Below are 55,289 nucleotides of genomic sequence, written 5' to 3' on the forward strand. Positions count from 1 at the left end.
GCGGGTTACCATGCCGCCGCGCCGAAGGCGAATGCGGTCCTGCGAGAGCCGCTCCACCAGCGGTCCACTCGAAGAAGGCGCCTCCGACGGGGACGCGCCACAGGGTTCAGACCGTTTCGATCCGCTGCTCAGTAGCGGGCCGTGATGGCGCTTCGTTCCGCGATGCAGGCACCGGCGGCCGGGCCGACCACGAGATCGCCCTGCCGGGGGTTGTTGAGAGCGAGCGGCGCGGTGTCCTTCCGGCCGATGAAGCCGCCGCCGAGCTGCTCTTCGAAGAAGCCGTCACCGAATTGAATGTAGCATCGGTCGATGACCGCCACGGTGCCGTAGCTCGCCCGGAAGGCCGCATTTTCCGGCCCCGCCGCCGGGCCGCAGGTGAGCGCCACATCGATCCGGCCGGATTGGTGGAAGCGGATCGCCTGTGAACGGTGCGGGCGCACCGCGACCCAGGGACCGCCGTCGCGGCTGACGAGGGCCGTGTAGCCGGATCGATTGATGATCTGGCGGGTGCATCCGGCCTCGGCCGTATGGGCGGAAACGAAGCCTCCGATGAGGACCGCGAGGCCGAACGCCCCTCTCACCCCGTACATTCGTCGTCTCCTCGTCGCCCGGCTCTCACCGGCATCTTACAGTCACGCTCGCAGCGTCAACCGTTTGCAGGTGCACGGCGTTCCCCTCCATCACCACCGTCGCTTCGGTATGGAGAACGGAGTCCTGGGGGCGAGCCTGACGCGGCGCATCGCATGCAAACCAGGTTGCGACCGGACGACCCGCTTCATAAACTCAATTCATAATTCATCTGCCCGGAGCGTTGCGGGCAGCGCGAGCGCCACCGGTCGCCGTGCATGGGAGGATCCGAGATGGACCAGAGCCTGGGACGAGAGGCGGATTCGGCCGTTCCCGTGCACGTTGCGGATCGGACAGGCTGAGGCGCGCAATGGATCATCCGCATCGCTCGGGACCGCTGACCGGTCTCCGCGTCGTCGAACTCGCTCACATCATGGCCGGGCCGGTCTGCGGACTGATGCTCGGCGACATGGGAGCCGAGGTGATCAAGGTCGAGAAAATCGACGGCGGCGACGACACGCGACGTTCGGTTCCCCCCGCCCTAGCCGGCGAGAGCGCCGCCTACATGATGATGAATCGCGGCAAGCGCGGACTCAGCCTCGACCTCAAGAGCCCGGACGGAAAGGCCGTGCTGCGGCGTCTGCTGGCGGATGCCGATGTCCTGATCGAGAATTACCGGGCCGGGACGATGGAGCGGCTGGGCCTCGGTTACGATGTGCTCAAGACCGAATTCCCGGCCTTGATCTATTGTTCGCTCTCGGGGTTCGGCCGGTCCGGACCCTATGCCGAGCGGCCGGGGTTCGATCTCGTGGCGCAGGGCATGAGCGGTCTCATGAGCGTCACCGGTGAGGGGCCCGGTCGCCCGCCGATGAAGTGTGGCCCCCCGGTCACCGACATCACCGCCGGCATCCTCGCGGCGATGGGCGTGCTCGCGGCCTATGTGCACCGGCTCAAGACGGGGCAGGGCCAGGTGGTCGACACCTCCCTGTTCGAGGCCGGCATCACCCTGACCTACTGGCAATCGGCCATCGCCATGGCCACCGGCGCGGCACCGGGACCGATGGGCTCGGCCCATCCCCTCAACGCTCCCTACGAAGCCTTCGAGACGGCCGACGGCTGGATTACCATCGGCGCCGCCAACCAGACCAATTGGCTGCGGTTGCTGACGGTATTGGGTGCCGAGCATCTGGCCGACGATCCGCGCTTCTCGGCAAATCGCGATCGGATGGAGAACCGCACGACTCTGGCTGAAGCGCTGGCGCCGTATTTCCGGTACGCCACCTCCACTGATTGGCTGGTACGCTTGGAAGCGGGGGGCGTGCCCGCCGGGCCGGTGCTCGACGTGTTGGCGATGCAGGCGGACCCCCAGGCGCGGGCGCGGGAGATGGTGGTCGCGGTCGATCACGCCCGCGCGGGCCGGATGGAGACGCTCGGTTTGCCGGTCAAATTCTCCGAGACACCCGGCCGCGTACACGGGCCGGCCCCGCTGCTCGGCGAGCACAGCCGTGCGATCCTGGCCGAAGCGGGCTACGCTGCGGCGGAAATCGACGACTTGATCGCCCGGGGCATCGTGGGCGAGACGAGGGTCTGACCGATCATGTCGGGTCGCGGGGGAAGGATCGTCGATCCCGTTCCACGCACCCGTCGGATGATCACCGCTCGGCGCTCGCGGGGGCCAGGAGACGATGCGGCAGGATCATCGTCCTTCAAATGACCGGACGTTTCAGGAGCAGTTCGATGAGCATCGCCGCCGAGGCCGCACCGACCGATGAACTCCTGTTCTCGATCGACGACGCCGGGATCGCCCGCATCACCCTCAATCGGCCGCAGGCGCGCAATGCGCTGACCTTCGCGATGTATGAGGGGTTGGTCGATCTCTACGGGCGGATCGAGTCCGACCGCTCGGTCAAGGCGGTGATCCTGACCGGCGCGGGCGATAAGGCCTTCGCCGCCGGGACCGATATCGGCCAGTTCCGTGATTTCCGTACGGCTGAGGAAGCCCTCGGCTATGAGCGCTTCATGGATCGGGTCCTGGGCAGCCTGGAGCGGCTGCGCGTGCCGACGATCGCCGCGGTGGCGGGTGCGTGTACCGGCGGCGGCATGGCCATTGCCGCCGCCTGCGACATGCGGATTGCCTCGCAGGACGCCCGTTTCGGTATCCCGATCGCGCGGACGCTCGGAAATTGCCTGTCGCAATCGACCTTGCGGCGGCTGTCGGGTCTGATCGGAGCGCCGCGGGTCAAGGACATCCTGTTCACTGCCCGCCTCGTCGGCGCCGACGAGGCGCGGGCGATCGGCTTCGCCAACGAGGTGGTGGCCGATGCCGCCGCCGTGCAGGCCCGCGCCAGCGAACTCGCCACGTTGCTCGCGAGCCATGCCCCGCTCACGCTACAGGCGACGAAAGAGGGGCTGCGCCGGCTCTCTGAGCAGGCCGGGGATGGGCCGGCTGCATCGGGCGACGATCTGATCGTGCTCTGCTACACCAGCGAGGATTTTCGCGAGGGAATGGACGCGTTCCTGTCCAAGCGTCCGCCTTCATTCAAGGGGCGGTGAGGGCGGTCGAACGGTCCCTCAACCGTCCTCCTCGCCGTACATCGCCGCGATCACCGGCTTCTTCGAGCGGATGTGGTGGCGCATCACGGCGGCGAGCGCGTCTCCGTCGCGGGCGCGCAGATACCGGATCATCTGCTCGTGCTCATCGACGGCCTGGGACCATTGTTCGTCCGTCTGATGAGCGGTGTAGCGCGTGCGCTGGATGCGGCCGGTAAGGCCGATATAGAGGCTGCGCAGCTTGGTGTTGCGGCTCGCCAGCATGATCGCTTCGTGGATCTCGCGGTTGAGCCGGAAATAGGGCGCCTCGTCACGGGCTTTCCAGGCCTCGATCATCGCGTCGTGCTTCACGCCGATCGCCTCGATCTCCGCATCGCTGATGACCCGGCACGCGATGTCGCAAGCGGTGGCTTCCAGGCCGGCGACGATCTCGATCATCTCTTCCAGTTCGGTGCGCGAGATGCTGGCGACACGTGCGCCCCTGTTCGGAAGCAGCTCCAGCAAACCTTCGGTGGCGAGAATCTTGATCGCCTCGCGGAGGGGCGTGCGCGAGATGCCAAATCGCTCTGTCAATTCGCTCTCGTTGACCCGCGCGCGTGGCTCCAGCTCGCCGTCATTGATCAATTCGCGCATGCGATCCGCCACCTCGTCGTGGAGGTATCGACGGCTGATCCCGATACTGGGCTCAATTCTATTCATCGAGCAGTCAAATCATTCTTGAAGCGAGACATCCCGTCTCAAGGTCTAAGGATAGGCTCGTCCGATGTCGAGGCAGTGCCCACCTCCCGACTTCGTGAGCCGGTTGAAAACTTGGTCGACCATCTTGGACCATGCCTGAGAACGAGCTTGGCACGGTTTGAATTTTTCATGCAATATCGTTCCGAGGCCTCCTGCATCCGGTGCCGAGACACAGATTTCCGATGATCGACCTGTTCAGCGATACCCAGACCCGGCCGACGCCCGGCATGCGCGAGGCCATGGCGCGGGCCGAGGTCGGTGACGAACAATCGGGCTCGGACCCGAGCACCAACGCGCTGTGCGAGCGTGTAGCAGCGATGCTGGGACTCGAAGCCGGGGTGTTCATGCCATCCGGGACGATGTGCAACCTCGCCTCGATCCTGGTTCATACGCGCCGGGGCGACGAGATCATCGTCGACGACCAGTCCCATATCTACAACACCGAGGCCGCGGGCGCTGCGGCCCTCGGCGGCGTCTCGGTGCGCGCCCTCCCGACGCGGGTCGGGCTGTTCACGGCCGAGGCTGTCGCGGCCGCGATCCGCGCGCCGCAGCGCACGGCACCGCGTTCGTCGCTCGTCTCGATCGAGCAAACCACCAGTTTCTCCGGCGGCACGGTCTGGGATCTCGCCGAGATGCGCCGCATCCGCGACGTTGCGCAGGCGCGCGGGCTGGTGGCGCATATCGACGGGGCACGTCTCCTCAACGCCGTCGCCGCCACCGGCATCCCGGCGGCCGACTACGCTCGCGGCTTCGACAGTGCCTGGATCGACCTCAGCAAGGGTCTGGGCTGCCCGGTCGGTGCGGTTCTGTGCGGGTCTTCCGCCTTCGTCGAGGCGGCGTGGCAGTGGAAGTACCGGCTCGGCGGCGCCATGCGCCAGTCGGGCGTGCTCGCGGCTGCCGGGCTCTACGCCCTCGATCACCACCTGGATCGGCTCGCGCAGGACAATGCCAACGCGGCTCGGCTCCACCGCGCCGTCGCCGACCTCCCGGGCCTGGGTTTCGATCCGACGGCGGGGCAGTCGAATATCCTCTACTTCTCGGTCGAGGGCCTTGGAATCACGGCCGCCGCGTTCGCCGCTGCCTGTCTCGAAGAGGGTGTGCGCGTGCGGGCGCTCGGCACCCATCATATCCGCGCCACCACCCATCTCGATGTGAGCGAGACCGAGATCGAGCAAGCGTCCGCCGTTCTGCGGGCAACGGCGCTCGCCTTCGCGGCGCGCGATTAACCGTCGAACAGGGTGGCCAGGGGCAGGCTCAGGCCCGGCGGGTCGAGATCCACCATTCCGCCGGCGGCGATCCGGGTCTCGATCAGGTCATTGGCGGCGCGGCGGTGATGGATGATCGTGCGCCGCTTGGGATCGACGATCAGGTAATGCATCACGCTCGGCAGACGAAAATAGCCGTCGAGCTTGATTCCGGTGTCGATCCCCTTCGTGCGGGGCGACAGAACTTCGACGACGATCAACGGCGCGGGGACGGCAATTGCGCCGGGATCGAGAGGTTCACCGCAATACACGAGCGCATCCGGCTCGAAGACCGTTCCGTCATCGATCCTAACGGACAAACCGTCGGGCAACATGCGGCACGGGAGGTCGCCGACCCGCAACGCAGACCTCAGCGCCAATTGCACGGCGAACTTGATTTCCGCGTGCCGAACACGCTCCGGCGACTTCGCCACGACCTCACCGTCGAGGAGCTCATGGCGTCCCGGCCGTCCCTCGGCCCAGGCCAGGAACGCGTCGACATTCATGCCGGGCTTGGACTGGACGCTCATAGGCGTAACCCTTTCACGGGGCCCCTAGGTCGCGACGGCGAAATCGCTACGGCTGGAGTGCCTTGACCTCGCACTGTGCGTAGTCGGAACTCGCCTTCACATAGGCGTTCAGCCGTTGCAGATAGGCCTCCGCGAGCGGCCGGAACGCCTGAGCCTGGGCATTATAGGCCTTCACGGCATCGTTGTAGGTATAGGCTTCCCAGCCGGGGCATCCCCCCTTGGCATCGAGGCAAGCGGGTTTGTCCGGACGCTTGGGTTTCTCCGGGCGCGCCTCGGCGGGCGGCGGAGCCGGCGGCGTGCAGGGAGCGGCCAGGGCCGGATCGGCGAACATGCCGAACAGGCAGAGCGCCGCGCATCTCGGAAGCGTCATCATCGCCCTCTCCCCACCCATCCATGGTCGCCGCCGCTTTTCCCGAGCGGGGGGAAGCGCGTCAAGGAAACGGTTCGGGATCCTGCCCACGTCGTTTCAGGCGGCAGGGATCGGTCGATCCCGGAGTTGCGCGCGGGCGAGGGCGTCGATCCGCGCGGCGGCGAGGCTGACGCCAGGGTCTCCGGTCAAGCGCTGAGCGACAGCCGCCGCGGCCTCCGCCAAGCCCGGATCGGACACAGCGCGGGAAATCCGCCCGGCGAGATCCTCGGCGCCGACCTGCCGCAAGGGAACGGGCACCTCGCTCGCGCCGAGGTCTGCGACGCGCCGGCCCCAGAAGACCTGATCACCCCATTGCGGAAGGATCACGCTCGGGCGCCCGGCCCGCAGGGCCGCCGCCAGGGTCGAGGGATCGCCGTGATGCACCGCAGCGGCGGTGCGGGGGAGCAACAGCGGGGGATCGATCGCCTCGCTCCAGGCTAGGTTCGGCGATGGGCGCAGGGGAGGAGTGAATTCTCCCGGTGCGGTCCTCAGGATCGCCCGCCCGCCCCAGCGCTCAAGGGCCGATTCGATGACCGCGCGGCGGCTCTCGGCACCCCAACCCATCGGCCGGAGATCGACGTAGATCGGCGGTGGTCCGGCGGCGAGGAAGGCCTCGATCGGGTCCGGTAGCCGCGCATCCGGATGGGGCGACGCCTGCCAGAACCCGGTCATGAGGACGGGTACGGGCCAGTCGCCGGGATCGGGGCTCAGCACGGGGCTCCAGGCGGCGACGTGATGCAGACCGGCGAGATCGGCCGTCATCGGGTTGCCGAAGGCACTCGCGGATGAGTGACCGCCGTGGCGCCGACGGATCTCGGCGAAGGAGCGTCGCCCGAACCACGACAGGAGGCGGAAGGCCTCGTAGCTGAGGCGGTTCTCGATCCGGCCGCGATCATGGCCGCCGAACAGGGCGGCCGACATGGTCCGGGTCGGCAGCATGGGATGGCGCATCACCCGTACGGCGGGCAAGCCGGCCTCGCGGGCGAGCGGCCCGACGAAGAAGGCCAGCGGATCGAACACGACGATGTCCGCGCCGCGCATCTCGATGAGACTCGTCTCGATCAGCGCCGTGAGACGGTCCTGGAGCGCGCGGCGCAAGGCACCGAGCAGCGGCAGATTCGCGAGCAGGGCGGCGGGCTCGGTCCGGCGGATGGGTTCGAAGCGCGGATCGTCCAGTACCTGTCGAAAGCCGTCCCCCGCCTCGATCGGCTCCAGTCCGGACGCCCGGATGCGCCCGTGCGGATCGCGCGTGGTGACGACGCGGACCTCGTGGCCACGTTCCACCAGCGCCTGACCCAGGATGCAGAACGGAGGCAGATCGTCGCCCGTGCCGAAGGTGATGATGACGGTGCGTGGAATGCGACCGATCACAGAAGGTCCGATCTTGTGAGGACTGCGACGGAAGCCGTGACGCCGTGGTCGTCGTTTTGTGCTGTCACGGTCCGACGGGCTGGGCGGGATGAAAATCCGGCACGGATCACGAGCGCGTCGCTGCGTCGTCCAAGAAACGTGTCGCGCGCACGGAGTGCAGCATCCGGATGCAACCCACGTCCTCCGTGCGCGTTCAGCAGTCCCGGAACGGAGATTGACCAGTCATGGGGCTGTTAAGTCTCTGTTAAGGACGTTTCGCCCGCTGGAGCGTTGGATTGCGTGAGTTACGGTGACGAAACGCACCGCGCCATCCCGGCGAAACAGATTAGGAGTTACTTAACGGTTGTGGCGGCCGAGCGGGCCCGCCGACGGAGATAAGCGATGAGCCAGCGCATCGAAGACATCAAGTTCATGGCGACGATGTCCTTCGTCACCCTCTTCGGCACCTGCCTGACCGCCCTGTTCGGCTGAAGCCTCACGTCGCGCACTCCCTTCTTAGGGCAAATCCGTTAAGAAGCCGCTTCCATCGCTCCCGTTCTGAGGGGGCCTTTCCGGGGACGGGATGTCTCCGTGTAGGACGCGGTCGTGCGAACCATCCAAGTCATCGGCATCGGTACCGGCAATCCGGAGCACCTGACCATTCAGGGCATCCGTGCCCTTAACGCAACCGACGTCGTTTTCGCGCTGGACAAGGGCGAGGCCAAAGCCGGCCTCAACGCCGTGCGCCGGACGATCTGTCAGCTCTACGCCGAGCGGCCCGGTTGCCGCTTCGTCGAGGCGCCCGATCCCGAGCGCGACCGCCGACCGACCGATTACAGCGCTGCCGTCGATGATTGGCACGCGGCGCGGGCGGCGCTCTACGAGGACATGATCGCGACCCATCTGGGCGAGGACCAGACCGGCGCCTTCCTGGTCTGGGGTGATCCCGCGCTCTACGACAGCACGCTGCGTATCTTGGAGCGCGTGAGCGCGCGCGGGCGCGTCGCCTTCACGGTGTCGGTGGTGCCCGGAATCACCTCCGTGCAGGCACTCGCCGCGAGTCACCGTATCCCGCTCCACCGCATCGGCGAGCCCGTACAGATCACCACCGGGCGGCGGCTGCGCGACGAAGGCGGAGCCGTTACCGGCGCGACGGTCGTGATGCTGGACGGTGATCCCACCTTCGACGGACTCGATCCCGATCTGGTGATCTATTGGGGCGCGTATCTCGGAACGCCGGACGAGCTTCTATCGACCGGGCGTATCGGCGACGTGGCAGAAAGCATCCATGTCATGCGCGCCGAGGCCCGAGAGCGGCACGGCTGGATCATGGATATCTATCTGCTGATGCCGCGGGGGCGACAGAGCCGCCGCGCGTGAGGCGGCAAGATCCGCTCGACCGAGTGCGATCACATTCGCGATGCGGAGTAAGACCCGATGGATTGGCCAAGAAAAAACGGGCCGGACCATTGTCCGACCCGCTGAGAGGTTCCGGCCGATGCACAAGGGGAATGCGGGGAGGACCAGATGGCCGGGTTGAGAGCCTAACGACCGGCCCCGGTCAGGGTTCCGTTTTTGCCTTCGGAACGGCCCGCTTTTTTTGGGCGCGAGGCATTTCTGCAACGTCCCGAATGGCCTCTCGGCGGTGCCGCAGCGCCGAATCATGCGGACCAAAGCGCAGGTAATACTGTTCTGCATCGGAGCGGCACAGTGAAGGAACCAGCCAACTCGCTGCCGCGTTGTGCCGATATCCTGTCAAGCTCCCCTCGGAGATCGCAAAGATGCTTCGGCCCGGCTTCGTTCTCGGCGTGACTGGTCCTGCTGCGATCCTGACCCTGCTCACGTTGCCGCTCGTTCGCTACGGCGCCGATGCCATGGCCGCGCCCGCTCCGGCGCCTCGCATCGCTCTCGAAGCGCCGGTCGCTTCGCCCCTGCCGGGCCTGCGTCCCTACAACACCGCCATCAGCCCGATCCACGTCGCCACGGCGCCCCGCCCGGTCCACCAGCTCCAGCCGGTGGCACCGACCCGCGCGGTGGAGGAGATCCCGGTCAAGCCGCGTCGTCTGACGCGCGAGGGATGCGAGACGCCGATCAGTTCGCTTGCGGGGCCGGAGGCCCGTCGCATGGTGCCGGGCCGCTGCATGGCCTGAGCGGTTCAGGCGGAGCCGCGCACCTTCTCGACATCCGCCGTCAGTCCGGTCGGCGTCATGCGCTCTCGGGCCACCAGTCGGTCGCCGGGGCCGAATGACCCCAACGGCACGTCCCGATCCGGCAGCACCACCGTCGTGACGGCGCCAGTGTGGACCAGCACATAGCGCTGAAGTGGTAGGGACGCCGCCGCCCACCGCCGAAGCTGATCGTGATAGGGCGCCCGCTTCCAGGAATTGGCCTGCCCCGGATCGACCTGCACATTCATGAAGCGGGTGACGGGGTCCAGGCTTAACACCATCTTGGCCCGATCCGGACGCCATTCCGGACCCATCCACTCCTCCGTCATCCAGAGGCAGTGGAAGGCGCGGCAATGGTCGGGCCGTTGCGCGTGGATACCGCAACCGCTGCCCGCTTTCAGGTGCTTGCACCAGCGCCCGGCGGGACTTTCCACCGCCGGCACCTCGTAGACCTTGCAGCACAGGGTGCACGGACCGCATGCGCGGCCTGGGGCGGGCTTGGCGATGACGGTGGCGGGATCGAGCATCGGCGAAACGTTCCGGGCGGCCTGCGCGGGTGCAATGCCTTCCTGCGCAGGATTGCGGTCGTTAGTGTGGCGGTGTGCCGGCCATTCCCGTCGGCGAAGCCGATGATCCGCCGCCATGCTGTCGAACATCGCCGCCCGCGACGTCGAGACCCTGATCCATCCCTACACCAACCTCTCCACCTTCCGAGAGACGGGCCCGCTGGTATTGGAGCGCGGACACGGCGTCTGGGTCTACGATTCCGATGGGCGACCCTATCTCGAAGGCATGGCCGGGCTGTGGTGCACCGCGCTCGGCTACGGCAACGAGGAGCTGGTCGAGGCGGCGTCCGAGCAGATGGGCAAGCTCCCCTTCGCCCATCTCTTCTCCGGTCGCAGCCACGATCCGGCGATCGAGCTGGCCGAGACGCTCAAGGAATTGATGCCGGTCCCGACTTCGAAGATCTTCTTCACGTCGTCGGGGTCGGAGGCCAACGATGCGCAGATCAAGCTTCTCTGGTACATGAACAATGCCCTCGGGCGTCCGCGGAAGAAGAAGATCATCGGCCGCCGCAAGGGCTATCACGGCGTCACGGTCGCCACCGCGTCGCTGACCGGGTTGCCGGCCAATCACGCCGACTGGGATCTGCCGATCCCCGGCTTCCTCCACGCCGCCTGTCCGCACCATTATCGCGGCGCCGAGCCCGGCGAGAGCGAGCAGGCCTATTCCGAGCGCCTTGCGGCCGAACTGGAGGCGCAGATCCTCGCCGAGGATCCGGAGACGGTCGCGGCATTCTTCGTCGAGCCGGTGATGGGAGCGGGCGGCGCGATCGTCCCGCCGGCCGGATATTTCGCGGCGATTCAGCCGGTGTTGGACCGCTACGACGTGCGGCTCATCGCCGACGAAGTGATCTGCGGCTTCGGTCGCCTCGGCACGTGGTTCGGCTCCGAAGCGCTCGGCATCCGCCCCCATACCCTGTCCTTCGCCAAGGCGCTGACCTCCGGCTACCTGCCGCTCGGCGGCATCAGCATCGACGAACCGCTCTATCGCGCGATGCTGGACGAGAGCGCCAAGCTCGGCGGCTTCGGCCACGGCACGACCTATTCGGGTCATCCGGTCGCCTGTGCGGTGGCGAACCGCACCCTCCACATCTACCGGCGCGATCGCATCATCGAGCGCGCGGCGGAGAAGGCGCCGCATTTCCAGGCGCGGCTCTCGGAATTGGCCGATCATCCCCTCGTCGGCGAGGCGCGGGGACTCGGCCTGATCGGGGGTGTCGAACTCGTCGCCGACAAGGTCGACAAGCGACAATACCCGCCCAAGGCCGGGGTCGCGGCCCGGTGTGTCGCCTTCGCTCAGGACGAAGGACTGATCGTTCGCTTCCTGATGGGTGACCGTATCGCGGTCTGCCCGCCGCTCATCATCGAACGCGATGAGATCGACACGCTGTTCGAGCGGTTGCGCCGCGCCCTCGACCGCACCGCGTCCTGGATCGCTCAGGAAGGACTCGAGCCGATGCCGGCAGTCTGAGATGATGAATTTTGAATACGCGGGCTGGCGGCGAGTACGGGCGAAGCAGCCTTCTCATCCAACACATCTTTGCTGAATGCGCTGCAAGATACGGGATGTTGCACAGCAGTATCGGTGAGCGGAAAACGTGTGGCATCGAGGCTGCTCATTTCGGCATCGTGCCCGAAAAGCAGCCTTATCGGAAACCTTAAGCTTCCGTTCAGGTGAACGGTTCGATCAATGTGGCATAGCCGACTTCGCAATCTCGCCATCAAGCGATTGTTGAGTGGGCGGCGTCCGGCCCCGAGCCGGACGGAGATCGAACCGAAACGCCCCGCCGGGTCGTCCCGCCACCGAACCAGGACAGGATCCATGTACGCCCCCAGCCGCACCTCGACGTTCGCGATACAGCCGGGCAGTGCCGCCCGCGTGTCGGTGTCCGAGGATCGCGAGAGCTTCCGTCCCGTCGCCCTGCCGGCGCTCGCCGCCGCCATGCAGGTCAATGCTGCCGCCACCGCGTCGGCCCGCGCGGAAGCCGCCGCCCGGCAGAAGTTTCGGTTCGTCCACGAGGACGAACCCGTAGAATAAGAGGCTGGGACTTGACGTGGCCGCCGGAGCGATTGCTCTGGCGGCATGCTCATCCTCCCCACACGCAGGCAGGTCCTGACAGGTTTGGGCGCTTCGGTGCTCGGCCTCGGCGCATCGACGGGCGCCTACGCTTTCGCGATCGAGCCGCGTTTCCGGCTCGTGGTTACCCCTATTCGTTGACGCCGCCGGGCTGGACCCCCGGACTGACCCTCCGCGTGGCGGTGATCGCGGACATCCATGTCTGCGAGCCGTGGATGCCGCTCGACCGGGTGGCCGAGATTGTGGACGCGACCAATGCCCTCGCTCCCGATCTCGTGCTGCTGCTCGGCGATTATCCGGCATCCCGCACGGTCGCATGGCACAAGGTGCCGCTGCCCGATCTCGTCCGGTTGTTCGATGGCCTGAAATCGCCGTTGGGCACTTACGCGGTGCTCGGCAACCACGATTGGTGGGATGACCGGGCGGCGATGGTCGCGCGGCGTGGGCCGGTCGAATCGCATCGGCTACTGGAGGCGCGGGGCATCCCGGTACTGGACAACGACGCGCGGCGGCTCACGAAGGACGGGCACCCGTTCTGGCTTGCCGGTCTGGGCGACCAGGAGCCCTTCCTGCCCCTTGGTGATCCTCGCAGCCTTGCCGACATTCCGGGAACCTTGGCCCGCGTCACCGACGACGCGCCCGTCCTGTTGATGGCGCACGAGCCCGACATTTTCACGAAGGTGCCGCGCCGGGTATCCCTGACGCTGTCGGGGCATACCCATGGTGGGCAGATCCGCATGTTCGGGATCTCGCCCGCCCTCCTCGGATCATCGCGGGAGCGCTACGCTTACGGCCACGTCGTGGAGGATGGGCGTCACCTGATCGTGTCGGGCGGTCTCGGCGTCAGCAAGGTAGCGGTGCGGTTCGGAGTCCCCCCGGAGATCGTGCTCCTGACGCTCGGGCAAGCATCGCCGACCGCCTGACCCTCACGGTTCGTCGTCATCGAGATCGCGCAGGCCCGCCCAGGTCTTCCAGTCGCCCCAGGCCTCATTGAGGGCGGTGATCGCGCCCGCGCGGTCCTCGGCGACGCCGCCGCGCCGGAAGGGCAGGCCGCCGATGTCGAGGTTCATGCCCCAGGACCATTGCTCGGATCCGGGCCGGGCGCTGATACAGTCGATGCGTCCGACGATGAGCGCACCGCTCGTGGCGAAGTAAGTTTCCCGCGGGTGGTCCTTCAGTCGCGTGTAGACGAGGGCCGCCATGACATCGGGTTCAGCGTCGTGCGGTTGGTGGGACGTGCAGGAAGCTGCGTTCGCCGGTGGCCGCCTCGGCGACGTGCTGGATCGTGTCGAGAAGCTGCGCGATCGGTCGGGGCGCTTCCGGTGGGGCCAGCAAATGCGGGGCGACGCGGCGACCGGCGGTGCGGCCGGCGACGATCTGCGCCTCGCTGAGGACGTCGAAACTCCGGCCGGCTCGTCGGGTCATGGCTCCTCCTGGGCTCGGCAGAATATGCCCGATTTTTGGTAAACAGCGCGTTAATTCACGCTGCATCGGACCGGCCTCCGAGTCCGGAAAGAGCCCGCTAACTCACTGTGAAAACAAGATCTATCGGAGCGCCTGACGCGATGCGCCGCGCCTCTCCGCATCCTCCGCCCAGAGGTGGAGCGCGGCGTAGGCCCGCCAGGGCCGCCAAGCTTGCGAGCGGGCCAGCAGCGCGGTCCGACTCGGACGACCCTGGCCGCCATCGAGCGCCCGCATCAACCCGATATCGCCCGGAGGAAAGGCATCGGCCTGACCGAGCGCCCGCATGGCGACGTAGTGGGCTGTCCATGGGCCGATGCCGGGCAGCGACGTCAGCCGCGCGACGCTCTCGTCCAGGCCGAGCCCGATCGCGAACAGGTCGGGCGCATGAAGGAAGGCTGAGGCGAGCGATTGGATCGCCCGTCCGCGGGCGCGCGGCATGTTGAGCCTCAACGAGATGTCCGCCTCCACGAGCTGGCCCGGCTCGGGGAAGACATGCGTTAGACCGGCTCCGGCCATGGCGGCCGGGAGTGGCGTGCCGAAGGCGGAAACGAGACGCCCCGCCAGTTGGGTCGCCGCCGCGACCGAGACCTGCTGACCCAGAATCGCCCGAACCGTGAGTTCGAACGGATCGAATGCACCCGGAATCCGCAATCCCGGCCGCCGCTGTACGAGCTCGGCCATGAAGGGATCGTGGCTCAGGCCGGCTGCGACAGATTCGGGATCGGCATCGAGGTCGAACATCGCCCGAAGGCGCGTCTGCATCGCTTCCCGGATGCCGGAAGCCCCTCGTGGCGCATCGAGCCAAACGTGGAGGGCGGTCACGTCCTCAGCGGGTGCGACCCGCAGAATGACGATGTCATCGTCGGTCCGGACCGTTCGGGCGTAAGCCTCCGCCGTGACCGTCTCGATGCCGGGCGTCGCGTGATCGGCGAGGAAGGCTGTCAGCCGGGCCCAATCGAAGGGCGCCCGCAAGGGGAGGGCGTAATCCGGCCGGTACAACGGGTGAGGCAATCGATCCGTCACCGTCTGAGGACGGTTCTTCGGCAAAACTCACACGCGGGCAACCGGTTCGGTCGCCTCGAACTCCGCAGTGTCGCCGACGAGATCCGTGATCGAGATGGCAACCGTGCGGCCATTCTTCAGGGTCAGCACCGAATCCGGCACGAGCCAGATCGGACGCAGCGCGGCATAGGTTCCGATCAGCGTCCCATACGCGGTCACCGAGCCGGATCGGCGTTCGATGACGAGCTTGTAGCGCACCTTGGCCGGCGCCGTGCCCTCGGCCAAGACGGTGCCCCGTCCGCTGGCGACCTGGAGGACTTCGTTCGGCTCGAACATGGACGCGTGCCGCTACGCCAAAACGGGATCATGAGGCAAGATGAATTGCCTGTTGATCCCGGGTTACGGCATCGCATCCCCGCCGCCAAGGGCTCGACGCGCCGTCATCCGCGTTTTCCGGTCATGTCGCGTCCGGTTGTCACGGCTGAGGCACGTCTCGAACCACCACCCGGCCGCGCTCGACGGAGAGCGCCATGCGACCGGCTTTGAGCGCCAGCGCCTTCTCGCCGAACAGGCCGCGGCGCCAGCCTTGCAGCACCGGAGTGTCCTCGGTGCCATCCTCCGCCAAAGCTTCGAGGTCGTCGACCGTGGCGATGATCTTGGGCGCGACGCCCTCTGCTTCGGCCACCGCCTTGAGCAGAACCTTCAGAAGATCGATGAGCGCACCGTTGTTGCCGCCGCGCGTGCGGATGCGCTCCGGCATCGCGATCTGCGAGGGATCGCGGGCGAAGCCGCGCTCCACCGCGGCGAGAATTTCGCCGCCGGTGCGGGACCGTTCGAAACCGGCCGGAATGGTGCGCAGACGCCCGAGCGCCTCGACGCTGCGAGGCGCGGCCGTCGCGATGTCGATGACCGCCTCATCCTTGAGGATGCGCCCCCGCGGCACGTTGCGGCTCTGCGCCTCGGCCTCGCGCCAGCCCGCGACTTCCATCAGAACGGCGATCTCGCGGGGCTTGCGCATGCGGCCCGAGAGCCGTTTCCAGGCGAAGGCCGGATCGGCCCGATAAGTTTCCGGAGAGGTCAACACCGCCATCTCTTCGTCGAGCCACAATCCGCGATCGGTGCGCAGCAGCTCGGCGGCGAGCACTTGGTAGATCGTGACGAGATGGGTCACGTCGGACAGCGCGTAGGCGAGCTGCGCCTCGGAAAGCGGGCGGCGCGACCAGTCCGTGAAGCGCGAGGACTTGTCGATGCGAGCCTTGGCGACGTCGTTGACGAGTTGTTCGTAGGAGACCGAGTCGCCGTAGCCGCAGACCATCGCGGCGACCTGGGTGTCGAAGAACGGATGCGGCAACAGCCCACCCATCAGCCAGATGATCTCAAGGTCCTGGCGCGCCGAATGAAACACCTTCACTGTGCTCTCATCCGCCATCAGGTCGATGAACGGCTGAAGATCGATGCACGGCGCCAGCGGATCGACGAGGCAAGCCGTGCCGTCCGGCCCTGCCATCTGGATCAGGCAGAGTTTCGGATAGTAGGTCGTCTCGCGCATGAACTCCGTATCGACCGTGACGAACGGCTGTTCGGCGAGGCGGGCGCAGGTTTCGGCAAGGGCCTGGGTGGTGGCGATCAGTTCCATCGCTTGGCTATACCGAACCTCCGGGCCGGCCGCGAGACGACGTTAAGCTGATTTTCCGGGCCGAGAGCGTCTTCATGCGGCCCGTCGGACGCCGCGCGGATGTGCGGCGCGTCTTTGCGCGTCGGCTCGCGCGAGAAGCCAGTCGAGGATGCCGGTCTCGATCCGCTGACCCGTCTTCACGTCGACAAGACGACGGATGCGGTCGGCCCGCAGGCCGCGATAGAGGCCGTGCGCCCTGTCGGTGCCGCCCAGGAGCGTCCTGCCGGGCCCGAGCTTGAGTTCGCGCGCGTCGAGAATGCGGGTCGTCCAGGCGCCGCGGGCATCCTCGTAGACGACCTCGAAACGGCCGGCGAGCGGGATGACTTGCCACGCGGAATGAGCCGCCGCCGGCGGCCTCGTCTGATGAGAAAAGCTGTGGAAATCCATGAGCTTCATATGGGATCGGGGGGAACCCCGAGCAAGCGTGGCAGGTGCCGTCGCGATCCCCTCATGCCCACCGCTTCGTGCGGGGGATTCGCGCGCATTTGCGCTTCGAAATCGTCACCGAACCAAGCTAAGGTCACGCTTGTTGAAGAAGGCTCCCATCCTCGCCGGTGCGAGGCGGGGCCGATGAGAGGCGATCATGCTCACGCGACGATTCCGGACGGCGTGTCTCGCGGTGCCGGCCATGCTGGCCCTCGCACTCGGAGGCATTCTCGACGCGTCACCGGCTCGCGCCCAGAACTTTCAGACGGCGGCGCCGCACGCGATCTTGGTCGATGCCGAGTCCGGCTCCGTGCTGTTCGAGAAGGCCGCCGACGAATTGTTCTCCCCGGCCAGCATGGCCAAGTTGATGACGGCGGAGATCGTGTTCGGCGCCCTGAAAGAGGGCCGCCTCACCATGGACACCGAGTTCACGGTGACCGAGGACGCGTGGCGCCGGGGCGGAGCGGGCGGCGGCGGCTCTTCGATGTTCGCCCAGGTCAACAGCCGCATCAAGCTGTCGGATCTGCTGCGCGGCCTGGTCGTCCAATCGGGCAACGATGCGGCGATCACCATTGCCGAGAACATGGCCGGCACCGAGGAAGCGTTTGCCAACATCATGAACCGTCGTGCCAAGGAGATCGGCATGACGCGATCGACCTTCCGCAACGCGACCGGTTACTCGGCTCCCGACCAGAAGGTCACCGCCCGCGATATGGCGAGGATCGCCCAGCATCTGATCGATACTTATCCGGAATATTACAAGATCTACTCCGAGCGTGAGTTCACCTGGAACAAGATCAAGCAGCAGAACCGCAATCCGCTGCTGACCCTCGATATCGGTGCCGACGGTCTCAAGACCGGCTATCTCGAGGAATCGGGCTACGCACTGACCGGTTCAGCGGTGCAGAACGGCCAGCGGCTCATCATGGTGGTCTCCGGGCTCAAGACGGCACGGGACCGGGCGGCCGAAACGCGCAAGCTGATGGAATGGGGCTTCCGCGCCTTCGAGCCGCGTCAGGTCTTCGCTCAAGGCGAGACGGTGGCCGAGGTCTCCGTATTTGGCGGCGTGAAGGGCTCGGTGCCCGTCGTGGCGAACAAGCCGGTTCGCCTCCTGCTGCCACGGGGATCGTCGGAGAAGGTCTCGGCCCGCGTGGTCTATCAGGGCCCCCTTGCCGCGCCGGTGGAGCCGGGTCGCGAGGTCGCCCGCCTGCGCGTCACACGGGGCGATACGCTCGCCCTGGAGCAGCCGCTCTATGCGGGTGAGGCGGTGGCGGAGGGCACGCTGACCCAGCGCGCTCTGGATGCCGCGATGGAGGTCGGTACCGATCTGATCCGCCGGGCCTTCGACAAGGCCAAGGGCGGTTCGCAGGCCGGCACGGCGAATGGAAACTCTTGAAGCCAGTCGGACAAGCGCCGGGGATTGGCAAGGTCCTCGCCCGGCGTCAGCCTCGTGACGCATGTCACAGGAGCGAGCCGCACCCTGAGCGAGGTTGAAGACCTTACGGAGCCGAGGTCGGTGCGTAAGCCCTGATTCCCAGCGGCAGGTCCGCGCCCGGCCGACGGAACTGGACGGAGGCATTCTCCACCGGTCGCGCCGGAACGGCGGGACCGACGCTCATCCCGTCCCAGGGGCCGGAGAGATCGAAGGCGAAGGCCGGACGGTGCGTGCCTTCGCCGCTGGGGCGCGACGCGACTTCCGCCCGCGCTTCGATGCGGCGTCGGAGAAGGTCGAGGCGTCCGCCGACGGTGGCGGTGAGTGCGCGGGAAACGAGGCTTCCCTCAGCCACCTCGCCGACCCCGTCCGCGATCAGCAGCGACAGGGTGGCATGCTCGTAGGCGGTGCGGCCGTTGCGCCGAGCCAGGGCTCCGGGGGCGACGGTGCCGTTGCGCTGAAGCATGTCCGCCAGATCGAGGCCGGTAATGGCGCCATCCTCGCTGCGCAGAGCGATGCGGCCCGCGAGACTGCCGGTCAGCGTTCCGACATCGCGACCGGCCCCCTCCAGAACGAGGCTGCCGCGGGTCGTTCCCTGGACCCAGCGCTCGCCGCCGAGATCGCCCATCAACGTGCCGAGATCGATGCCGTTGACGTGCCCCTGCGCCTTGACGCGTGTGAGGCCGTCGTCGCCCTCGTCGGAGGTGAGCACGACGCGGCCCTTGACCGTCCCGCCGCGCAGTCCCGCCCGACCGAGGGATGCTTCGATCCCGCGGGCCCGGACCATGACGCCACAGGCGAGATCGGTGACTTGGACAGGACCGAGACGGGCGTTGCCGGCGGAAATCCGCAGGTCGAGGTCGCCGCTGGTCAGCGGCGCCAGGGCAAGCGAACGCTGGCGCCATGCCGGTGGCTCGGCGTCGCCGTCGAAGCCGCCGAGCCGCATCAGCCCAGCCAGCAGGGGCGAGAGGTTGAGGTTGTCGGCGGCGAGGGTCGCCTGGACGGCGTTGCGGTCACCCCCGAAATCGGCTGAACCCGCGCCTTCGAGCACGTTGCCGCCGGTGGTCACCTTCACGCTCGGAAATTGGATCTCCCGCGAGATCGCCTCGAAGGCTCCCTCGACGGTCAGGTCTTCGGCCAGGGGAGCGAGCGCAATGTCGCCGCCGGTCCAGGCCAGGGTCCCGGCGAGCGAGCGGATGCGCAGGGTGCCGGTCCCCGTGGCCTTGAGCCCGCCCTCGCCGAGGCTGCCGCTGCCCTCGGCGGTCAAAGCACCGGTCGGCCATGCCAGGTTGGCCGAGAATGGGCTGGACTGACCTTCGAACAAGGCGTGCGGCTGAAGCTCCGTGAGGGCGAACTGCGCACGCTCGCCGTTCCACGTGAGGCCGCCGATCAGGGCGATGGTCGAGCGCCACACCACGGTTAGTTCGAGATCATTCGCCGTGAGGGGACGACCGTCGCGGGGATCGCGTCCCGTTACGGTGGACCGTGTCAGGACGAGCCGGCGGGGATGGGCGCGGTTCTCGGCGACACCTTTCGCCATGCGCTCGGCGAGGCCGGCCCAGCGGTTGTCATCCGCATCCTGCGGCAGGTGGATTGTGCCGCCGTCGAAGGTCAGCGATTCTACCGTGACGTGGCCGGTCAGGAGGGCGGCGGTGTCGAGCTGAAGCGCAAGCCGCCCGCCCGAAGCCAGGGTGGCTCCGGACGCGGCGCCGTCGTCGAGGCGCACGTTCTCGAAGGTGATGCGGGGCAGCGGCAGCAGCACGATCTCGGTCGCACCGCTCGCGTTCAGGGACACGCCCCAACTTTCCTTCAAGCTTCGGCTGACGAAGCGCGAGAGCCCCGGCGCCTCGATGGACCATGGCAGGCACGCAGCGATCAGCCCGGCAGAGACGATACCGAGGCCGAGGGCAGAGAGGGCGCGGCGCGGCGACATGGCACTCCATGAGGGGGCGAGGCGGGAGCGGCCGGTACCGGTTCGGTGGGCGACCGCTCGTTCCCGCTTCGGGCGCGCCCCGGACACGGGGCTTACCGCAACAGCGCGATCGAACGCGCCGGGTCGGACTCTTAACGGTTCGCCGATGGGTTGTCTCGCGCGCCGCCACGGCGAGAACCGGATATGCAGAGTTTCCTCATCGACTTCACGCGACACGCGACGCCGTTCGTCGCCGGGAAATGCGCCGCAGGTTTGACGAACGCTCTGCTGCGGTGCACATCCGCGACATGCACCGATCGAGGGGCCAGCCCGCCGCGAACACATGACCGCGCCGGTGCCGCCCAGGCGATGACGGAGGGACGGCTGCGATGAAGAAGGTGTATCCGGACCCCACGGCGGCCTTGTCGGGCCTGTTGCGGGACGGGATGACGATCATGGCCGGGGGCTTCGGCCTGTGCGGCATCCCGGACGAGCTGATCGAGGCGATCCGGGCCTCGGGCGTGACCGGCCTGACCGTGATCTCCAACAATGCCGGCATCGACGGCGTCGGCCTCGGCAAGCTCCTCGAAACCCGCCAAGTCGCCCGGATGATCTCGTCCTATGTCGGCGAGAACAAGGAGTTCGCCCGACAGTATCTCGGCGGCGAACTCGCGATCGAGTTCAACCCCCAGGGCACGCTCGCCGAGCGCATCCGCGCCGGCGGGGCCGGCATCCCGGCCTTCTTCACCAAGACCGGCGTCGGCACCTCCGTGGCCGAGGGCAAGGAGCTGCGCGAGTTCGACGGCGAGACCTACGTGATGGAGCGCGGCCTGTTCGCCGATCTGGCGATCGTGCATGCCTGGACGGGCGACACCGAGGGCAACCTCGTCTACCGGAAGACCGCGCGCAACTTCAATCCGATGATGGCCACCGCCGCCGCGGTCACGGTGGCCCAGGTCGAGCACCTCGTCGAGCCCGGCGCGATCGACCCCGACCACATCCACACCCCGGGCATCTTCGTCTCCCGCATCCTGCACGTGCCGGTGCGCGAGAAGCGCATCGAGCAGCGCACCGTGCGCCCGCGCCGGGCGCCGGAGACCGGCGAGGCCGCGGCCGCCGGCGGCGGCGCGATCTGATCCGGCACGCCCGCCCCCCCGACATCCGGCCGCGAGGCCTCACCGCGCGGTGCCCCGCTGGGGCCCGACGCCCCGATGGTGCCCAACGAGGAAGGAGTGCAAGCAATGGCCTGGACCCGCGAGCAGATGGCGGCGCGTGCCGCCCGGGAGCTGGAGGACGGCTTCTACGTGAACCTCGGCATCGGCATCCCGACGCTGGTGTCGAACTACATCCCGGAGGGGATGTCGGTGCAGCTGCAATCGGAGAACGGGATGCTGGGGATGGGCCCGTTCCCCTACGAGGGGGAGGAGGACCCGGACCTGATCAACGCCGGCAAGCAGACGATCACGGCGCTGCCGACGACGAGCTACTTCTCCTCGGCCGATTCGTTCGGGATGATCCGGGGCGGTCATATCGACCTGTCGATCCTGGGGGCGATGCAGGTGGCGCAGAACGGCGACCTGGCCAACTGGATGATCCCGGGGAAGATGGTGAAGGGGATGGGCGGGGCGATGGACCTCGTGGCGGGGGTGAAGCGGGTCGTGGTGGTGATGGAGCACGTGGCGCGGGCCAAGGACGGCACGGAGAGCGCCAAGCTGCTGGCCTCGTGCGACCTTCCGCTGACGGGCACGCAGGTGGTCGATCTGGTGATCACCGATCTCGGGGTGTTCACGATCGACAAGAAGGGCAGCGGCGGCATGCGACTGATCGAGCTCGCCGACGGCGTCACCGAGGACGAGATCCGCGCCAAGACCGACGCTCACTTCACCACCGCTCTCGGCTAGATCCTCGGGCCGACAGGTCAGTGCCGGCTTTCGGGAGAAAGCCGATGCGATTCAAAAGCCTGACGAAACGTCCCGGACCTGCCATCCGGGACGTTTCTCGAGAACGCCCCTTTTCGGGACGCTCCGCCCGCCGAGCGGGCGGACATGGCTAAGCTGGCATTAAGCCGACTCGTCGAAAGCTGTGCACCGGCCGGCAAGGCGCCCCAGAGCGTCCCGACCGGAGGCACATGACGACACGAGAAGGCTTTCGCGTATGCGTAGCGTTGCGGGAACGGACAACGTCATTCCCTTTCGGCGTCCGGCGCCGGTGCGGCCGGCGGGCATGAATGGATCGACCATCAATGGTTACGGGGGCGAGGCAGGGCCGCGCAGCCGTTCGAGGGCAGACCAGCGGAGTCTGATGGATGCGGTCTATGCCACCGGCAGTCTGCAGGTGGCAGCCGGGGACCGCGACACCAAGCTGATCGCCTCCCGCCTGCAGGTCTACGGCTTCCTCACGATCGAGGAATTGGACGAGAACGGCGCCCTGCGTCGCCTGCGTCCTTCCGAGGCGATCCGCGCGCGCTCGGAACGGCCCTGGCGCCTGTCCAAGGCGAGCTACGGAACCAGCCTCGCCGTCACCATTCCGTCGGTCGACGACTTTCTGTTCGAGCCGACGGGCATGCCCGTCTGAGCCGACACGCGGCAAACCAAGGGCGGCTCGACGGAAAACGCCGACCGCCCCGACAACCGGAACGCCGGGCCTCGAGCAGCGCATTCATCCGAAAGAGGGCAGGCCGAGCCGGACTCAGCCCTTGTCCCGCATCAGCCGGGCCTTGTCCCGCTGCCAATCGCGCTCCTTCACGCTCTCGCGCTTGTCGTGGAGCTGCTTGCCCTTGCCGAGGCCGAGTTCCACCTTCGCCCGGCCCTTGTCGTTGAAATAGATCTTGAGCGGAATGACCGTATAGCCCTGGCGCTGCGTGGCACCGATCAGCTTGTTGATCTGCCGCCGATGCAGCAGCAGGCGACGCGGGCGCTTGGTGTCGTGGTTGAAGCGGTTCGCTTCCAGGTATTCCGGGATGTAGGCGTTGAACAGCATCAGGTCGTTGCCGGACGGGCCGGCATAAGACTCGCCGATCGTCGCCTTGCCCCCGCGCAGGGATTTCACCTCGGTGCCGGTCAAGGCGATGCCGGCCTCGATCACATCCTCGATGGCGTAGTGATAGCGCGCGGAGCGGTTGTCGGCGACGACGCGCCGACCGGGTTCGGGTTTGGGTGCCATTCTCGTGTCGTTCGGAGCCTTCGGGCGGCGGCTCCCCCATATGGGAACCCGGCCGCCCGGCGGCGAGCCTCGATCAGATCAGCCCGGCATGGGCCAGAGCCGCGTCGACCGCCTTGCGGCAGCCCTCGGTCGCCGGCACCAGCGGCAGGCGGACCTCCTCGGACATCAGGCCGAGGCGTGACAGGGCATACTTCGCCGGCACCGGGTTCGACTCGTAGAACATCTGCACGTGCAGCGGCATGAGGCGGTCCTGGATCGACAAAGCCTTGGCGAAATCGCCCTTGAGGGTCGCCTCCTGAAGATCGGCGCAGAGCCGGGGGGCCACGTTCGACACCACCGAGATGCAGCCGTGGCCGCCATGGGCGTTGAAGCCGAGCGCCGTCGCATCTTCGCCAGAAAGCTGGATGAAGCTCTCCCCAAGGGCCTGCCGCTGGAGGCTGACACGGTCGATCTTGGCCGTGGCGTCCTTCACGCCGGCGATGTTCTTCAGTTCGAACAAGCGCTTCATGGTGTCGACGCTCATGTCGACCACGGAGCGGCCGGGGATGTTGTAGATGATGATCGGGATGCCGACGGCGTCGTTGACGGCCTTGAAGTGGGCGTACAGCCCCTCCTGCGTCGGCTTGTTGTAGTAGGGCGTCACGGTGAGAACTGCGTCCGCGCCGACGCTCTCCGCATGACGCGCCCGCGCCACGGCCTCCGCGGTCGAGTTCGAGCCCGCGCCGGCGATCACCGGCACCCGGCCATTGGCCTCGCGGATGCAGGTCTCGACCACGCGATCATGCTCGGCATGGGTGAGGGTGGGGCTTTCCCCGGTGGTGCCCGTCGGCACCAGCGCGTGCGTCCCCTGCTCGATCTGCCAGTTTACGAACTTTCGGAAGGCCGCCTCGTCGAATTCGCCGTCGCGGAAAGGCGTCGCGAGCGCGGTCATCGAACCGCGAAGGCGGGCGTGGGTCTCGGTCATCCTGGCGTTCCCGGCCGTACTTCTCGTGTCCGCGCGCGGATGCAGCTCACAGGGCCGGCCGCCGACGGGACGCGCAGACATAGGCTGTCGCTTGTTCCTAGGCAAACGCTTCGAGCGGGCGGCCTTCACCGTAAAACCGAGACCCGGGGAGGGGCGACGATCCGCCAGGATCGCTCGTTCTTTCCCGGGTTGGTTTATCCCTTCTTAACGACCCGGGGGCCAGCTTAAGGCTTGGCCCACGAGTCGGGGTGTCTTCACACATGACCTTCCCCGCCCGCACCCTGCCCCTGCTCCTCGGCCTCGCCCTGACGGGCGGCGCCGTGTTGGCCGCGCAGCAGGGTCAGGCCGAGATCCGCAACCCGAATCCGGCCTCGGCCCCGGCCGTGCCGGCGAGCGACGCCACCGCGCCGGCGGCGCAGATGAAGGATGCCGGCAAGGCCGCTGCCGATCCGGTCGCGGCCGATGCCCTGCGGATCGACCCGACCGGAACGGGCGAAGCGGCGCCCGACAAGGCTCTGCCGGCGGCCGCTTCCGGCTACGCATCGACCGATTCGGATGCGCCCATCGCCTTCCCGCTGCCCGATGCCACGGTCTCGCCGGCAGCCCCCGCGCCGGAGGTGCCCGACCCCAACCGCCCGGTCCTGTCCGGGGAGACCGATCTGAGCCAGCTTCGGCAGGCGATCGATCTCTACCGCAAGGGCAAGGTTGCCGACGGTGACCGATCGGCCGCGGGTTTCTCCGATCCGGCTGCCCGCGCCCTGCTCGAATGGGTGGCGATCCGGGCCGGCGCGGGAATCGGCTTCGAGCGGGTCGTCGCCTTCACCCGCGCCAATCCCGATTGGCCGGCCGGGCCCCTGCTGCGTCGGCGTGCCGAGGAAATGCTGCTGTCCGAGAAGAAGAGCCCGGCCATCGTGCGGGCCTTTTTCGCGACCTCGAAACCGGCCAGCGCGCCGGGCAAGTTCGCTCTCGCTCTGGCGCTGCGCGCCGACGGGTTGGAGACCGACGCCGCCACGCTCGTACGCGACCTCTGGCGCGAGGACAGCTTCGGCCGAAACCTCGAAACCCGGGTCACGGACACGTTTCCCAGCGTCCTCACGGTGATCGACCACCGTGCCCGCATGGAGCGCGCCCTCCTCAAGGAGGATTGGGCCACGGCCGGCCGCGCCGCCGATTACGCGGGTGGCTCCTATGCCAGCCTCGTGCGGGCGCGCCGTGCCGTCGAGACCAAGAGCGGTGGCGCCAGCGCCCTCAACGCGGTGCCGCCGAGCCTGCGCAACGATTCCTCCTACCTCTTGTCCCGGGCCCAGTATTTCCGCCGTGCCGACAAAGCCGAGGACGCGGCCAAGGTTCTGCTCGCCGCGCCGACCAACCCCGAGATTCTGGTCGATGGCGACGAGTGGTGGGTCGAGCGCCGCATCGTCGCGCGCAAGCTGATGGATTCCGGCGACGCCAAGACCGCCCAGGCCGTGGCCGCCGGCCATTCCGCCCGCACCACGGAGAAGCGCATCGAGGCCGAGTTCCACGCCGGCTGGATCGCGTTGCGCTTCCTCAACGATCCGGGCGCGGCCGAGCGTCACTTCGCGCAGGCCGCCACCATCGCGGAGACGCCGATCTCACTGGCCCGCGCCGCCTACTGGCAGGGCCGCGCGGCGGAGGCGGCGGGCAAGGCTCCGGAAGCCAAGGGTTTCTACGAGCGCGCGGCGCTCCAGCCGATCGCCTATTACGGCCAGCTTGCCCGGGCCAAGCTCGGTCAGAACAGCCTTCCGCTGCGCCGGGCGGCGGAGCTGTCCTCCGCGGCACGGGCCGCCTTCGACGATCGCCTGTTCGTGCGCGGCCTCAAGCTGCTCGCCGCGGCGAGCCTCAAGGAATTGGCGCTGCCGCTCTACATCGACGCGGCGAAGTCGCTCACCGACGAGGCGCAGGTCAACGCCCTCGGCGAGACGGCAATTGAAGCGAAGGACGCCCGCGCCCTCGTGGCCATTGGCAAGCTCGCGACGCAGCGCGGACTCGCTCTCGACACCCATGCCTACCCGACCATCGGAATTCCCGATTACGAGACCTTCACGGCGGTGCCGCAGGTGGAACGGGCCATGGTCTTCGCCATCGCCCGCCAGGAGAGCCAGTTCGACCCCCGCGCCCAATCCGGTGTCGGGGCGCGTGGCCTGATGCAGATGATGCCGGCCACCGCCCAGCGCACCGCCCGGCGTGTCTCCACGAGCTACGACACCGATCGGCTGACCAGCGACCCCGCCTACAACGCCCGTCTCGGGCAGGCCCATCTCGGTGAGCTGATGGAGGACTGGAAGGGCTCCTACATCCTCGCCTTCGCCTCCTACAATGCGGGCGGCGGCAACGTGAAGAAGTGGATCGATGCCTACGGCGACCCGCGCCGTCCGGACGTCGATCCCATCGACTGGGTCGAGCGCATCCCCTTCACCGAGACCCGCAACTACGTGCAGCGGGTGATGGAGAACCTGCAGGTCTATCGCAACCGCCTCGACGGCAAGAGCACGCTCGCCATCGAGCGCGACCTCGCCCGCGGTGCCCGGACGGCGGTCAGCGCCGAGGCGCAACCGGCGACGCCGTAACGTCATTCCGCAGGCGCCCTGGCCGACGGAATCGGCGGTTTCGCGCTGGAAAATGGGCGGTGACCGGGACACCGGCGTCGCCCTTGGGTTAGGCTGTCCGCCATCATGCCTCAGCCGTCGACCCGGTCCTCTGCCCTGCGCGCCGTCGAGGCCCGGCTCGTCGCACGGGCGGTCGCTTCGGATGACGGGGACGCGATCGTCACCGAACTCTGTGAGGGGATCGTCGCGGCGGGCCTGCCGCTCTGGCGTCTCAGCCTGTCCGTCCCGGCCATCGATCCCTTGTTTCGCGGCGCGAGCCTCGCGTGGCGGCGCGGCGAGGGGTTGTCCCTGTTTCCCGCTGCTCATGGCCCGGAAGGGGAGGCGAGCTATGCCCGCTCTCCGATCGCATGGCTGCAGGAGAATGACCGGGACCTCGTGCGCTGGCGCCTCGACGGTCCCGACGAACCGCTTCTACCGCTCCTGAGTGAGCTTCGTGCGGCGGGCGGTACGGATTATCTGCTCCACTTGGTCGGGTTCGCGCCGGGCAGCGCCATCGAGGGAGCCGGCATCTCCTTCTGTACCGATCGGACGGGCGGCTTCACCCAGGATGACTTGGACGCCTTGACGGCCCTGGTCCCCGCCATCGCCCTGGCGACCGCCAAGCTGAGCCTTGCCCATACCCTGCGCGAGGTGGCCGGCACCTATCTCGGCCCGACCAGCGCCGCCCGCGTCCTGGCGGGCGAGACGCGGCGCGGTCAGAGCGCCGTGGTGCCGGCTGCGATCATGCTCGCGGATCTGCGCGGCTTCACCGCGCTGGCCGACCGTGACGATCCGCTGAAGGTCGTCGGCTGGCTCGACGAGCATTTCGACGCGCTCGGCGAGCCGGTGCGACGGCATGGCGGTGAGATCTCAAAATTCCTCGGCGACGGCTTCCTCGCGGTCTTCTCCGTCACGGAACCGAATGCATCGGCCTGTCCGGCCTGCACCGGGGCGCTGGCCGCCGCGCAGGAGGCATTGGCGCGCAACGACGATCTCAATGCCGCCCGCCATCGTCGCGGCCTGCCGGTCCTGGCCGCCGATATCGTGCTGCATTTCGGACCGGTGGTGTACGGCAATGTCGGAACCGACCGGCGACTCGATTTCACCGTCATCGGCCGAGCCGTCAACGAGGCGAGCCGGATCGAGCGCCTCTGCGACGCGCTGGACCGACATCTGCTGATCTCGGACGCCTTCGCGGGCCGCTGCGCCGCGCCGTTGACGGAGGTCGGTGCCTTCTCGTTGCGCGGGATCGAGCGGGCGCAGCGGATCTGGGCGTTGCCTCAGGACCCGCGACCGGACAACCGCGCGACGAGCGCGCCCAGCAGGCAACCGGCGACATAGCCGGCGAGCAGAAGGGCCGCGATCTCGAGATACAGGCCGGCGCGCCCGGGTACGGACTCGGTCCAAGCGAGCCCCGTCAGCACGGTGAGCGCGAGGATCGGCACGGCCGCCGCGATGAGTGTCGTCCGGCTTCGCGGAAAGCCCGTCATCAGGCCGCACGCGATACCGAGCCCGAACGCCACCGCGAGGGCCGGCCAGAGCGGAAGAAGGAGGGCGGTCACGAGCGAAGGGCGAGTCCGATGCCCTGCCGTTCGGTAAGAGGGACCGCGCCCTCCGCGATCGAAGCGCGGTCGAGCGGTACGCCCGCCTTCTGCAGGTAGTCGATGACGGCGAGGGCCCGCGCCCGCGCGAGGTCGGTGCCGGTCTCGGAGGGGGCGATGTCGGGCTTGTCCGCTTGGGGTGGTTTCGCTTCCACCTTCTCGGTCTTGCCGCCCTTCTTATCGTCCTTCTTGTCGCCCTGGGCCGGCTTCGCATCCTTCCTGGGCGACGCAGGTTTCGGCTTCGGCGCCGATTCGCGCGCCGCCTCGGCGGCAACCGGATCGGCTTCGGCCGGCTTGGCATTCGGCGCGTCGAGATGGCCGACGATCTCGATGCGTTCGGACGGACAGTCGCGGGCGAGGGCCGCCACGGCGTCGAGGACGGGATAGAAATCCGCTGCCAACGCCGTGCTGCCGGGGGCGAATCGCAGCGGATGCCCGGCGACCCGTTCGGCGAGGCGCCGCCCGCATTCCTGCGGGTCGAGCCGCACCACCGGCTCGCCGGACGAGACCGACACGGTGGCAGTCCAGCCTGCCGGCATCGCCGCCGACAGCGTGCGCGGAAGCCGCGCCGCGGCCTCCGGATAGAGGCTCGTTCCGGACAGGCGCAGGCTTGTGCCGGTGAGGGTGACCTCACCGCTCGCCAGCGTCATCAGCGCATCGAGTCCGGTCGCGACCGCTGCGGCGAACCCGGCCGGTGCGCCGGGCGCAAGGCGCGACCGATCCTGGACCGATTCGCGGAAGAGTCGGATCTGTGCCCGGTTCAACAGGATTTCGCGGGTGGCCCGGTCCGGCAGATGACCGCTCAGCGCCACTGCCTCCGCGCCGCGCCGAATGCGGAGGATGTAGGGGACGATCGGCCGGGCGGTGAGCGCAATGGTGCCCGCTTCGATCCCGGAGGGCAGCCCTTCGCGCAGGAGCGCCTCGATCTCGCCGACCGCGCCGTCATCCAGGGCCTTACCGGACACCGAGACGCGGCCCTGCTCGTAGGCGACGCGACCCTCGTGCAGCAGGGCAGCGATCTTGAGGAGGTGAGCGGCCAAAGTCGGGCCGTCGAGCCTCGCGCCGCGGGCATCCTGCATCCGGTCATCGACGGCGCCGCCATCGGCGGTCTCCGCAGCGGCGGCCCGGATCGCCTCGCGCGCCTCCGGGGAGGCGACGTGCCCACCGAGTTCGAGGCTGCCGTCGGGTCGCCGTTCCACGGTGAGACGGAGATCGGCCACGACCGGCGGCAGGATCTCGACGGAGCCGAGACTGAAGCCTTCCGGCGGATGCGCCAGGGCCGTGCGGACGGCGTCGTAGGCGGCGAGGCTCGCGGCTTCGCCCCGGAACGAGATCACGGTGTCGTTGACCGTGGCGACGGAGCCGGTCGTCAAGTCGCCGAGGCGCTCGACGGCGTAGGCCGCGGCGTCGGGGAAGTCCGGGGGAGCGCCGCGGGCGGCCCGTGTGCGGTCCTCCAGGGTCGCGGCGCGGGGCAGGGCCGGCTTGAGACGCTGAGCCAGTTCGAAGGCACCGATCTCCGCCGGGCGGCTGCCCGCCGATTCGAGGCGGTCGATGGCCGGTCGCTCCACGGTCCAGACGAACGGAGAGGCTTCCTCGATCAGCCCGGTCCGATCGATCAGCCGCCGCGCCCCTTGGATCCCCGCGAGCCGTCCGAGGGCCGCTTCACGGTCGGGTGCGTGCGGGGCTTCGCCCGCGGCGACGACGTCGCGGCCTTGGACCGAGACCCGCAGCCAAGGCTCGGGCTGGCCGTCGCCCGTCCCGCGCGCGACCTCGGCAGCGGCGCGGGCAATCTGATCCTCGATGCTCGGGACCGCGAGATAGGCGGTGGCGACGCCGACCAGACCGAGCGCCGGCAACCCGGCAAGCCAGCCGAACCGGGTGCGGATCCATGGGAATGGAGAAGGCAGGGACAAGTAGGCCGACCTCGCATGCCGGCGCCCGCATCGGCGGGACGCCCGAGGATGCATAGGACCGTGAGGATACGGATGTTCGGGGCGACTTGAAGGCTGCGTGCGCAGGATGACGGCGGCGACGACCGAACCTGTCGAGCGTCGAACGGCCCGAGAAAGCAAAAAACCCGGCCGTGAGGCCGGGGTCGGAGGTTCTGGTAAATGGCTCCCCCGCCCATCGGAGCGGGGGAGTTGACTTGCAGGTCCGCTTAGAAGTCGCGCTGAACGCGGAAGCGAGCCTGGTACACGTCCTCCGAGGACACCGTGAACGGGTTGCCACCGCGGTTCGTGTCGAAGACGCGGCCGTTCTTGACGCCCGTCTTGATGTACTGGCCCTCGACGCCGATATCGAGATCCTTGACCGGCGACCAGATCAGGCTCGCGCCGGTGACGACCTGGTAGGTGTCGCGGAGCGCGGCGCTGTTGGCGTAGCCGAACGGGTTGGTCAGGTAGGACGGAGGCGAGTTGGCAGCGCTCTGGCCGACGATCGCGCTGGTCTGGCTGACCGCCTGACGGGCACCCTGCGAGAACCAGATCTCGCCGTAGCTGGCGTAGAAGGCCGAGCGCCACTCGGGCGACCAGTAGTGGAGGAACGAGGCCACCGCGGTGAAGCTGTTCGACAGTTCGATGCGGCCGGTCAGCGGGTTGACGATCGCGTCCGAGAAGAACTGGTTGAACGGGTTACCGGTGTAGACGGCGGCGTTGCTCAGGTAGCCGGCGGTGAAGCGGTTGATGCCGGTATAGAGCGAAGCGCCCTCACCATAAGCGCCCTGCAGGTACAGGCCGTCGCCGGGAGCGATGAAGGGCAGGTTGAACTTCGCACCTCCCTGCACGGCCCAGCCGTATTCCGTCTGCGAACCGGCATTGATGCCGCGAGCGGCCTGCAGAGCGGCGATCTGGGCGGTGGTGAGGTTGGCGATACCGCCGGCAGCGGGTGCGCCGAGGGCGGCCGAGTTGGTGATGGCCGAGTTGGCGATCGGGCCGCCGATGTTGACGTCCTTCACAGCGGCCGAGAGCTGAGCCGAACCCCAGGGGGCGTCGTAGCGCAGCGAAGCGACGAAGTCGGGCATGCGCGAGCGCTGCACGGCGTCGAGGAAGTACACGGCGGTGGCGTTGCCGTTGGCGGCCGTGGCGAGGATGATCGGCGTCGGAGCGGTGGTGAACACGTTGTTCACACCCGAGAGGCCGCCGGAGCCGGGCTGCGCCGTCGCCGTGAAGGCGTCGGAGAACAGCGGGTTCTTGCGGTAGTTCGGGTCTTCCATCGAGATCGTGGCCGACCAGCCGCCCTCGAACTTCTGCGTCCAGGCGAGGAGGTTCGTGGAGGGCAGGTTGGAGCCCAGCGACGAGCCGATGATCTCGTAATCAGCGGCGTAGAAGTCGAAGAACGAGGAGGCGCGACCGGCGGTCAGGCCGGCGAACTGCACGAACGCCTTGTCGACGTTGATGAAGTTCTGCACGCGGCCGCGCTGGTCCTGGCCGGTGCCGGAGAAGGCGTAGCCGATGCGCTCGTTGGTGCCCGAGGAGAACTTGGTGTGGCCGGTGCGGCTCGCAGCGTCGAGACGCAGGAAGGCGCGCAGGGTGCCGTAGCCGGTCTGGGTGCGGGCGTCGATGTTGAAGCGGGCGAGGCCCGTGAAGCCCGAGAGATCGCCACCGCCGGGAACGTTCCGGCTATCGCTGCCGATATAGCCGTACTCGGCGCGGGCGCGGCCCGAGACGCGAAGGCAGGTATCGGTGCCAGGGATGTAGAAGAAGCCGGCACCGTAGGCAGTGCAGACGCGGACGTACTCGATCGGAACGGCCTTCTTCACCGGCAGGTCGGCGGCCTGAGCCCCGCCCACGACGGACAGCCCCGCCGCCGATCCGAGGAGAAGGCTCTTGACGAGCTTCATTGTGGAACCTCCAGAAGTTTCGAGACCCATGGGATCGGACTTCTTCTGGGGGCGCCCGCCTCTCAGCGGACGGCACCCGCTTCGTCCTTCTGTCCCTTGGTGCTTCGGCCCTCCCCACCGGGGCTTCGGCCAAGCTTGCGCCGGGGTTCTCCCGTTCGCGAGGGCACCATGAGCGAGCGCGGCCGTACGGGCAACCGACTCGAACGTCTCAAAAGCTTCCGAAACCGGCTTCTCCGGGGGCTGTTGCAGGCCAGCAACGTATTGGTCGGCTTACAAGGGGGTTTTTCCCCAACGCGCGGTAATTACAGGACAACTTTGCTGACTAACGGCAGGCCCTCATGTTGCGCTGCGGTCTCGGTGGATGTCCGGCCCCCGAATCCATCACGCGCCTTGCGCCTCTCGCAGCAACTCCAAGGTCAGCCATCGCTCCTCCGCCGTCGCGAGTTCGGTCTCGGCGGCACCGAGGAGGGCCGTGGCTTTCTTGAAGCGCTCCGGATCGCGGCCGTACAGCCCGGAATCCGACAGTACATCGCGAAGCTTGGCGATGCCTGATTCGAGTTCCGCGATCCGCCCCGGCAGAGTCTTCAGCTCGTGCTGTTCCTTGTAGCCGAGCTTGGTCCTGGTCGTATCCTTCGCTTCCGCACGCGGCGCACGCTCCCTGGGTTCGGCCCGCTCACGCGCCTTCCCGTCCTTCGTCTCCCGCGCCTCGACGCCGCGACCCCGCTGGGCCAGCATGTCAGTGTAGCCGCCGGCATACTCGACCCAGCGTCCCTCGCCCTCGCTGACCAACACGCTTCCGGCCACCCGATCGAGGAAGTCGCGATCGTGGCTCACCAGAATTAGCGTGCCGGCATAATCGCCGAGCATCTCCTGGAGGAGATCGAGGGTTTCGAGATCGAGATCGTTGGTGGGTTCGTCGAGCACGAGCAGGTTCGACGCTTGGGCCAGCGTCCGGGCGATCAGAAGCCGGTTGCGCTCGCCGCCCGAGAGCACGCTCACTGGCGTGCGGGCCTGCTCGGGCGCGAACAGGAAGTCCTTGAGGTAGCCGATCACGTGACGGCTGCGTCCGCCGACCGAAACGCTGTCGCCACGTCCTCCGGTCAGCACCTCGGCGACGGTGGCGTTCGGATCGAGGCTGGCCCGTCTCTGATCGAGATGAACCATGTTGAGGCCGGTGCCGAGGCGGATCTCGCCCGAATCGGGCGCGAGCGCCCCGGTCAGAAGATTGATGAGCGTGGTCTTGCCCGCCCCGTTGGGTCCGACGATGCCGAGTCGGTCGCCGCGCGCCACGCGCAGAGACAGATCATCAACGATCGTCCGGTCGCCATACGCCTTCGACACCCGCCGCGCCTCGGCGATGAGCGTGCCGGAGGCCTCGCCCTCCGTCGCCGTCATCATCGCCTGACCGACCGGGCGGCGATGATCGCGGCTCTTCTTGCGCAGGTCGTGCAAGTCGGAGAGGCGGCGGACGTTTCGCTTGCGGCGGGCGGTGACGCCGTAGCGCAACCAATCCTCCTCGGCCGCGATCTTGCGGTCGAGCTTGTGCTTGTCGCGCTCCTCTTCCTCGAAGAAGGCGTCACGCCACGCTTCGAAGCTGCCGAAGCCCTGCTCGATCCGGCGGGTGACGCCGCGGTCGAGCCAGATCGTCGCCCGGGACAAGGCCGTGAGGAACCGGCGATCGTGGCTGATCAGGATCAGGGCTGAGCGTGTGCGCTTCAACTCGGTCTCCAGCCACTCGATGGCCGGAAGGTCGAGATGGTTGGTGGGCTCGTCGAGAAGCAGGATGTCGGGCTCTGGCGCGAGCGCCTGGGCGAGGGCGGTGCGGCGCGCCTCGCCGCCGGACAAGCGGCTCGGATCCTCGTCGCCGGTCAGCCCGAGGCTTTCGAGAAGATAACGGGCCCGGTGCGCGTCGTCGCCGGGGGCAAGACCCGCCTGCACGAAGTCGAGGGTGGAGGTGAAACCCGAGAAGTCGGGCTCCTGCGCCAGATAGCGCACCGTCGTGCCGGGCTGGAGAAAGCGCTCGCCGCGATCGGGCTCGGCCAGCCCGGCGGCGATGCGCATCAGCGTCGACTTGCCCGAACCGTTGCGGCCGACGAGGCAGGCCCGCTCACCCGGGGCGATGGTCAGCTCCGCCCGCTCGATCAGCGGTGTCCCGCCGAAGGTGAGGGCAACGTCTTGGAGGGTGAGGAGGGGAGGGGCGGCCATGCCGGGCTTATGGCAGCAGCCGCAGCCCGGAACAAACCCGATTCGATGGGGTGATCAGGCGATCGGGTTGGCGGGGCCCGTCGGCGTGGAGCCTGGGAGGCCGGGGGCTTCCACCGGAATCTCCGTCGGCGTGTCCCCCGGTGCCTCGGCCGGCGTGTTGCCGGGGATCTCCGGTGCGGGACCGGGCTCGGGTGCCTGCGGCGGCTCGACCGGCGGCGCCGGGTCGGGAGTCGTGGGTTGGGGCGCTTCCGGAATGGGGCCGGGATTCGACATGGGGCACCAGACATTGCTCGTGCGGCTCCGTGGGGCCGCGAACGGGGCCAACAGCCCCGCCCCGCGCGAGTTCCGCTACTTCTTGGTAATGAGAAGGTTGTTGCCCTCGCGACCGAGGATCGTCTGAATCTTCGAGGCGAACATGGACAGGAGGAGGGGCAATCGCACCTCGACCCGCACAGAGTCCTGACCGACATCGATTTGTCCGGTCACCGTCTGCGCCAGCGCGGTGACGGAATAGTCGAGACGATCACCGGTCCAGTTGAGGGTGTCGATGACTACGCCGCTCTTGCCGAGGGCGTCGCGCGCCTTGATCGTTCCGGTCTCGATGCGACGACGGGCTTCCTCGCGGCCGAGCTCGTGCGGGATCTCGACCACCATCGGCTTCGCCATCTCGACCTCGTTTCCTGCACTCTCGCGTCACCCACTTCGTGGGCACGGAAGAGATTATGGGAATGGGCCATCCCCTCGGCAACGCCGGCCGTAGCACGTGCCGTGAAACGGCGTTGCCGAGGAGGCTCCGCGTGGGGAGCAGGGGTGTCGAAGCTCTGCCCGGTGAGGCTTGATACGGCACGCCGCTGCGGTGCCGCGCCCATGGACGGTGAGGCTCACGCCGTCCGCCGGGTGTGTCCGGCTGCCGGCGCTCAGCGCACCACGGAGAGCGAGACGTAGCTGACGCCGCCGATGCCGAGGGCCTTGGCCGAGCCGCGGGCCAGATCGATGACGCGACCGCCGACGAACGGACCACGGTCATTGATGCGCACGACGACCGAGCGACCGTTGGACCGATTGGTGACGCGGACGCGGGTGCCGAAGGGCAGGCTGCGATGGGCGGCCGTCATTCCGTTGGGATTGAACCGCTCGCCGTTGGCCGTGCGGTGTCCGCTCCCATACCAAGATGCCCGGCCGCTCTGGGCCTGGGCCGGCAGCACCGCAGCGGTGCCGACGATGGTGGCGAGGCAGACGGCAACGGTCCAGCTGGTGACCTTCATCGTGGATCGCATTCCCTTATTGTTGCGACTTATTGCGAAGGCCGCGGAAAATGAGCCCGAACCGGGCCAAAATAAGACAGCGATGTTGCGTCGCAAAAATGCCTTGCATGCGACTAAAGAGGCGATTTTCCGAACTGCTGGCTCGGATCAAGAATTGATTATTTGCCAATTCATGAGCGATCCGGCGCGCCAAATCATCAATGCTTGCCGCGATAGTGTTCGAGCGGTGGTTCAGCGTGGCTCTGAAGCCTGGTGGAACCTGCGGGAATCGACTGCGAACGGAGGTTCAGGCTTGCAGCACTTGCATGGCTGCGCCCGGCAAAAACTGCCGACCCATATCGAGACGCATGATTTCGGAAACGGCAAACCCGCCCTTTACCGTGATCGCCGCATGGTCCGGTTGTCAGTCGCGTAACCGGTGTTTGCCATGGCTTCCCCGCGTACCGCGGTCGTCGGCGCCACCGCCCGGAATCAGGTCTCGCGTACCGGGCGGATCGCGTCGACGCCGCGGATGGGTCTCGCACCCTCCGTCCAGCGTCTCCCCCAACTTCCCCTCGACGACATCCTGATCGGCGATTGCATCGCCGCGATGGAGCGGCTGCCGGCCGAGAGCGTCGATTGCGTCTTCGCCGACCCGCCCTACAATCTCCAGCTGGGCGAGGCTGGGCTCACGCGTCCCGATCACAGCGTCGTCGATGCCGTCGACGATGATTGGGACAAGTTCTCGAGCTTCTCCGCCTATGACGACTTCACGCGGGCTTGGCTTTCGGCCGCTCGCCGCGCGATGAAGCCGAATGCGACCCTGTGGGTGATCGGGTCGTATCACAATATCTTTCGGGTCGGGAGCGCGTTGCAGGATCTCGGTTACTGGATCCTGAACGACATCGTCTGGCGCAAAGCCAACCCGATGCCGAATTTCCGTGGAAAGCGATTCACCAACGCCCACGAAACCCTGATCTGGGCGTCCCGCTCGCCGCAGGCCAAGTACACCTTCCATTACGATGCCCTGAAGGCCGGCAACGAAGACCTTCAGATGCGCTCCGATTGGTTCCTGCCGCTCTGCACCGGCGAGGAGCGTCTGAAGGACGGGCAGGGCCGCAAGGTCCATCCGACCCAGAAGCCCGAGGCGCTGATCGCCCGGACGCTCATGGCGGCGACCAATCCCGGCGATGTGGTGCTCGACCCGTTCTTCGGCACCGGCACCACCGGCGCCGTCGCGAAGCGTCTGGGACGCCATTTCATCGGGTGCGAACGCGACCCCACCTACGCGGCGGCCGCCCGTGCCCGGATCGCTTCGGTCGAACCGCTGTCGGCAGCGTCGCTGGCCCTGGCGACGCCGAAGCGGGCCGAACCGCGCGTGCCGTTCCTCAGCGTGGTCGAGGCCGGTCTCGTCCGACCCGGTGAGACGCTGACCGACGAGCGCCGCCGCTTCAAGGCTGTGGTGCGTCCGGACGGACAACTCGCCGTCGGCCCGGCCATGGGCTCGATCCACAAGATCGGCGCGCTGGTTCAGGGACTTCCGGCTTGTAACGGCTGGACCTTCTGGCAGGCCGAGCGCGATGGTCAGCTCGTCTGCATCGACGGATTCCGCTCGACGATGCGAGAGCGGGCGGAAGGCTAGACGGCGCGCCCCAGGCTCGACGATCGGTCCAACGACGTCGCGGCCGGCACGGAGCTGGCCGCGGAAGCTCTGTCGTTACGGAATGCCCGGCTGCCCATAAGGCAGCCCGACACACCTTTGCGGCGTCGATCCGGGTTGCGGATCGACGCTCCAGGACTCAGGCGTCGGTCTCGTCCGGGGTCGCGGACGGCGGACGGATGCCGTAGCGGCTCTCGAGGCCCGGATTCGAGCGCGGGGCTCGCTCGGCGAATTCGCGGCGGGGACCTTCCCCAGGTGCGCGGGCCGGGCGCTCGCTCGGATCGCGCCCGATGCGGTTGGCGAGATGGGCCAGTTCCACGAATTCATCGGCTTGGCGACGCAGGTCGTCGGCGATCATCGGGGGCTGGGTCTGGATGGTCGAGACCACGGAGACCCGGACGCCCTTGCGCTGGACGGCCTCGACGAGCGAACGGAAATCGCCGTCTCCGGAGAACAGCACCATCTGATCGAGATGCGGGGCGAGTTCGAGCGCGTCGATGGCGAGCTCGATATCCATGTTGCCCTTGATCTTGCGGCGGCCCGACGAGTCCGTAAACTCCTTGACGGGTTTGGTGACCACCCGATACCCGTTATAGTCGAGCCAATCGATCAACGGGCGGATTGAGGAATACTCCTGATCCTCGATCATGGCAGTATAGTAGAAAGCGCGAATGAGATTGTCGCGACTCTGGAAATCCTTGAGAAGCCGCTTGTAATCGATGTCGAAGCCGAGCGCCTTGGTGGTCGCGTAGAGATTTGCTCCATCTATGAAAATGGCAGTACGTTGCCGATCGCTCATCGTTCTATCCATGTGTTTGCGTTGTCTGAAAAATCACGAAAATGAGTTCGTGATGAAATGACTATCTTGTGACATAGACGAGCATATTTTCATCGAACAGGTTAGCGGAGTGTCCCACATCTTTCGATTGAGGGATTCAGGCGTTGCCTATTTGAGGAGCATATTATCTAGCGGGTTCTTATAAGACGACACTCACAGGGTTCGTCTGACCGAGCGCTGACAGGCTGTCAAGCTGAGCGAAAGGTAAACGTTTCGTAGCGGCGGCATCGCGCCCAGTTGGGCAGAAAATGTCCCGACCCCTGGTTGCGTATTCCTGGCCGCGATCACGCAGTTAATGTCGCTGGATGATTTGAGCGACCTGAGGTTGATCGCGGCCAATCCCGCTTATCAGGGCTTGAGCATTGCACGACTACCCGGCTTGATGGCCGGAATGGCGGCGAGTTCGGGCGGCAAGGCGTCCGCCGGGTAAGTCGGAATATCGAGGGCGGCGAGCGACACCAACGGCAATCCGATTTCGCCACGGCCGCCCGAGCGATCGATCAGGCAGGCGGCCCCCACCACCTCTCCGGCCTCGTCCTTCAGGGATGCCAAGCATTCCCGCGCCGACAGACCGGTCGTCACGATATCCTCGACAATCACGGCACGGGTGCCGGAGGGAATCGTGAACCCGCGTCGCAGGGTGAAGGGACCGCCGGGATCGCGTTCGACGAAAATAGCCTTGGCCCCGAGATGGCGGGCGGTCTCGTAACCGGGGACGATGCCGCCGATGGCGGGCGAAACGACGATATCGATCCGCCCGAACCGTGCGGTGATCGCCTCCGCCAAAGCGCGGCACAGCCGCTCGGTCCGCACCGGATCGGAGAAGATCGTCATCTTCTGAAGAAAGACCGGCGAGCGCAGGCCCGAACTCAGGATGAAATGCCCCTGCAACAGCGCGCCTGCCGAGCGAAATTCTTCGAGAACATCATCCGCGTTCATCGCAACCTGCCTTCAATCCCATGCGCCGGCGCTTGTCGCAGCGGCGCGGGCAGGGTGCAAGCGGCCCACGCTCGACCGGTGTGCACTCCGCTGGGGTCAAAAGGGCGGTTCTGCCGCGAGCCTCAAGGCCCGACGCGATACGAGGGTTGCTTCGGCTGGCTGGCGGAGGGTGAAGAGCGCGGTGGAGCACGACAAGATCTTGCTTCGCGGACGGTTCGTGATCCCGTCTCACCGCGCGGATCACTCTTCGATCATGGCTTTGATCATGCCGTGCGGATCGCTCACGAATTCACGCATGATCCGGAAATGATCGGTATCCTGCAACGCGACCGGCTCCAATCCGTATCGGCTCATCCGCAGCAGATGCGCGTTCGGATACCCCATGATGATCGGGGAATGCGTCACGATCAGCACCTGGCTCTGCCGACCGACCTCCATCCGATCGAGCAGCTTCAGGAAGTCGAATTGGCGTTTCGGCGACAGCGCCGATTCCGGCTCGTCGAACAGGAAGAGGCCGGGCTTCGTGCAGCGCTCTTCGAAGAAGCGGATGAAGCCTTCCCCGTGGGAATGGGACAGGAAGTCGGCGGACGGACTCCCCGCCTCGTCGAGATAACGTGCGACGGCGAAGAAGCTCTCGGCGCGAAAGAACCAGCCTCGATTAACCTTAGGTAGCCAGCTCGCCCTGAGAGATCGGGCAAGCCTCCCGCCTCCCATTTCCTTCGCACGCACATTGTCGACGGCGCGATAGCCAGGGCCGCCTCCGCTCTCATCGAACCCTGCGAGAACCGCGATCCCCTCCAGGAGCGTCGATTTGCCGACGCCGTTCTCCCCAGCAATGATCGTGATCGGATGATCGAACGCGATTTCGAACGTGCCGCTGCCGAACAGGGGGAGACAATAAGGATAGACGGAGGGATCATGAGTTGGCCCCGCGTCCAGCCAGACCTTCCGCAAGTAGGGAGGCGGCAGGGGCCTCCGAGCCGATCGCGCCACCGGGTCGTCTCCATGATCGCGTATCTCACCGCGACTGCCGCTTCGTTCGACCTCGCGGTCTTCCCACCGGCAGGATGATGAGAGCTTTTCGTGTAAGCTTTCAGCGCTCTCGACTTCGGATACAACTCAGCGGCCGCATTGCTGGAAAGTCCGCTGGTGCGCGATCCGTCGCTGGCGGAGCGGCCTTTCTACAGTCATCAGCCGGCGCCCTAACCGTTGATCCGCTCCACGCGGCTGACCGAGCGCTTGCCGCGCAAGTCAGCGACGATGGCGGTGAGGTGTTTGAGGTCCGGCACCGAGAGATCGATGGCGATGTCGGTGAAGTCCTGGGTGCGGCGCTTCATCGAGACGTTGTCGATATTGCCGTCATGTTCGGCGATGACCTGCGCGATCTGTGCGAGCGTGCCGGGCTCGTTCATCGATTCGAGAGCGATGCGGGCGGGGAAGCGCTCATTCGAATCCTCCACGTCCCAGCGGACATCGAGCCAGCGCTCGGGTTCGTTGTCGAAGGCCGCGAGCGCCGCCGATTGGATCGGATAGATCGTCACGCCGACGCCCGGCGTCAGGATCCCGACGATGCGGTCCCCCGGCAAGGCACCGCCATTGGGGGCGAAGCTCACCGGCAGATCGCCGGCCAATCCCCGGATCGGGATCGCGCCCGGTCCGCTGCCGTCCCCGGAGAAGGTCAGGCGCATCGTCTGATCCCCGGAGCGGGTGAGACGTCCGGCCCCGCCATTCGCCGCCGCGCTGCTGGAGCGACGCTCATCCTTGAAGTCGGGATAGACCGCTTTGACCACGTCGCCGGAGAACATCTCACCGCGCCCGACAGCGGCGAACACGTCCTCGGTCGAGGCGCGGGCCAATCGGGGCAGGGCGCCCCGCAGCTTCTCGTCGGAAAAGCTCTTACCTGCGCGCTCGAAGGCGCGGTCGAGGATCTGCCGACCGAGTCCCGCATATTGGCGGCGCACGGCGGCACGGGTCGCCCGCCGGATCGCGGCCCGCGCTTTGCCGGTGACGACGAGCGATTCCCAGGCTGCGGGCGGGGCGGCGCCGTCGGAGCAGGCGATCTCGACCTCGTCGCCGTTGGCGAGTTCGTGCAGGAGCGGCGCGAGCCGACCGTTGATCTTCGCGCCCACCGCCGAGTTGCCGATATCGGTGTGCACCGCGTAGGCGAAGTCGATCGGCGTCGCCCCCCGGGGCAGGGCGATCAGCCGACCCTTCGGGGTGAAGCAGAACACCTGATCCTGAAACAGTTCGAGCTTGGTATGCTCGAGGAATTCTTCCGGTGAATCCCCTTCGGCCAGCAACTCGATAGTTCGGCGCAGCCATTGATAGGCGCCGCTCTCCGTCGCGAGCCGGGGATGCACCTCGCCCTCGCCGGCGGCTGCACCCTCTTTATAAAGCGCGTGGGCGGCGATGCCGTATTCGGCGATCTCGTCCATCGCCGCCGTGCGAATCTGAAGCTCGACGCGGCGCTGCTTCGGGCCGATCACCGTCGTGTGGATCGATCGATAGTCGTTCTGCTTGGGCGTCGAGATATAGTCTTTGTAGCGACCGGGAACCATCGGCCAGCTGGTATGGACCACGCCGAGCGCCGCGTAGCACTCCGCCAAGGTGCCGACGATGACGCGGAAACCGACGATGTCGGACAATTGCTCGAAGGCGACCGACTTGCGCTCCATCTTGGACCAGATCGAATAGGGGCGCTTCAGCCGCCCCTTCACCTGGGCCGTGAGCCCTTGGGCGGCGAGCCGCGCGGTCAGATCGTGCTCGATGCTCTCGATGACGTTGCTGGATTTGGCCGAGAGGTCTTCCAGCCGCTTGGTAATGGTGGCGAAGACCTCGGGCTTGAGCACGCGGAAGGACAGGTCCTCCAACTCGTCGCGCATCTCCTGGATGCCCATACGCCCGGCTAGGGGGGCATAGATGTCGAGGGTTTCCTCGGCGATCCGGGTGCGCTTCTCCGGAGGCATGAAGTGGAGGGTGCGCATATTGTGGGTGCGGTCGGCAAGCTTGACCAGCAGCACCCGCACGTCCTCGGCCACCGCCAGAAGCAGCTTGCGGAAATTCTCGCCCTGGACCGCGCGCTTCGACACGAGGTCGAGCCGCTTGAGCTTGGTCAGGCCGTCGACCAGCGCGCCGATCTCGTCGCCGAAGATGCCACGGATCTCGTCGAGGGTCGCCGCGGTGTCTTCCACCGTGTCGTGCAGAACCGCCGCAACGATAGTCGCATCGTCGAGATGCAGATCGGTGAGGATCGCCGCGACTTCGAGGGGATGGGCGAAGAAGGGGTCGCCGGAGGCACGCTTCTGCGTGCCGTGCGCCCGCATGGCGTAGACATAGGCGCGGTTGAGAAGCGCCTCGTTCGTGGTCGGGTTGTAGCGCTTGACCCGTTCCACGAGCTCGTATTGGCGCATCATCCGCCGGGGATTCCTAACACGCAGATCGCACAATCCGACCGGGATGGCCGCGACGTCCTGCGCTCAGCTTCCCGCATCGAGCGCCTTTGCGCCAGATGCAAGGCGTCGCAGACGTTGCAGTTTCGTCGTCCCGAACCCGCTTTCGGCGCATGCGCCGAAAACGACGACGCCCGCCGCTCGAGAGACGAGGGCGGGCGCGAACCTCTCGGGAAGACCGGGCCGAACTTACTCGGCTTCGTCGTCCGTCTCGGTCGGCGGAGCGAGGTTCTCCAGGCCGCGGAGCAGGTCATCCTCGCTCATGCGGTCGAACTGGACATCCTTGTCGTCCGACGAGGATTGCGGCGCCACGGCGGCGGCGGCCGGCGACGAGGAGAGCAGTGGCACGGTCTCGGCCTCGGGCTCGTCCACCTCGACGTATTTCTGCATCGAATGGATCAGCTGCTCCTTGAGGTCCTCGGCAGTGATCGTCTCGTCGCCGATCTCGCGCAGGGCCACGACCGGGTTCTTGTCGCGGTCGCGCTCGATCGTCAGCGGGGCGCCGGCAGCCAGCAGGCGGGCGCGGTGGCTGGCGAGCAGGACCAGTTCGAACCGGTTCTCGACCTTCTCGATGCAGTCTTCGACGGTAACGCGAGCCATGCGAGGCGGCTCCTTCCTCGGGCAGAACGGACGATGTGCGTGATGAACGCGTCTCCTACACCGGATGCCGCCGCGCAACAAGCGGCGCGCGGTTGACCTGTCCGGGGGGCGGGCGACGGCACGCAGCACCCTGTGGACGGTCGAGCGGGCGTTCGCACCTGCCAGGAACATTCACGGAATCGTGCGGTTCCCACCGCACTCCGACCCGAGCCGTACGCCGGGCACACGACCATGTCGGAGGACTTCCCCACCATCCCACCGTGGCCGGGCCAGCCGGCCCGCTGTCGACGCTTGCCCGCGTCGGCTCGCCTGCACGCACGAGGTGTCATGCTGCTGCCTACCGACGATGCCGGCCATCCGCTCGCCGAACGATTCCGGCACTTCATTCGTCAACAACCGTTCCCCTGTGTCGGTGCCAAATCTGCCCTGTCCCGCGGGCGTCTCAAGGTGATGGTCGCGCACGACATCGCGTCGGACCGGGATGACGGGCGGATCTACCCGGCGATCCTCGCCTTCATCAGCCGGTACCGAAGCCGGCCCGAACTGTTTCAAAGCTTCGCCGTCGTCTTCGAGACATCCGGCCTGCTGTCCGAAGAAGCGTTCGAGGCGGCCCTGTGGGCGCGCATGCAATCGCTGTCGGATCGTGACAGCGGTCTCGGTCACAGCCACGACCCGCGCGTCGCTGCCGATCCGGACGATCCGCATTTCTCGATGAGCCTGGGTGGAGAAGGCTTCTTCATCGTCGGCCTGCATCCGCGGGCCAGCCGACGGGCCCGGCGCTTCGAGGCCCCGGTCCTCGTGTTCAACCTGCACGACCAGTTCGCGCGGCTGCGCGAGGAAGGCCGCTACGAGCGGCTGCGCGACTCCATTGTCGAGCGCGATGTCGCCTGGGCGGGTTCGCCCAATCCGATGCTCGCTCAGCACGGCGAGCGCTCCGCGGCTCGCCAATTCAGCGGCCGGGCGGTGCCGGAGGATTGGGTCTGTCCCTACAGCCGCAGAACAGGCAGCCCGGCATACGATGCGCAACAGATCGCCGCCGATCTGCGCTCGGGCGCCTTCCTCATCGACCAGATGGAAGGCTGACAATGCGGGAAGCTGTCAGCCCGGTTGTCGATCTTCAAAGAACGGACGACGCGCGTCGCGATGCACTCTTCGCACTCGCGCAGGCGCTGCGCGAGACGGGCTATCGCTTCACGACCGTGACGCCGGCCTCCCACGGCCATGTCAATGCGCGCCCGGAACATGCCCGCGCCCGCTCGCTGCGCGACGTGTTCGGCTGGAGCCGGCCCTTCGAGACCGGGCGGGTGCCGTCGCACTTGCTGAATCTCATGGAGCGGGCGGGCATTCTTCTGCGCGACCGCAACACCGGTCTCATGCGGGCCGGGCTTCGCCTCTCCAGCCTCGATGACGCGCTGTTCCTGCACGCGGCCTATCCGCCGCTCGCCGCCGACGCTGTCTTCTTCGGGCCCGACACCGTGCGCTATGTCGGCGCGGTTCAGGCGTATCTCGATGATCGCGCGCGGGCGGGGCTGCCGGCGCCGCGACGCGGGGTCGATCTCGGCTGCGGCTCGGGGGCCGCCGGCATCCTCGTCGCCAAGCGTCTGCCCGAGGCCGAAATGGTTTTGGTCGACATCAACCCGGCTGCGCTGGACCTTGCGCAGGTGAACGCCCGGCTCGCCGGCGTGAGCAATATCCGTCCCGCTCTGAGCGACATGCTGCAGGACGTCGAAGGCGGCTTCGACCTGATCATCTCGAATCCGCCCTTCATGGTTGATGCCGGTGGCCGGGCCTACCGCGACGGTGGCGGAACGCTCGGCGCCGGCCTGCCGCTCCGGGTGGTCGAGGCGGCCACCGAACGGCTCAACCCGAACGGAAGCCTCGTTCTGTTCACGGGCTCGGCCATCGTCGACGGACATGACGGCTTCCGCGAGGCCGCCATCGCCCTGTGCGACCGGGCCGGCCTCGACTGGACCTACCGTGAGTACGATCCGGATGCCTATGGCGAGGAACTCGCCGAGCCGGTCTACGCGAAAGTCGAGCGCATCGCGCTCTGCGTCCTCACCGCGTCCCAGAGAGCTTGAGATGGAAGAGGCCGAGAGGGCTGCATTCCTGCACGACGCCCTGGCCGGGCTGTCTCACGGTTCCAAAACGCTGCCCGGAAAATATCTCTGGGACGAGACCGGCTCGGATGTGTTCGACCGGATCTGCGCACATCCGGACTATTATCCCACAGAGCGCGAGATGACGCTCTTTCCTGTAGCCTGCGCCGAACTGGCCGGCATGGTCGGGCAGGATGTAAGCGTCGTCGAGTTCGGCGCCGGCGCGAGCCGCAAGATCCGCATCCTTCTGGACGCCCTCGATGCACCGCAGACCTACATCGCCTTGGACATTTGCGGTTCCTATCTTGATGCCGCGATTGGCCGGCTCGCGCCCGACTATCCCGCCGTGACGATGACACCGGTCAGTGCGGATTATTCGAAGCCGATCCGCCTGCCCGCGGGCTTGGTCGGTGACAACGTGCTCGGCTTCTTCGCCGGAACCAGCATCGGCAACTTCTCACCCGACGAGGCCGGCGCCTTCCTACGCCGCACCCGAGACACCCTCGGCACCAGCCGGCTTCTGGTCGGGGCCGATCCGACCCGCGATCCGGACCGGTTGAGGCGGGCTTACGGCGCGTGCGGAGGGCTGATGCCTGCTCTCCATCTCAACGTGCTGACCCGCCTGAATCGCGAACTTGGGTCCGATTTCGACCTGGCCAATTTCGTCCACGAGGCGAGGGTGGTGGAGGCCCCCTTCCGGGTCGAGGCGCATCTCGTCGCGCGCGAAGCTGCGACCTACCGGCTCGGCGGGCGGGATATTTTCTTCCAGGCAGATGAGAGCATCCGCACGGATACGTCCCACAAATACGCTCCTGACGCATTCCAGGCGCTCGCCAGAAGCAGCGGCTGGACGCCGGAACGCCTGTGGCTCGATCCCCAGGGTGGTTTCAGCCTTCATCTGTTGCGGGGGTAAACGTTCGATCGGCGATCATCGCTTCGACTGTGGCCTTCCGGGGGGGCATCCTCGGCTGGCCAAGTTTCTGCGGGATCGGAAAGTCGGTTGTATCGTATCGTCCGAAGCGAAGGGCCGGATGCTTCGCTTCGGAGGCTTTGGACAAGCCTTCTCCGACAGAGAACGATGCTTCGAGATTGCGTTCCGTCGCCGCGTGGAGTCGGGGTCACCTCAGACCGGCAGGCGTCCGTCGGGCGAGTAGCGGTCGATCGCCGAGGGCAATTCCCGTGACAGGCGCGCGAGGAGGGCGGCGCGGCTGAGGCCCGTCTGTTGGGTGAGATGGTCCAGCGTCTCGGAGCCGATGGCGCGTTCCAATTGCGTCTCATCCATGGCCCGGTTGTCGCCGTGATCGATCCAGGACTTCGCCGTCTCGCCATGGCCGCTGCGGGTGAAGTGATCGACGAGTTCGCTCAGGCCACCGGCAATGAGGCCGCCGACACCGCCGGAGCCCAAACCGCCGAGCAACCCGTCCAGGCTCGAGGGGCGGTCGGAAACCGTCGTGGTGGAGGGCACCGTCGTCGGCGAGCGATGCACGTCGGGCGCGTGCGGCGCACCTTTGGTCTGACTGCCGAGCCATTCGGCGATCTTGTCCCGATTCTGATAGCCGGCGACCGCCAGCAGCCCCAACAGGGCAGTCATCGACGGGTATCCCTTGCTCATCGCACTCTCCTTGGGGTGTTTCGGGCCTCGCGGCCTTCGGGGAAGGACGTCCGCAACCGGTGGCGAGCTCGTGCGGCGATCGTTGCGGTCAGCGGGTCCGGTGTGCGAGCCAACCGGCCGAAAAGGCGAGGGCGGCGAGTCCGATCAGCGTGCCGGCACGATTGGAATCGGCGATGCGCAGCGCCCGTCGCCCGTAGAGGTCGCCGTGGCGTCCGGCCTCACGGGCGAAGCGACGCCCATCGCGCAGGAGGGCGTCCGCGCGCTCGCGCATGACGGTGGCGGCATAGCGCCCGTCATCGGCGAGATCGTCTGCCCGGTCGCGGGCGCGTCCATAGGCGAACTGCGCGCCGCCGGCGATCTGGTTCACGGCCCCGCGCACTTGGCGGACTGGGTCTCCGGTGAGGCCGCCGAGCGTCGTCTGGGCACGACCCTTGAGATGGCGGGACGCGCCGCGGAACTGGTCACGGTTCATGTCTGACTCCGTGTCGTGATGGGGAATGAGCGGCGGGGCCACGGCCCCGCCGACCCGTGAGACCGATCAGCGGCCGGTGATCTTGTCGGCGACGTTCTTCACGCCGTCCTTGACTTCGCCGGTCGTCTTCTGGGCTTCGCCCTTGAGTTCCTGCGCCTTGCCTTCGGCCACGAGCTTGTCGTTGCCGGTGGCGTTGCCGATGCCCTGCTTGATGTTGCCGACGGTCTCGTTGGCGAGGCCCTTCAGCTTGTCGGTGGTGCTGCTCATCGTAGTCTCCTTCGTGTGGGTCGTGCGGGTGGGTCGTGAAGGCCCCCACCCCGCGAGGCGGGGGCCCGGTGACGTCAGAGGGTGATCAGAGGCGGCGCGCGTCGTAGGCGCTGACCAGGGTGGCGGGCTTGGGGGCGCCGAGGCGACCGCCGAGGAAGGCGGCGAGGGCTCCGAGCACGAGCGCCAGGGCGGCGTAGAAGGCGCCCTGCGTGGCGGCCGACTTCGTCGCGACGGCAGCGTCCTGAGCTTTCTTCTTGGCCGTTGCGACCGCTTGGTCGTACTGCTTCTCGTAGTCCTGGATCTGCTGGCGAGCCTGATCGGGCGAGATGTTCTGCGCCTTGGCGAGAGCGTCGGCGGCGCGGTTCTTGGCCTGCTCCTTCTGCGACGGATCGCCGGAGAGGACCGCGCGAATTGCGGCGACCGCCGCATCGCGCGCGGCCTGCGGATCCTGGCCGGCGGATTGCTCGCGCACGGTCTGCTCGATGCCCTCGAGCGGGTTGGTGATCTTGGCCAGCGAGGGCGCCGCCGCCTGCGCGGCGGTCTGCACCGTGCCGCCGACGAGGTTGCCCGCCCCGCCCAGGGCCCCGGACACGGTGCCGAGAGCGCCGCCGAGGAGGCCGGTCGCGGCCGAGGTCAGGAGATAGAGCACGACGAGCGTCGTCACGGCCCAGGAAACGAGTCCGTGTAGGGCCGCTGCGCCCGGCAGGGGCTTGCCCGAGAGGCGCCCGGCGATGAGACCACCGGCCAGCGAAGCGACGATGCCGGAACCGACGAACCACAATCCGGCCCCGAGCGAGACGGTCGATGCGGTCGGGTTGTCGGTCGCGTTGATGCCGACCGAGGCGAGGCCCGCGCCGACGCCGATCAGATTGACCACGATCTGGGTCACGAGGGCCGTGACGGCGCCCGCGAAGATGGCACCCCAGGACACGGTATTGAGAAGGACCGCACGGGTATCGGCATGCGCGTCCGCCGCGAGGGGCGCGGTTGCGGGCTGGATGATGGTCACACTGTTACTCCGGGTAAAAGGTCGTTGAAGGAGGGAGAAGGGCGGCTCAGTCGCGGGCCGCGTTGACGAGGAGTCCGATACCGAAGCCGACGAAACCGGCGATCAGCAGAGAGGCCAGCGGGTATTCGGCGACCTGATGGCTGACCTCGCGGGTGCCGCGGCGCAGGTAGTGACCGCCGCGCTCGTAGGCGTCCTCAGCGTAATCGTAGGCGTCGTCCGCGACGTCTCGGACCGCGTCCCGAGCCTGACCGTAGAGGTTCTCGGCGGTCCCTTGCGCCTCGCGCAGGCGGCCCTCGGCCGCGTCGCTCTTCGAGCCGGTCAGGTCGCCGAAGGCACCCTGTACCTTGCCACCGATCTCTCGGGCCGCGCCCGTGATCCTGTCGGTATCGACCATGTGAATCTCCTCTCGTTTCTGGGGTGGTTGCGCGACGCCGCAAGGCGCCGTTTCGCTCAGTCGGCGCGTGGCTTAGCCGCCCCGGGTGGGGGTGCCGTGCGCTTCTGACGTTGGCCTTCGGCCTCGATCCGGCTGTCGCCGGTCAGCTTGCCGATGGCCTCCTTCACCGAGCCCTTGAGGTGCTCGCGGGAAGTACTTTTCGAAGCTTTGGACATGAGGCTCAGAAATCCTTGGGAGGTCTTCGCCCAGTCTGCAGATGTGGCTTCGGTGCGATCCTTCAATGGTACGAAAATACCAGTTATACGGTATTAAGTACTGGTAGATGGGATTGGAAAGCCGTTCTCGCGGCCCCAGACCACGGCTTCCGTGCGACGGTGGACACCGAGCTTGCGGTAGAGCGCGGCACCGTGGTTGCGCACGGTGTTGCGCGAGAGCCCGAGCTTTCGCGCGATGCCGTCGTCGTCGAGCCCGGAGCAGATCAAGTTGAGGATCTGCCGCTCGCGCACGGTCAGGTTCGGCACCGACTCGTCGCCGCCCTCGCGGCCGGGTCGGCGGAGATTCGCCAGCTTCTCGATCAAGCCCCGGCTGAACCACGAGGTGTCGGCCATCACCGCTTCGATGGCGTCGAACAGCTCACGCTCGGTGTGCTTGCGCTCGGTGATGTCCTGCAGGACAAGGAGGACGAAATCGGTGTCGTTGATGCTGACGCGCTCGGCGGAGATCAGACAATCGAGGTTCGCTCCCTGCTCGTGGCGCAGGCATACCTCGACCCCGAGGACGTAGCCGATGCGGGCGAGAGTACTCTCGAAGGCGATGCGCTGACTGTCGCTGACCCAGAGGTTCGCTTCGGCCAAGCTGCGTCCGACGACACCGTCCTCACCGTGCCCGAAGACGCGCGTGAAGGCCTCGTTGATGCTGGTGACCTGATGATTCTCGTCTCGTACCAGCAGCGTCGGCACCGGCGTCAGGCGGAAGGCCTTGGCAAAGCGCTCCTCGCTCTGGCGCAGAGCCGTCTCGGCTTTCCGGCGCAGCTCCAGGTCGGCGAAGGTGAAGAGCATGCAGGGCTCGTCGCCCATCGCGATGGGTTGGCCAGCGACGATGACGAAGCGGCTGCCGCCATCCGGGAGGTCGAGGCATGCCTCCATCTGCGGGATGGTGCCGCCCTCGTTGAGCCGCGCGACGGCCAGATCGCGGTTGCGGGCATTCGCCAGAAGATCGATCTCGTAGACGCTGCGACCCAGGACAGCATCGCGGGTATGACCGGTCATCTCCAGGAAGCCGTCATTGACCTTGACGTGGCGCAGGTCCGACAGGCGCGTGATTACGGCGGGTGCCGGGTTCGCGTTGAAGGTCTTCTCGAAACGCTCCTCCGCCTCGAATTGCTCGGACACATCCTTGAGGATCAGCGCGAGGCAACTCGGCGACCCGTCGTGGTCGGTCGCGACGAGGCTCCGCAGCGAATGAATGAACTCGGTGTCCGGACGGTCGGTGCGGCGCACTTCGACCACCACATCGTGGAAGGATTCGCCCTCAACGACGCGTTCGATCGGGTAATGCTCGAGCGCGCGCTTGTTGCGGTAGCGGAGTGCGAAACGCTCGCGATAGGCGCCCACGGTCGGCCCGAGCTCATCGAGACTCTCGGCGCCGTGCATGGCGAGAGCCGCCGCGTTGGCGTAGGCGATCGTCTGGTCCGGTTCGACGAGGATGACGCCCTCGCTCAATCCGGCAATGATCTGCCTCAACTCGTGTCTGTCGACGCCCGCGGTCACCGGTCGAACCACCCTTTCGTATCACACGCCCCCTTTGAGAGGCGGTGCACAAACGGGTTGCGCGCTATCGGGTTCCGGCTCCGTTACCCGATTTTCTGGTATACCTGAACCAATGACATCATCGTGATGGACCAAGTCACGGATCGGCCCGCTCGAAACAGTCGTTCCTGCTGAGTTTATGCGGCAGCGTCCGACACAACGATCTGTCGTGCGTCCTGAGAAACCGGCGGGTTCTCCCCGGTATCGAGCAGTCCCTCGTTGAGCCGCCGCCTGACCTCGGTGCCCGGCATCGGCTTTCCAAAAAGATAGCCCTGGCCGTAATCGCAGCCCTGACTGGCGAGCCAGATGACGCTCGTTTCCGTTTCGATGCCTTCCGCCGTGGTGACGAGGCCGAGGCTGGAGCCGAGCTTGATGATCGCGTCCACCAGTTTGGCGCGTTCGTCGCCTTCGGCGATGGAGTTCACGTAGGAGCGATCGATCTTCAGCTTGTCGAAGCGCAGTTCGCGCAGGTGATAGAGGCTCGAATAGCCCGTCCCGAAATCGTCGAGGGCCACCCGCACGCCGAGCGCTTGCAGCGCACTAAGGGTCGCCCTGGTCGCGGCGAGATCCTGCACGATTGCGGTCTCGGTAATCTCCACTTCGAGACGATGGGCCGGGAAGCCGGTCTCCGTGAGAATCGCCAGAATGCGCTGGGTCAGGTCCGGATCCTGAAATTGCTGGGGTGCGATATTGACGGCGATCTGAAGATGGCTCGGCCATGCACGGGCATCGACGCAGGCTTGGCGCAGGATCAGATAGCTCAGTTCTCCGATCAGTCCGATCTCTTCGGCGACGGGAATGAAGGTTGTCGGCATCAGCAGGCCGAGTTCGGGATGGTGCCAGCGGGCCAGCACCTCGAAGCCGGTGACGGTCTGGCTCGGCAGCTGGACGACGGGTTGATAGAACGGTTCGATCTGCCCGGTCGCGATCGCGACGCGCAGATCGACCTCCAGGCGCGCTCGGGCCTTGAGGGCCTCGTCCATCGCGTTCTCGAACACGCGATAGGTGCCGCGTCCATCGCGCTTGGCTTGCCCCATGGCCAGGTCGGCCGCCTGGATCACCGTATCGGCATTACCGGCCGATGGTCCGGCGGCGGCGACGCCGACGGAGGCGCCGATCCGGATTTCGTGGCCGCGCCACCATACCGGGAGAGACAGGGCCTCGATCACCGCCTGGGCGAGCTTCGCCGGATTGTCGCTCCCGGCTCGGCTTTCGACGAGGGCGGCGAACTCGTCGCTGTCGAGGCGCGCCACGGCGGCGTTGCCGGGCAGCGTCCGCACCAGCCGCTCGCCGACAGTGCACAGGATCTCGTTTCCCGCCTCGTAGCCGTACAGTTCGTTCACGGGTTTGAATCGATCGAGGTCGATCACCAGGACCGTCAGCCGCTCGCCCGCTCCGGTCGCGCGGCGCTCGTTCAGGCGCTCGACGAACAGGCGGCGATTGGCGAGGCCCGTGAGCGGATCGTGCCGGGCGGTCTCGGCGGCCAAGGTCTCGGCGGCATCGCGCTCACGCATCGCCTTGCGCAGTCGGATGGACTTGAAGGCGTTGGCGGCAACGGCCCCGAGGCCCATGAAGAAGCCGAGCTTGAACAGGTTGCCGAGGCCGTAATCGATGATGAACCGGTCGAGGGCGACGAAGGCACCGAGCTGCACGCCCATCACCCAGATGCAGGTGCCGAGCATCATCAAGCACAGGAGATCGTAGAGCTCTCCGCTCCCCCAACTGGCCTTCGGTTTGTCAGCCATGTGCCGCTCCTGCCCAACCGGATATCAGTCGTTCAAGATCCTAAAGTGGCCTTAATCGACAACAGGCCGCACAATGTCCTCCAAACCTATGGTGAGCATCCGGTAACATGACCGCCGCCGATTTCCGGAACGCGTGTCACAGCGAGTGTCCGCAACTGCGTCGTCTTTTGCTGCTACGCCCCATTGCGAGTATCCGGCGCCGCGCACATAGTCGAAGCTGGACGAGCAAGGGCGGCCGGGACACCGGACAAGACCCGTTCGAGGGAGAAGCGCGGTGGTGCAGGGCACGCAGATGCGTCGGCATCTGTGCGGAATACAGACGGCCTGGACGGATGCCGGACGCGCCGAGGAGGCCGTCGAAGCTTTGGCAGGGACGATCGAGCACGATGGGCTCGGTCACATCATCGTGTTCTTCTCGCCGGCCTACGATACGGAAAAGCTGACGGCGGCTCTCGCCGCGCATTTCCCCGGGGTCGCCGTGAGCGGCTGCACGACGTCGGGCGGCATCAGTCCGGCCGGGCCGATCGATCGCGGCCTCGTCGCCATCGCCTTTCCGAGTCGGGGATTCCGCATCGTCGCCGACGTGCTGACGCAGATCGCCCGACTCGATGTGGAAGGCGCCGCCTCGACCGTGCGCGGCCTGCGCCGCACGCTCGATCAGGGCCGCTCGGACGGGGGCACGAACCACCGTTTCGCGATCTCGCTGATCGATGCCCTCGCCAATGCCGAGGAGACGGTCGTTTCGGCGGTCGCCTGGGCCCTCGACGGCATTCCGCTGGTCGGCGGCTCGGCGGGGGACGACCTCGCCTTCAGTTCCACCGTGCTGATCCACGAGGGCCGGGTCCATCGCGACGCGGCGGTCATCCTTCTCGTCGAGACGGATTTTCCGATCCGCATCTTCAAGAGCGACAATTTCGAGCCGACCAGCCGCCGCTTCGTGGTCACCGCCGCCCGTGAGGAGGATCGGCGGGTGCTCGAACTGAATGCGGAGCCTGCGGCGCGGGAATACGCCATGGCGGTGGGGCTCGATCCGGAGAGCCTGACGGCGATGAGCTTCGCGGCCTATCCGCTCGCGGTGAAGATCGGCGGCGAGTATTACTGCCGCTCGATCAGCCGGGTGGAACCGGACGGCTCGCTGACCTTCTTCTGCGCCATCGGCGAAGGCGTGGTGATGACGCTGGCCCAGCCCCGCGACATCGTCGAGGCGACCCGGGCCGAACTCGCCGGTCTCGACGAGGCCCTGGGCGGGCTCGACCTCGTGATCGGGTTCGATTGCGTCTTCCGCCGCCTCGACGCGGAGAGCCGACAGGTCCGCCACCGCATCGCCGATCTCTACCGCCGTTACGGTGTCGTCGGGTTCGAGACATATGGCGAGCAATACCGCTCGATGCATCTCAATCAGACTTTTACCGGTATTGCGATCGGCCGGGCTCAGGGGCCATAGGGCAAGGCTGAGACAGCCCGATCCCGGACATCCGGCCAGAAAATTGGCCAAGAAAACCTGGCCAAGAGAACCCGGCCAAGAGAAACGGCCATGAACCGACCGACCCTCTGGATGGAAGCACCCTCCGAACCGGACACCGTCGAATCCCTGAGCCGCCGCGTCGCGAAGCTCGAGCGCATCAACGCGTCGCTCATGGCCCATGTCGAGCGGACCATGGACCAGCAGGGCGGCGCCTATTCGCTGTTCCAGACCGCGATCATGCTGGAGGGACGCGTCCGGTCCCGCACCGAGGAACTGACGGCGCTGATGCACAGCTTGGAGCGCTCCAACGAGGCGCTGCAGGCGGCGAAGGAAGAGGCCGAGACCGCGAACCGCTCCAAGACCCGCTTCCTCGCGGCGGCGAGCCACGATCTGCTGCAGCCGCTCAACGCGGCCCGACTCTCGCTCTCGGCACTGACGGATCTCGCCAAGGGGCCCGAAGCTCAGACCATCGCGCGTCAGGTCGAGCGCGGCCTCGAGACGATCGAGGATCTGATCAAGGCGCTGATCGATATCTCCAAGCTCGATGCCGGCGTCGTGCGCCCGGTCATCAAGCCGGTGCGACTCATCGATCTCGTCGCCGGCATCGAGGCGAGCTTCCGGCCCTTCGCCGAGCGCAAGGAGTTGCGGCTCGTGACCCGCTGCGACGACCTCGCGGTGGAGACCGACGGATTGCTGATGCAGCGCATCCTGCAGAACCTCGTCTCGAACGCCATCCGCTACACCGAGCGCGGCGGCATCCTGATCGCCGCCCGGCGCCGCGGCGGCGAGGCGGGGAAAACCTGCCGTATCGATGTGGTCGATACCGGTCGCGGTATCGCGGAGCACGAGCGCGCGCTCGTCTTCGAGGAGTTCTATCGCGGTGGCCGCGAGGGTGAGGATGGCGGGGTCGGTCTCGGGCTCGGCCTGTCGATCGTCCAGCGCATGGCCTCGACGTTGGGACACGACATCGCCCTGCATTCCCGCACCGGCCACGGCACGCGGATGAGTCTGGACTTGCCGATCGCAAGTCAGCGCCCGGACGCCCAGGTGCGGCTCGCGCCCCTGGCCACCACGCTGACCGGCGCGCGGGTGATGGTGGTCGAGAATGATGCCTCGACGGCGGAGGCGTTGCAGCGACTCTTGCGCAATTGGGATGCGGAGGTGCGCACCTTCGCCGACCTCGCCGGCGTCGTGACGGCCCTGGG

55 protein-coding genes and 1 pseudogene (1 of these 56 only partly in view) are annotated in these 55,289 nt (G+C 67.2%); 21 read left to right on the plus strand and 35 right to left on the minus strand.

Translation table 11 applies throughout. The features are described 5' to 3' along the window. Positions 1 to 128: 128 nt before the first annotated feature. Complete coding sequence (locus MFF26_RS14615; protein WP_137829336.1) at positions 129 to 590, minus strand: hypothetical protein; 462 nt, start codon at positions 588 to 590, stop codon at positions 129 to 131. A 347-nt stretch (positions 591 to 937) separates the two neighbouring features. On the opposite strand from MFF26_RS14615, the gene MFF26_RS14620 reads away from it, so the two are divergent. Next, a complete protein-coding gene (locus tag MFF26_RS14620; RefSeq protein ID WP_137829335.1) occupies positions 938 to 2,158 on the plus strand; it encodes a CaiB/BaiF CoA transferase family protein in 1,221 nt (406 codons plus the stop codon). A gap of 146 nt (positions 2,159 to 2,304) precedes the next feature. Continuing rightward, positions 2,305 to 3,120, plus strand: coding sequence for an enoyl-CoA hydratase/isomerase family protein (locus tag MFF26_RS14625; RefSeq protein ID WP_137829334.1), 816 nt, complete (start codon positions 2,305 to 2,307; stop codon positions 3,118 to 3,120). 18 nt (positions 3,121 to 3,138) lie between these two features. Here the strand turns inward: MFF26_RS14625 and MFF26_RS14630 are convergent, their stop codons facing one another. Then, positions 3,139 to 3,816, minus strand: a complete 678-nt coding sequence (locus MFF26_RS14630; RefSeq protein ID WP_137829333.1) for a GntR family transcriptional regulator — start codon at positions 3,814 to 3,816, stop codon at positions 3,139 to 3,141. A gap of 221 nt (positions 3,817 to 4,037) precedes the next feature. Between MFF26_RS14630 and MFF26_RS14635 the strand changes: the two genes are divergently transcribed. Beyond that, a complete protein-coding gene (locus MFF26_RS14635; RefSeq protein WP_137829332.1) occupies positions 4,038 to 5,081 on the plus strand; it encodes a threonine aldolase family protein in 1,044 nt (347 codons plus the stop codon). Here MFF26_RS14635 and MFF26_RS14640 read toward each other — a convergent pair. The 3 genes from MFF26_RS14640 to MFF26_RS14650 form a co-directional block, all read right to left on the minus strand. Continuing rightward, the gene (locus MFF26_RS14640; RefSeq protein WP_137829331.1) at positions 5,078 to 5,629 is read right to left on the minus strand and encodes a Uma2 family endonuclease; all 552 of its coding nucleotides are present in this window, start codon (positions 5,627 to 5,629) and stop codon (positions 5,078 to 5,080) included. The two genes, MFF26_RS14635 and MFF26_RS14640, sit on opposite strands and share 4 nt — an antisense overlap. Before the next feature lie 46 nt (positions 5,630 to 5,675). Beyond that, positions 5,676 to 5,999 carry a hypothetical protein gene (locus tag MFF26_RS14645; protein WP_137829330.1) on the minus strand — a complete coding sequence of 108 codons (324 nt, stop codon included), beginning with the start codon at positions 5,997 to 5,999 and terminating at the stop codon, positions 5,676 to 5,678. 96 nt (positions 6,000 to 6,095) lie between these two features. Next, the gene (locus MFF26_RS14650; protein WP_137829329.1) at positions 6,096 to 7,409 is read right to left on the minus strand and encodes a glycosyltransferase; all 1,314 of its coding nucleotides are present in this window, start codon (positions 7,407 to 7,409) and stop codon (positions 6,096 to 6,098) included. 585 nt (positions 7,410 to 7,994) lie between these two features. Here MFF26_RS14650 and cobF point away from each other — a divergent pair. Further along, positions 7,995 to 8,768: a precorrin-6A synthase (deacetylating) gene (cobF, locus tag MFF26_RS14655; RefSeq protein WP_137829328.1), complete on the plus strand. Its 774-nt coding sequence runs from the start codon at positions 7,995 to 7,997 to the stop codon at positions 8,766 to 8,768. Between the two features lie 401 nt (positions 8,769 to 9,169). Next, positions 9,170 to 9,538 carry a hypothetical protein gene (locus MFF26_RS14660; RefSeq protein ID WP_137829327.1) on the plus strand — a complete coding sequence of 123 codons (369 nt, stop codon included), beginning with the start codon at positions 9,170 to 9,172 and terminating at the stop codon, positions 9,536 to 9,538. A gap of 5 nt (positions 9,539 to 9,543) precedes the next feature. Here the strand turns inward: MFF26_RS14660 and MFF26_RS14665 are convergent, their stop codons facing one another. Then, a complete protein-coding gene (locus tag MFF26_RS14665; protein ID WP_137829326.1) occupies positions 9,544 to 10,083 on the minus strand; it encodes a CxxCxxCC domain-containing protein in 540 nt (179 codons plus the stop codon). A gap of 115 nt (positions 10,084 to 10,198) precedes the next feature. Here MFF26_RS14665 and MFF26_RS14670 point away from each other — a divergent pair, with 115 nt between their 5' ends. The 3 genes and pseudogenes from MFF26_RS14670 (at position 10,199) to MFF26_RS14680 (ending at position 13,119) form a co-directional block, all read left to right on the plus strand. Continuing rightward, positions 10,199 to 11,590 carry an aminotransferase gene (locus MFF26_RS14670; RefSeq protein WP_137829325.1) on the plus strand — a complete coding sequence of 464 codons (1,392 nt, stop codon included), beginning with the start codon at positions 10,199 to 10,201 and terminating at the stop codon, positions 11,588 to 11,590. A gap of 351 nt (positions 11,591 to 11,941) precedes the next feature. Further along, on the plus strand, positions 11,942 to 12,157 hold the full coding sequence (locus tag MFF26_RS14675) for a hypothetical protein (RefSeq protein ID WP_137829324.1): 216 nt from the start codon (positions 11,942 to 11,944) through the stop codon (positions 12,155 to 12,157). 45 nt (positions 12,158 to 12,202) lie between these two features. Beyond that, positions 12,203 to 13,119: pseudogene (locus MFF26_RS14680) on the plus strand (metallophosphoesterase). A gap of 3 nt (positions 13,120 to 13,122) precedes the next feature. On the opposite strand, the gene MFF26_RS14685 reads toward MFF26_RS14680, so the two are convergent. From MFF26_RS14685 to MFF26_RS14710, 6 genes are all read right to left on the minus strand, one after another. After that, positions 13,123 to 13,398, minus strand: a complete 276-nt coding sequence (locus MFF26_RS14685; protein WP_137829322.1) for a hypothetical protein — start codon at positions 13,396 to 13,398, stop codon at positions 13,123 to 13,125. Positions 13,399 to 13,408: 10 nt separating this feature from the next. Then, a complete protein-coding gene (locus MFF26_RS14690) occupies positions 13,409 to 13,621 on the minus strand; it encodes a hypothetical protein (RefSeq protein ID WP_137829321.1) in 213 nt (70 codons plus the stop codon). A gap of 120 nt (positions 13,622 to 13,741) precedes the next feature. Continuing rightward, positions 13,742 to 14,671 (minus strand): DNA-3-methyladenine glycosylase family protein, encoded by a 930-nt coding sequence (locus MFF26_RS14695; RefSeq protein WP_238308137.1) that lies wholly within the window; start codon positions 14,669 to 14,671, stop codon positions 13,742 to 13,744. 39 nt (positions 14,672 to 14,710) lie between these two features. Beyond that, entirely contained in the window at positions 14,711 to 14,998 is a 288-nt protein-coding gene (locus tag MFF26_RS14700; protein WP_137829319.1) for a hypothetical protein, read from the minus strand. Positions 14,999 to 15,137: 139 nt separating this feature from the next. After that, positions 15,138 to 16,298 carry a ribonuclease D gene (gene rnd / locus MFF26_RS14705; protein ID WP_137829318.1) on the minus strand — a complete coding sequence of 387 codons (1,161 nt, stop codon included), beginning with the start codon at positions 16,296 to 16,298 and terminating at the stop codon, positions 15,138 to 15,140. A gap of 72 nt (positions 16,299 to 16,370) precedes the next feature. Next, on the minus strand, positions 16,371 to 16,724 hold the full coding sequence (locus MFF26_RS14710; RefSeq protein ID WP_137829352.1) for a hypothetical protein: 354 nt from the start codon (positions 16,722 to 16,724) through the stop codon (positions 16,371 to 16,373). 196 nt (positions 16,725 to 16,920) lie between these two features. On the opposite strand from MFF26_RS14710, the gene MFF26_RS14715 reads away from it, so the two are divergent. Further along, positions 16,921 to 18,159, plus strand: a complete 1,239-nt coding sequence (locus tag MFF26_RS14715) for a D-alanyl-D-alanine carboxypeptidase family protein (RefSeq protein ID WP_171015459.1) — start codon at positions 16,921 to 16,923, stop codon at positions 18,157 to 18,159. A 103-nt stretch (positions 18,160 to 18,262) separates the two neighbouring features. Here MFF26_RS14715 and MFF26_RS14720 read toward each other — a convergent pair whose 3' ends face one another. After that, a complete protein-coding gene (locus MFF26_RS14720) occupies positions 18,263 to 20,128 on the minus strand; it encodes an AsmA family protein (RefSeq protein ID WP_137829317.1) in 1,866 nt (621 codons plus the stop codon). Positions 20,129 to 20,496: 368 nt separating this feature from the next. On the opposite strand from MFF26_RS14720, the gene MFF26_RS14725 reads away from it, so the two are divergent. The 3 genes from MFF26_RS14725 (at position 20,497) to MFF26_RS14735 (ending at position 22,681) form a co-directional block, all read left to right on the plus strand. Then, on the plus strand, positions 20,497 to 21,243 hold the full coding sequence (locus tag MFF26_RS14725) for a CoA transferase subunit A (RefSeq protein ID WP_137829316.1): 747 nt from the start codon (positions 20,497 to 20,499) through the stop codon (positions 21,241 to 21,243). Between the two features lie 105 nt (positions 21,244 to 21,348). Then, on the plus strand, positions 21,349 to 22,008 hold the full coding sequence (locus MFF26_RS14730; RefSeq protein WP_137829315.1) for a 3-oxoacid CoA-transferase subunit B: 660 nt from the start codon (positions 21,349 to 21,351) through the stop codon (positions 22,006 to 22,008). Between the two features lie 253 nt (positions 22,009 to 22,261). Continuing rightward, a complete protein-coding gene (locus MFF26_RS14735; protein WP_137829314.1) occupies positions 22,262 to 22,681 on the plus strand; it encodes a hypothetical protein in 420 nt (139 codons plus the stop codon). Between the two features lie 114 nt (positions 22,682 to 22,795). On the opposite strand, the gene smpB is transcribed toward MFF26_RS14735, so the two are convergent. Both smpB and dapA read right to left on the minus strand, forming a co-directional pair. After that, on the minus strand, positions 22,796 to 23,269 hold the full coding sequence (gene smpB, locus MFF26_RS14740) for an SsrA-binding protein SmpB (protein ID WP_091946509.1): 474 nt from the start codon (positions 23,267 to 23,269) through the stop codon (positions 22,796 to 22,798). A gap of 73 nt (positions 23,270 to 23,342) precedes the next feature. Further along, positions 23,343 to 24,233: a 4-hydroxy-tetrahydrodipicolinate synthase gene (dapA, locus tag MFF26_RS14745; protein WP_137829313.1), complete on the minus strand. Its 891-nt coding sequence runs from the start codon at positions 24,231 to 24,233 to the stop codon at positions 23,343 to 23,345. Between the two features lie 260 nt (positions 24,234 to 24,493). Here dapA and MFF26_RS14750 point away from each other — a divergent pair, with 260 nt between their 5' ends. Both MFF26_RS14750 and MFF26_RS14755 read left to right on the plus strand, forming a co-directional pair. Continuing rightward, entirely contained in the window at positions 24,494 to 26,821 is a 2,328-nt protein-coding gene (locus tag MFF26_RS14750; protein ID WP_137829312.1) for a lytic transglycosylase domain-containing protein, read from the plus strand. A 105-nt stretch (positions 26,822 to 26,926) separates the two neighbouring features. Further along, positions 26,927 to 28,180: an adenylate/guanylate cyclase domain-containing protein gene (locus MFF26_RS14755; RefSeq protein ID WP_137829311.1), complete on the plus strand. Its 1,254-nt coding sequence runs from the start codon at positions 26,927 to 26,929 to the stop codon at positions 28,178 to 28,180. On the opposite strand, the gene MFF26_RS14760 is transcribed toward MFF26_RS14755, so the two are convergent. From MFF26_RS14760 to MFF26_RS14790, 7 genes are all read right to left on the minus strand, one after another. After that, positions 28,120 to 28,401: a hypothetical protein gene (locus MFF26_RS14760; RefSeq protein WP_137829310.1), complete on the minus strand. Its 282-nt coding sequence runs from the start codon at positions 28,399 to 28,401 to the stop codon at positions 28,120 to 28,122. The genes MFF26_RS14755 and MFF26_RS14760 overlap by 61 nt on opposite strands. Continuing rightward, positions 28,398 to 30,353 carry an OmpA family protein gene (locus MFF26_RS14765; protein WP_238308138.1) on the minus strand — a complete coding sequence of 652 codons (1,956 nt, stop codon included), beginning with the start codon at positions 30,351 to 30,353 and terminating at the stop codon, positions 28,398 to 28,400. The genes MFF26_RS14760 and MFF26_RS14765 overlap by 4 nt, the downstream gene beginning before the upstream one ends. A gap of 245 nt (positions 30,354 to 30,598) precedes the next feature. Beyond that, positions 30,599 to 32,278, minus strand: a complete 1,680-nt coding sequence (locus MFF26_RS14770; RefSeq protein ID WP_137829308.1) for a porin — start codon at positions 32,276 to 32,278, stop codon at positions 30,599 to 30,601. 381 nt (positions 32,279 to 32,659) lie between these two features. Next, on the minus strand, positions 32,660 to 34,483 hold the full coding sequence (locus MFF26_RS14775) for an ABC-F family ATP-binding cassette domain-containing protein (RefSeq protein ID WP_238308139.1): 1,824 nt from the start codon (positions 34,481 to 34,483) through the stop codon (positions 32,660 to 32,662). 54 nt (positions 34,484 to 34,537) lie between these two features. Then, on the minus strand, positions 34,538 to 34,756 hold the full coding sequence (locus MFF26_RS14780) for a hypothetical protein (RefSeq protein WP_137829306.1): 219 nt from the start codon (positions 34,754 to 34,756) through the stop codon (positions 34,538 to 34,540). 75 nt (positions 34,757 to 34,831) lie between these two features. After that, positions 34,832 to 35,149 (minus strand): polyhydroxyalkanoic acid system family protein, encoded by a 318-nt coding sequence (locus MFF26_RS14785; protein ID WP_137829305.1) that lies wholly within the window; start codon positions 35,147 to 35,149, stop codon positions 34,832 to 34,834. 251 nt (positions 35,150 to 35,400) lie between these two features. After that, on the minus strand, positions 35,401 to 35,748 hold the full coding sequence (locus tag MFF26_RS14790) for a septal ring lytic transglycosylase RlpA family protein (protein ID WP_137829304.1): 348 nt from the start codon (positions 35,746 to 35,748) through the stop codon (positions 35,401 to 35,403). On the opposite strand from MFF26_RS14790, the gene MFF26_RS14795 reads away from it, so the two are divergent. Together MFF26_RS14795 and MFF26_RS14800 are read left to right on the plus strand one after the other, a co-directional pair. After that, positions 35,738 to 36,163 carry a hypothetical protein gene (locus MFF26_RS14795; protein WP_137829303.1) on the plus strand — a complete coding sequence of 142 codons (426 nt, stop codon included), beginning with the start codon at positions 35,738 to 35,740 and terminating at the stop codon, positions 36,161 to 36,163. The two genes, MFF26_RS14790 and MFF26_RS14795, sit on opposite strands and share 11 nt — an antisense overlap. A gap of 12 nt (positions 36,164 to 36,175) precedes the next feature. Continuing rightward, the gene (locus MFF26_RS14800) at positions 36,176 to 37,369 is read left to right on the plus strand and encodes a site-specific DNA-methyltransferase (protein WP_137829302.1); all 1,194 of its coding nucleotides are present in this window, start codon (positions 36,176 to 36,178) and stop codon (positions 37,367 to 37,369) included. Between the two features lie 157 nt (positions 37,370 to 37,526). Here MFF26_RS14800 and MFF26_RS14805 read toward each other — a convergent pair whose 3' ends face one another. The 5 genes from MFF26_RS14805 to rpoZ form a co-directional block, all read right to left on the minus strand. Then, positions 37,527 to 38,186 carry a LabA-like NYN domain-containing protein gene (locus MFF26_RS14805; RefSeq protein ID WP_137829301.1) on the minus strand — a complete coding sequence of 220 codons (660 nt, stop codon included), beginning with the start codon at positions 38,184 to 38,186 and terminating at the stop codon, positions 37,527 to 37,529. Between the two features lie 387 nt (positions 38,187 to 38,573). Continuing rightward, a complete protein-coding gene (gene pyrE / locus MFF26_RS14810; protein ID WP_137829300.1) occupies positions 38,574 to 39,164 on the minus strand; it encodes an orotate phosphoribosyltransferase in 591 nt (196 codons plus the stop codon). 240 nt (positions 39,165 to 39,404) lie between these two features. Beyond that, the gene (locus tag MFF26_RS14815) at positions 39,405 to 40,157 is read right to left on the minus strand and encodes an AAA family ATPase (RefSeq protein WP_137829299.1); all 753 of its coding nucleotides are present in this window, start codon (positions 40,155 to 40,157) and stop codon (positions 39,405 to 39,407) included. A 209-nt stretch (positions 40,158 to 40,366) separates the two neighbouring features. Then, positions 40,367 to 42,577 (minus strand): RelA/SpoT family protein, encoded by a 2,211-nt coding sequence (locus tag MFF26_RS14820; protein ID WP_137829298.1) that lies wholly within the window; start codon positions 42,575 to 42,577, stop codon positions 40,367 to 40,369. Positions 42,578 to 42,802: 225 nt separating this feature from the next. Further along, positions 42,803 to 43,213: a DNA-directed RNA polymerase subunit omega gene (gene rpoZ / locus MFF26_RS14825; RefSeq protein ID WP_091946491.1), complete on the minus strand. Its 411-nt coding sequence runs from the start codon at positions 43,211 to 43,213 to the stop codon at positions 42,803 to 42,805. A gap of 327 nt (positions 43,214 to 43,540) precedes the next feature. On the opposite strand from rpoZ, the gene gntA reads away from it, so the two are divergent. The 3 genes from gntA to MFF26_RS14840 are packed head-to-tail and all read left to right on the plus strand — an operon-like array spanning position 43,541 to position 46,225. Beyond that, positions 43,541 to 44,296: a guanitoxin biosynthesis heme-dependent pre-guanitoxin N-hydroxylase GntA gene (gene gntA / locus MFF26_RS14830; RefSeq protein WP_137829350.1), complete on the plus strand. Its 756-nt coding sequence runs from the start codon at positions 43,541 to 43,543 to the stop codon at positions 44,294 to 44,296. 2 nt (positions 44,297 to 44,298) lie between these two features. Beyond that, on the plus strand, positions 44,299 to 45,294 hold the full coding sequence (locus MFF26_RS14835; protein ID WP_238308140.1) for a methyltransferase: 996 nt from the start codon (positions 44,299 to 44,301) through the stop codon (positions 45,292 to 45,294). Position 45,295: 1 nt separating this feature from the next. Further along, positions 45,296 to 46,225: an L-histidine N(alpha)-methyltransferase gene (locus MFF26_RS14840; protein ID WP_137829296.1), complete on the plus strand. Its 930-nt coding sequence runs from the start codon at positions 45,296 to 45,298 to the stop codon at positions 46,223 to 46,225. A gap of 210 nt (positions 46,226 to 46,435) precedes the next feature. On the opposite strand, the gene MFF26_RS14845 is transcribed toward MFF26_RS14840, so the two are convergent. The 8 genes from MFF26_RS14845 to MFF26_RS14880 form a co-directional block, all read right to left on the minus strand. After that, a complete protein-coding gene (locus MFF26_RS14845) occupies positions 46,436 to 46,924 on the minus strand; it encodes a YidB family protein (protein ID WP_137829295.1) in 489 nt (162 codons plus the stop codon). An 88-nt stretch (positions 46,925 to 47,012) separates the two neighbouring features. Continuing rightward, positions 47,013 to 47,396 carry a CsbD family protein gene (locus tag MFF26_RS14850; RefSeq protein WP_137829294.1) on the minus strand — a complete coding sequence of 128 codons (384 nt, stop codon included), beginning with the start codon at positions 47,394 to 47,396 and terminating at the stop codon, positions 47,013 to 47,015. 66 nt (positions 47,397 to 47,462) lie between these two features. Then, positions 47,463 to 47,663 (minus strand): CsbD family protein, encoded by a 201-nt coding sequence (locus MFF26_RS14855; RefSeq protein ID WP_137829293.1) that lies wholly within the window; start codon positions 47,661 to 47,663, stop codon positions 47,463 to 47,465. 85 nt (positions 47,664 to 47,748) lie between these two features. Further along, positions 47,749 to 48,672 (minus strand): PhnA-like protein, encoded by a 924-nt coding sequence (locus MFF26_RS14860; RefSeq protein ID WP_137829292.1) that lies wholly within the window; start codon positions 48,670 to 48,672, stop codon positions 47,749 to 47,751. Between the two features lie 46 nt (positions 48,673 to 48,718). Further along, a complete protein-coding gene (locus MFF26_RS14865; RefSeq protein ID WP_137829291.1) occupies positions 48,719 to 49,066 on the minus strand; it encodes a CsbD family protein in 348 nt (115 codons plus the stop codon). A gap of 56 nt (positions 49,067 to 49,122) precedes the next feature. Beyond that, positions 49,123 to 49,281, minus strand: coding sequence for a CsbD family protein (locus MFF26_RS14870; RefSeq protein WP_137829290.1), 159 nt, complete (start codon positions 49,279 to 49,281; stop codon positions 49,123 to 49,125). Positions 49,282 to 49,374: 93 nt separating this feature from the next. Continuing rightward, positions 49,375 to 50,835 carry a helix-turn-helix transcriptional regulator gene (locus MFF26_RS14875; RefSeq protein ID WP_137829289.1) on the minus strand — a complete coding sequence of 487 codons (1,461 nt, stop codon included), beginning with the start codon at positions 50,833 to 50,835 and terminating at the stop codon, positions 49,375 to 49,377. Between the two features lie 176 nt (positions 50,836 to 51,011). Then, entirely contained in the window at positions 51,012 to 52,619 is a 1,608-nt protein-coding gene (locus MFF26_RS14880; RefSeq protein ID WP_137829288.1) for a putative bifunctional diguanylate cyclase/phosphodiesterase, read from the minus strand. A gap of 274 nt (positions 52,620 to 52,893) precedes the next feature. Between MFF26_RS14880 and MFF26_RS14885 the strand changes: the two genes are divergently transcribed. Together MFF26_RS14885 and MFF26_RS14890 are read left to right on the plus strand one after the other, a co-directional pair. Then, the gene (locus tag MFF26_RS14885) at positions 52,894 to 54,063 is read left to right on the plus strand and encodes an FIST N-terminal domain-containing protein (RefSeq protein ID WP_137829287.1); all 1,170 of its coding nucleotides are present in this window, start codon (positions 52,894 to 52,896) and stop codon (positions 54,061 to 54,063) included. A 90-nt stretch (positions 54,064 to 54,153) separates the two neighbouring features. Further along, a protein-coding gene (locus tag MFF26_RS14890; protein WP_137829286.1) for an ATP-binding response regulator crosses the window boundary here: on the plus strand, positions 54,154 to 55,289 show its 5' portion. It continues 241 nt past the right edge of the window; 1,136 of the gene's 1,377 nt are visible here — the first part of the coding sequence; the start codon lies at positions 54,154 to 54,156; its stop codon lies off the right edge, out of view.

It is taken from the genome of Methylorubrum suomiense, assembly GCF_022179765.1.
GTDB lineage: Bacteria > Pseudomonadota > Alphaproteobacteria > Rhizobiales > Beijerinckiaceae > Methylobacterium > Methylobacterium suomiense.

Bases quoted from the DNA above. Each gene is read 5' to 3' on its own strand.
- MFF26_RS14615 (WP_137829336.1), bottom strand. From the start codon at position 590: ATGTACGGGGTGAGAGGGGCGTTCGGCCTCGCGGTCCTCATCGGAGGC.
- MFF26_RS14620 (WP_137829335.1), top strand. From the start codon at position 938: ATGGATCATCCGCATCGCTCGGGACCGCTGACCGGTCTCCGCGTCGTC.
- MFF26_RS14625 (WP_137829334.1), top strand. From the start codon at position 2,305: ATGAGCATCGCCGCCGAGGCCGCACCGACCGATGAACTCCTGTTCTCG.
- MFF26_RS14630 (WP_137829333.1), bottom strand. From the start codon at position 3,816: ATGAATAGAATTGAGCCCAGTATCGGGATCAGCCGTCGATACCTCCAC.
- MFF26_RS14635 (WP_137829332.1), top strand. From the start codon at position 4,038: ATGATCGACCTGTTCAGCGATACCCAGACCCGGCCGACGCCCGGCATG.
- MFF26_RS14640 (WP_137829331.1), bottom strand. From the start codon at position 5,629: ATGAGCGTCCAGTCCAAGCCCGGCATGAATGTCGACGCGTTCCTGGCC.
- MFF26_RS14645 (WP_137829330.1), bottom strand. From the start codon at position 5,999: ATGACGCTTCCGAGATGCGCGGCGCTCTGCCTGTTCGGCATGTTCGCC.
- MFF26_RS14660 (WP_137829327.1), top strand. From the start codon at position 9,170: ATGCTTCGGCCCGGCTTCGTTCTCGGCGTGACTGGTCCTGCTGCGATC.
- MFF26_RS14665 (WP_137829326.1), bottom strand. From the start codon at position 10,083: ATGCTCGATCCCGCCACCGTCATCGCCAAGCCCGCCCCAGGCCGCGCA.
- MFF26_RS14670 (WP_137829325.1), top strand. From the start codon at position 10,199: ATGCTGTCGAACATCGCCGCCCGCGACGTCGAGACCCTGATCCATCCC.
- MFF26_RS14675 (WP_137829324.1), top strand. From the start codon at position 11,942: ATGTACGCCCCCAGCCGCACCTCGACGTTCGCGATACAGCCGGGCAGT.
- MFF26_RS14685 (WP_137829322.1), bottom strand. From the start codon at position 13,398: ATGGCGGCCCTCGTCTACACGCGACTGAAGGACCACCCGCGGGAAACT.
- MFF26_RS14690 (WP_137829321.1), bottom strand. From the start codon at position 13,621: ATGACCCGACGAGCCGGCCGGAGTTTCGACGTCCTCAGCGAGGCGCAG.
- MFF26_RS14700 (WP_137829319.1), bottom strand. From the start codon at position 14,998: ATGTTCGAGCCGAACGAAGTCCTCCAGGTCGCCAGCGGACGGGGCACC.
- rnd (WP_137829318.1), bottom strand. From the start codon at position 16,298: ATGGAACTGATCGCCACCACCCAGGCCCTTGCCGAAACCTGCGCCCGC.
- MFF26_RS14710 (WP_137829352.1), bottom strand. From the start codon at position 16,724: ATGGATTTCCACAGCTTTTCTCATCAGACGAGGCCGCCGGCGGCGGCT.
- MFF26_RS14715 (WP_171015459.1), top strand. From the start codon at position 16,921: ATGCTCACGCGACGATTCCGGACGGCGTGTCTCGCGGTGCCGGCCATG.
- MFF26_RS14720 (WP_137829317.1), bottom strand. From the start codon at position 20,128: ATGTCGCCGCGCCGCGCCCTCTCTGCCCTCGGCCTCGGTATCGTCTCT.
- MFF26_RS14725 (WP_137829316.1), top strand. From the start codon at position 20,497: ATGAAGAAGGTGTATCCGGACCCCACGGCGGCCTTGTCGGGCCTGTTG.
- MFF26_RS14730 (WP_137829315.1), top strand. From the start codon at position 21,349: ATGGCCTGGACCCGCGAGCAGATGGCGGCGCGTGCCGCCCGGGAGCTG.
- MFF26_RS14735 (WP_137829314.1), top strand. From the start codon at position 22,262: ATGCGTAGCGTTGCGGGAACGGACAACGTCATTCCCTTTCGGCGTCCG.
- smpB (WP_091946509.1), bottom strand. From the start codon at position 23,269: ATGGCACCCAAACCCGAACCCGGTCGGCGCGTCGTCGCCGACAACCGC.
- dapA (WP_137829313.1), bottom strand. From the start codon at position 24,233: ATGACCGAGACCCACGCCCGCCTTCGCGGTTCGATGACCGCGCTCGCG.
- MFF26_RS14750 (WP_137829312.1), top strand. From the start codon at position 24,494: ATGACCTTCCCCGCCCGCACCCTGCCCCTGCTCCTCGGCCTCGCCCTG.
- MFF26_RS14755 (WP_137829311.1), top strand. From the start codon at position 26,927: ATGCCTCAGCCGTCGACCCGGTCCTCTGCCCTGCGCGCCGTCGAGGCC.
- MFF26_RS14770 (WP_137829308.1), bottom strand. From the start codon at position 32,278: ATGAAGCTCGTCAAGAGCCTTCTCCTCGGATCGGCGGCGGGGCTGTCC.
- MFF26_RS14775 (WP_238308139.1), bottom strand. From the start codon at position 34,483: ATGGCCGCCCCTCCCCTCCTCACCCTCCAAGACGTTGCCCTCACCTTC.
- MFF26_RS14780 (WP_137829306.1), bottom strand. From the start codon at position 34,756: ATGTCGAATCCCGGCCCCATTCCGGAAGCGCCCCAACCCACGACTCCC.
- MFF26_RS14785 (WP_137829305.1), bottom strand. From the start codon at position 35,149: ATGGCGAAGCCGATGGTGGTCGAGATCCCGCACGAGCTCGGCCGCGAG.
- MFF26_RS14790 (WP_137829304.1), bottom strand. From the start codon at position 35,748: ATGAAGGTCACCAGCTGGACCGTTGCCGTCTGCCTCGCCACCATCGTC.
- MFF26_RS14800 (WP_137829302.1), top strand. From the start codon at position 36,176: ATGGCTTCCCCGCGTACCGCGGTCGTCGGCGCCACCGCCCGGAATCAG.
- MFF26_RS14805 (WP_137829301.1), bottom strand. From the start codon at position 38,186: ATGAGCGATCGGCAACGTACTGCCATTTTCATAGATGGAGCAAATCTC.
- pyrE (WP_137829300.1), bottom strand. From the start codon at position 39,164: ATGAACGCGGATGATGTTCTCGAAGAATTTCGCTCGGCAGGCGCGCTG.
- MFF26_RS14820 (WP_137829298.1), bottom strand. From the start codon at position 42,577: ATGATGCGCCAATACGAGCTCGTGGAACGGGTCAAGCGCTACAACCCG.
- rpoZ (WP_091946491.1), bottom strand. From the start codon at position 43,213: ATGGCTCGCGTTACCGTCGAAGACTGCATCGAGAAGGTCGAGAACCGG.
- gntA (WP_137829350.1), top strand. From the start codon at position 43,541: ATGCTGCTGCCTACCGACGATGCCGGCCATCCGCTCGCCGAACGATTC.
- MFF26_RS14835 (WP_238308140.1), top strand. From the start codon at position 44,299: ATGCGGGAAGCTGTCAGCCCGGTTGTCGATCTTCAAAGAACGGACGAC.
- MFF26_RS14840 (WP_137829296.1), top strand. From the start codon at position 45,296: ATGGAAGAGGCCGAGAGGGCTGCATTCCTGCACGACGCCCTGGCCGGG.
- MFF26_RS14845 (WP_137829295.1), bottom strand. From the start codon at position 46,924: ATGAGCAAGGGATACCCGTCGATGACTGCCCTGTTGGGGCTGCTGGCG.
- MFF26_RS14850 (WP_137829294.1), bottom strand. From the start codon at position 47,396: ATGAACCGTGACCAGTTCCGCGGCGCGTCCCGCCATCTCAAGGGTCGT.
- MFF26_RS14855 (WP_137829293.1), bottom strand. From the start codon at position 47,663: ATGAGCAGCACCACCGACAAGCTGAAGGGCCTCGCCAACGAGACCGTC.
- MFF26_RS14865 (WP_137829291.1), bottom strand. From the start codon at position 49,066: ATGGTCGATACCGACAGGATCACGGGCGCGGCCCGAGAGATCGGTGGC.
- MFF26_RS14870 (WP_137829290.1), bottom strand. From the start codon at position 49,281: ATGTCCAAAGCTTCGAAAAGTACTTCCCGCGAGCACCTCAAGGGCTCG.
- MFF26_RS14880 (WP_137829288.1), bottom strand. From the start codon at position 52,619: ATGGCTGACAAACCGAAGGCCAGTTGGGGGAGCGGAGAGCTCTACGAT.